Source organism: Enterococcus sp. DIV1090 (genome assembly GCF_050537975.1).
In the GTDB taxonomy this organism is placed as follows: Bacteria; Bacillota; Bacilli; order Lactobacillales; family Enterococcaceae; genus Enterococcus; species Enterococcus faecalis.
In genome coordinates, this window is sequence record NZ_CP172917.1 from 1,030,515 (window position 1) to 1,088,185 (window position 57,671).

The following is a 57,671-nucleotide window of genomic DNA, read 5'->3' on the forward strand; positions in this document are numbered from 1 at the left end:
CTTTATTAAAGAGGGCAAACGGACACCGATTAATGACGTCGAACAAACTATTGCTAGTGGCAGTGGAAGTCAAATGTTGAATTTAGCAAATACACTTGAATTAACTTTAGTTCCAAGCGATGTCGCGGGTAGCTATCAAGGTCAATTAGTTTGGAACTTAGAAGATGCCCCTATTTAAAGCTAGATAAAATTTCCGTTAAACATGACTTAATAATTGAATCAATTGAAATCAAGCACAGGTGCTAAGGAACTTCTTTAGCACCTGTTTTTTTGGGGGCAAAAATTTACCTCTTGCAAAAAGAAAGTCGTATAATTAATATGACTAAGTTATTTATAAAAATTTAGAAATACAGGAGGTTGATAAAGTGCATACATTTTTAACGAAATCTTCTCAAAAGAAAATTCGTCTATTTAACTATCTCTTAGAAAAAAACAAGTGGCGAACCATTGCAGATTTAAAAGACTTACTGAATGTTTCTTCAAAATCTATTCTATTGTATGTAGAAGAATTATCAGACATTTTTAAACAATTTAATGGGAAAATTGTACTGAAAAATGAAAATAATCAACGATTTTATATGTATAAAGATGCTAATTTTCCTATCTATAATGTTTACTTGCATTACTATCGTCAATCTTATAATTTCAATTTGATTGATTATATGTACAAATACCCAGACAGAAATTTAGAAGACTATGCAGATGCGCAATTTACAAGTGTTTCGACTGTTTTTCGGTATGCCAAATTATTAGTAAAATATTTTAAAAGATATCAAATGACCTTTCATACGTTCTCTTTAGAACTAGAGAATCAAGAAAGCATGAGTCGTTCTTTTTATTATTATTTTTATTGGCAATCTTCACGTACAGGTGACTGGCCATTTACGATTTCTGAAAAGTTGATTGAACAATATATTGAACAATTTGAAGAGGTATACGATATTGAATTGTTACGTTTGCCGAAACGAATTTTTTCTTATTGGCTAGCAATTGTATTAGAACGTGCACCACAAAAAAGAGTGGAACTTTTAGATGAAATTAAACAGGTAGCTGATTCTGATAAAGCTTTTCCTTTAGTAAAAATGTGGCTGAAGAAGTGTAACTTATCGCTGCCTGAAGAAGAGATCTATTTTATATATCGAATTATCTACTCGTTTGGAGTGATTGATGGTAATCCTCGCTATGAAGTTAGTCATGCATTAGCACATAAATTGCATCATACTACGTCTTACCAAGCTGTATTGCTATTAAATAACCTCACGCAAAAAGACTATCAATTTCAATTGGATTTGTCAGATTCTGAATTAATTTTTAACTTTGTGGCATTCCACGAGCGAAGTCAATTCTTTTTCGGTAATACTGATTTATTTTTCAATCAGTCTTATATTAATGAAATTAAAAGACAAAATACGGAAATAGCCCAACTGATGGAGAACTTTCATCGAGATTTGCAAGAGCAGGCAACAAAAGAGGTCAAAGAAATTTTAAAAAATTGGGAACAACTTTTCTTAAACTATTACTATGTTTTAGATTATTATGATTTGTTGTTAAAGAAATTGACGCCCATTAAGATTTTAATTGCAGACGATTTACATCATACTCATCGATTATGGTTGATGAATAAAATAAAAAATTATTTTGGTAAAGCTTATCCCTTGGCTTTTTATGATTATGAAGTAGATGCATCTGAAGTCGATTTAGTGATTTCTAACTATTATTTTGATACAAAAGGAACGACTTTACTACTGATGAAAAATATACCAACAGAACGCAACTGGCGGAATTTAGAGAAAATTCTTTATAAAATAACCCATTGCAATGATAAATAAAGCTACTTTTTTGCGAGCTTTACATTTTAAATTAATAACATATCGACTACTATTAATTTTGTTTACTTACAAAAGCAACATTGGCTAACAGACAATTTTAGTCAGTTTAGAAACAGCGCTGAAGGATAATTGCCGGCGCTGTTTCTTTTATTTTTTTTCCAAATAGCGGATTTTTTTACACTAAAAAATGATTATTTTTCTTGCTATGCTAGTAATTGAAAGTATAGAAAGGAGCGAGTAGTAATGGTTGCATTTGGTATGGTAGTAATTAGTGTTAAATTAATAGGGATTGGCTTGTTTTGCTATTACGAACTAAAGGCTGAAAAAAATTGTAGTTAAGGAGTGTTGCTAATGCAATTAGAAAATATTTCAAAAACCATTGATAAAAAAGAAATTCTAACAAATATTTCAATTACTGTAGAACCAGGTGAAATTGTAGGTTTAATTGGTCCAAATGGTGCAGGTAAAACGACTACAATGAAAATCATGAGTGGGTTAATTGTTAATTTTCAAGGTAAAGTCGTTGGACAAGAACGGATTGGTGTTTTAATTGATGGACCTAAATATTTTCCAAATAGAACAGCAAGAGAAAATCTTAATTATTTTCGTGCTCTTTCAAAAGAGAGTTATTCAGTTGATTACGTAGAATCACTATTTGATATGAAAAATTACGGGAAAAAGAAAGTCAAAGATTTTTCTTTAGGTATGAAGCAGCGCTTAGGAATGGCGTTAGCTTTAATTAACAAAAATGAGCTGCTTATTTTAGATGAACCAATGAACGGTTTAGATCCAGATGGCGTACAAGCGACCATTCAGACACTAAAGCACTTAGCAAAAGAGTTACATATAGGGATTGTCATTTCCAGTCATATTTTAGGGGATCTAGATAAGTTGTGCGATCGAGCGTATTTTATTAAAAGTGGAGCAATTATTCAAACAGTCACTTTAGGAAAAGAAGTATCAGTCTATCAATTTACCTTTGATGAAGAAAACGAAGACAAAGTGAGTGAAATTAGTGCTCTTTTTGATGGCGTAGAACAAAGACATCCTCTTTGGTTAATTTCGGAAGCAGATTATCCGTTGTTCTTGAAAGAGTTGGTTTTAAACGACATCATTCCATTAGAAATGAAAAAACATGCACTAAATTTAGAAGATGTTTATTTTTCATTAGTAGAAGGGGAGTAAGAGATGAAAGTAAAAGCTGTGTTAAAACAAGATATTCAGCGCAGAATTTTTTGGTTTTCTGGAAGCTATCTCATTATGTTTGCCATTTTAGGGTTAGTTCCACCATTTTTAAATTATTTTTTTGGCGATATGTTTGATGTAAATGATTATATCAGTGCGATGAATTTTATTAACAGCTTGCTATTACCGATTTTAGTAGTGTCCTTTGTTGTTGACGATCAAGGCTCACGAATTAGTGATTATTATTTTAAAACGAGGCAAGGTCGCCATCTTTATTTGTTCTCGCTGTTGATTTGTGGACTATGTTTGGGCTTGTTAGCAGGATTTTTATTAATCGGTGTTTGTGCTCTTTTAAGCATGGTTCTTTCAGTAGCTGTTTCATGGAAAGTGTTGACTGTCCTATTAGCTTCTTATATACTGTTGCCGTTATTCTACTTAGTTTTAGGTATAACAATGTATTTATTCTTTCATATACAGGGAGTGACTTTAACGATCTTTAATTTAGTTTTTGTGATGATTGTTCCTATTTTAATAAATATTGGAGCATCAACTATCGGATGGGTCGTTCTTTTGCAGTCTCCTTTTTACATTTTAACATTTTTAGGGATGGGTTCAGGAACGATGGATGAATTATTTTATTGTTTAGTAAGCATACTAGTGTTATACGGAATAAATCATTGGAAAATACTACGAATTGATTTTTGAGTAAGGATAGTTCGATTTAAGATTTTAAAAGCATGTATCAGACGTATTTTATTGTCTGGTACATGCTTTTACTTAGTTATTCAATTGATTTTTCAACTCTTGTTGGACACGAGTTAATTCTTGTTCATCCACACGTTGATAGGAAACACCATCTTGCATAAAACCAGTACCTTGAAGTTGGTCTTGTTTCACTTTACCAAAGGCACTGCGATAATCTAAGGCAATTTTTTTCATGTCATCAAAACTTAAATCTGTCTTCATATTATCAGAAACAGCTGTTAAAATTTCTTGATAGTTGCTTACGCTATTAAGACTTAAGACTTTTTGGACGATGCCTTCAATCACTTTTCTTTGACGTTCTTGGCGGCCGTAGTCACCATTAGGATCTTCGTAACGCATTCTTGAATAGGAGAGTGCTTGTTCACCATCCAATGAAATTTTACCAATCGTAAAATCATATCCGTCTTGAGAAAAAGTCAGATTATTGTTCACTTCGATTCCGCCAACCGCGTTGACTAATTCTTTTAAACCAGCCATATTAATTGAAACATAATGATTAATAGGTATGTTTAAATAGTTTTCAACTGTGTCCATTGCTAAAGATGCCCCACCAAAAGCATAGGCGTGATTCAATTTATCTTGTTTTCCTTGACCTGGAATATCAACATAGGTATCGCGAGCAAGACTGACTAAGGTTGTTTGCTTGTCACGAGGATTAACTGTTGCAACAATTGTTGTATCCGAACGACCTTGCTCGACACGCCCATCATCGCCTGTATCAATCCCTAATAATAAAACAGAAAAAGGTTCCTTATTGTTTAAATTGACCTGACTTTTTTTAGATCGTTCTACTGTTTCATAGGTTTTATCCATTGATTTAGAAACATCCCAATAAAGTTTTGCCCCCATTCCAACAACTGCAAGAAATAGAACCAAGATAATTCCAAAGATAATGGCAAAAATTTTCTTCCCTTTTGACATATTTTTCCTCCAATAATTTATCACAGGTTGTGATTTTTTTCTTATAGGTTAATCTTACTAATTTTTAGTGAAGAAGTATATAATAATTGTTGAAAGACTATAAAACTTTAAGGTATTTTGCATTATTTTTGCTTAATCTTTTGAAATATCTCAATTCTATTAAAATATGCGAATTAGTATATTACACGTTTTCAAGGTGTTTCATTGTTGATTAATTAGAATTTTAGTGGTATTTTTGTATTTGTAATTAGTACAGATTTTAATCGGAGGTATAACAGTGAGTAAAAAAGGATCAGATATCATAGTAGAAAGTTTAATCAATCACGAAGTGCCCTATATTTTTGGGATTCCCGGTGCAAAAATTGATGGGGTTTTTGATGCATTAGTTGACAAAGGTCCAGAATTAATTTTAGCTCGACATGAACAAAATGCAGCCTTTATGGCACAAGGGATTGGTCGTTTGACGGGAGAGCCTGGCTTAGTTATTGCAACTAGTGGACCTGGTGCCAGCAATTTAGCAACTGGGTTAGTAACTGCGACTGCAGAAGGGGACCCTGTTTTAGCATTGGCTGGACAGGTGAAACGGTCCGATTTGTCAAAATTAACTCACCAAAGCATGAATAATGCTGCATTATTTAGTCCAATAACAAAATTCAGTACAGAAATTCAAGATCCAGAAACATTATCTGAAAATATTGCCAATGCTTACCGTATCGCCAAAACAGCGAAAAAAGGCGCAACATTCTTATCGATCCCACAAGATGTCACAGATAGTCCGGTGACAGGCGAAGCAATTAAGCCTTTGTCGGCTCCGAAACTGGGCCATGCATCAGCAGAAACAATCGCAGCTTTAGCTGAACGAATCAAGCAAGCGAAATTACCTGTTTTACTTTTAGGAATGCGGGCCTCTGCACGAAAAGTTACCGCAGCCATTCGTGAATTGGTTGCTATAACTGGTTTGCCAGTCGTGGAAACGTTCCAAGGAGCAGGAATTATTTCAAAAGAATTAGAAGAACATTTCTTTGGGCGTGTTGGTTTATTTCGAAACCAACCTGGGGATCGTTTGTTAAAAAGAAGTGATTTAGTGATTGCGATTGGTTATGACCCAATTGAATATGAGGCACGTAATTGGAATGCAGAAAAAGATGCGCGCGTTATTGTTATTGATGAAGTTCAAATGGAAATTGACCAATATATGCAACCGGAAGAAGAGCTAATTGGTGATATGTCTAAAAATATTTTGAAATTATCAGAAGCATTTAGTGAACCAATATTAACAGAAGATGCGCAAGATTATTTAGAAACGCTTCAAGAAAAATTAACGATTAAAGAAGTAAAAACAAGTACAATTGAAAATCGATTACATCCATTAGAAATTGTTCAAACGCTTCAAGAAAAAACCACGAATGAAATGACAGTTACTGTTGATGTAGGGAGCCATTACATTTGGATGGCTCGCCACTTTAGAAGTTATGAACCGCGTCATTTATTATTTAGTAACGGTATGCAAACATTAGGTGTCGCTTTGCCTTGGGCAATCTCGGCTGCGCTGGTTCGTCCGAATACACAAATTATCTCTGTTTCTGGGGACGGCGGTTTCCTATTTTCGGCGCAAGAATTAGAAACAGCGGTTCGTTTAAAGCAAAATATCGTGCATATTATTTGGAATGATGGTAGTTATGATATGGTTAAATTCCAAGAAGAAATGAAATATAATCGATCCTCTGGCGTAGATTTTGGTCCAGTTGATTTTGTGAAATATGCTGAAGCTTTTGGAGCCAAAGGGGTTCGAGTACATTCACAAGCAGAATTTGCCGCAGCTTTAGAAGAAGGAATGCAAACAGAAGGCCCAGTGATTATTGATGTTCCTGTGGATTATTCAGATAATCAAGAATTAGGTAAAACATTGTTACCAGATCAACTTTATTAGGAGATGGAAAAATGAGCGAACAATATGTTTATCAACATGGTACGCTAGGCGGTTTAATGGAAAGTTTGATGGCAGGAACGGCAGAAATTGGTACGTTACTCACGCAAGGTGATTTTGGAATTGGGACATTAGAAGGCTCAAATGGCGAAATTATTTTATTGGACGGTACATTGTATCATGCAAATCAAACTGGCGAAATTACTATTCTAGAAGGCGAAGAATTAACGCCATATGCCGCAGTTACTCGTTTTCAAGAAGATGGCGCATTCCCTGTATCAACGGAAACCGATGAAAATATTAAAGCACAAATTTTAGAAAAAATTAGTCCTAATTTTTTTGCGGCAATTAAAATTAGCGGTCTTTTTGCGAAGATGCATGTCCGTGTGGCACCTAAACAAGAAAAACCATATCCACCATTTGTAGAAGCAGCACGCAATCAACCTGAATTTACAGCGGAGAATATTCAGGGAACAGTTGTAGGGTTCTTTACACCTAAATTATTTCATGGTGCTTCTGCTGCAGGGTTTCATTTGCACTTTATCAGTGAGGATCACCAATTTGGTGGGCACATTCTTGATTTTGGCATTAAACAAGGGACTGTTTCGTGGATGGAAACAGCAGAATTGCGACAGCATTTTCCAGTTCATGATGCTGATTATCGGAATAAAGAAATTGATATTGCAAAAGCTTTGTCCGCAATTGAAGAAGCGGAATAACTGAATAACAAGGCACATTTCTCCACGCCCATTCAAGTTGACCTAGTTAGTCAACTTGAATGGGCTTATTGCTGTTCGTCGCTTTTTGTTGTTATTTTTCAAAAAAAAATAGTATCCTTTTTATAATAAGCAAATAACAATTGGAAAGGATGGCGTAATGGACACACTTTATAGAAGTTGGCAATTGTCTGGTTGGCTTTATCATGATATTTTTGTCATCATTGTAGCAATTATTTTTATAGTAATTAGTGGTATTTTGGTTATTTCCTTAATAAGAAGGCGGAGTACAAGGAGACTGGTTCCCTATGCGTTAATTTTGTTGGTTTATCTTGCAGTGGTACATTTTGCTGGTTTAATCTTTTTCGGAATGTTTCGTTCAGTAACGATTGAAGGGAAAAGTGCGACGTTTTATTCTGAAAAAACGAAAGGCTTAACTTCAATCGAGCGAATGATTATTCCAAATGGACGAACGAATGGCATTAGCACCAGTAACTCATTGTTCCAAGTGATTTCTGTTAATAGTCAGACGGGCGAACGAATGTGGAGTAAACGTTTAGGTTGGCGTGATTATTTAATTGGTCAAACAGATCAATATGTGGTTTTGAATAATGCTGATAACGAGGCCATTTACTTACTCGATACAAAAACAGGGAAAAAAGAGTTTTCCGAAGCGGATTTAGTGAAGAAATTCCCTGAATTAAAAGACTATTTAAGCTCTGATTTCGTTGATTATCGTTTTATGGATAATCGCTATCTCTATATTTATGGATTAAACAATCGATATTATCAATTAGATTTGAAAAATTGGCAGTTAAAACAAGACCCAACTTTCAAAGAAGTCTTTCAAACACAAGAAGCGCCTAAATGGACGGTAGATTCAAATGAGAGTCAAATTGGTCAAAAGCTGTCATCGGAAGAGCGTACAACAGTGCAAGGAAAACTAGAAGAGCAACTAATAGCACCAGTTTTATTAGGCAAGAAAGATGAAGCAAATTATTATGTTCTGTCATACAAGAAAAGACAAAGTAATCAAGCGATAGTTGGCTTATACAATTGGCAGAAAAAAACATACGAGTGGCAAACACCGTTGCTTTTAACTAAAGAAAATGTACCTATTGAAGCTTTTCAAGTAGAGGATGCGTTATTCATTAAAGTCCCGCGTTATTTATACAAAATTAACCTGAATAATGGTAATCAAGAGTATCAGTTTGATTACCGTTGGGGCCAAGTGATTCGTTAAACGAAAAGTGGTAAAGCATGCTTAGACAAATAGAAGGAGCAAATAGTCCTTATGATATAAAAAAACGCTTAGAAGAGTAGTGATTCCGCTAGTTTTCTAAGCGTTTTTTTATTTTATGCAGGTCCAGTGATTAAATTCCAGATAATCGAACCTGTATATGCGCCAGGAAATAATTGTGAAACAGGGGTTTGGATTGCAAGAGAAATATCGGTCATGCGGCCGCTCCACATTCCTTGTCCTTTTCTATCACCAGCGTTACTCATTAAAGTCGCACCGTTACCGATAATAATTGGGTTGGTCGGGAAGTCGGGTGCAGCAGGATCTTCTGAAAAATCCAGTCCATACATTGTATTTGTCATAAAGAAACGCCTTAACGTTTTGTCATAGCGAGCATAGCCGCCTGTTAATTGAAACGTAATGATGCCTAGTAAAGAATGAGCTTCGTTTCGCATGTGTGGGATTTCAGCAGTGACATGCCAACCAGTTAAGGCTCCGCGAACATCCCCCATCCCGAAGTGTCTCATTGTATGAGTATTGCCTTCAGAAGGTCGTATAGGAACTGACGTTAAATCACCAGAAATCGCTTGGGTTTCAAAAGTAAATTCTTTCGGAATAAAGAGCAAGTCAAAACTAGTGTTAGGATTTTCTAAATCAGGATCAATGGCATCGTCAACCGATTCATCGCCAGGCAGCCCTCCAAGTTCTAGTTCAACTGAAACAGGCGTTTTTCCAGAACGGGTGGCAAAAGAAACCGATGGGTCAAAACTAAAGAGACTGAATACTAGCAACAAGGCTGCAAGTGATTGATAAGTGAGTAGATTTTTTTGCTTCAAGAAAGTTCCTCCTTTAGGTGCTGATAATATAAGTATACGCAAAAGGAGCTGTTTTTATTTATCAGTAATTTACAGGAAATTCGAAAATATTGAGACAGATGGTTTTTAATATTAGTTGAGAAAGGTGAGTCGACAATTTTTACTTGTTGATTCTGTCTTTTTTGAGCACCATTCGTTATATCAAGCATGCTAAAATATAAAAGAAATCATCAGGTATCACTAATGAAAAGGGAGAGGAGGAGAAAACTTTGAGTAAGTGTTTGGGGTTGTTGGTGATTTTATTTGTATTAACTGGTTGTTCAGGAAGTAGGAATTCGCAACAGGAAGTCGTTATAGAAAAGTCTGCTAATAATGACAAAGTAAGACAATTTGTCGATCAAAAAAATCCGCATTTAGGAACGCAATTAGAAGCAGAATCTTATACTAAACAGGAAGCGATTGAATTTTTACAAAATGGTTTAGGGATACCAACGAATGACTCGGCGTTTCATTATACGTTTAAGCAGTCAAATAAAGGAAGTTATGTTGTTCAAATTATATCTGAAAAGAATAGTGTCTCAAAAGAGAATGAATTGTTCGGATATTATCAGGTGTATCAAGATGGTATTATAGTGAAAATGATGGAAAAGGATCAAACGTTCCAAGAAAATTAAATGATAAATAAAAAAGTTGACAAAAAACACAAACAGTCTTGTTTGTGTTTTTTTGTTTAATGTTCGTGTTTTATTTTTTAATAACCTTTTTCGAAAAAATATACGAACGTTCGGGTTTAAAAACGAACAAAAAGATGAAAATGTGTTGAAATATACGTTTTCCTTGCGTATACTGATGAAGTGAAAAAACGAACGAGGAGTGTACGAATGAACAAGAAGGTTCCTTATTTAATTGTGGCACCGGGGCTAGTACTATTATTATTTTTCTTAATGATTCCATTAATTACTAGCATTTTGCCAACCATTTTTACTGATCATGGCTTGACACTAAATCAGTATGTTACTTTTTTTAAAGATGACTATAATGTTTCAATTTTCTGGCGAACGATAAGAGTTTCGTTAATTGTGACGGGTATTTCAATTGTGTTGGGCATTCCAACGGCATACTTTATTGCTGGAGTTTCCAAAAAATGGCGTGGCTTTTTAATGGCTATGACCTTGTTTCCACTATTAACCAACTCAGTTATTCGAAGTTTTGCTTGGATTAACATTTTAGGAAAAAACGGTGTAGTGAATACGTTGTTATTAAAAACGGGCTTAATTGAGCAACCGCTGAATTTATTGTATACAGAATTTGCAATTATTATCGGTTCAGTGTATTTATTTTTACCGACAATGATTATGACCTTAGTTGGGGTTATGGAAAACATTGAAGGAGAAATGCTAGAAGCGGCTGAGACGCTAGGCGCCAATCCAATGACGGCTTTTCGGAAAATTGTTTTACCTTTATCAATTCCAGGCACCATCGTAGGAAGTATATTAGTGTTTACAGGAACTTTAACGGCTTATACAACGCCACAGCTGTTAGGTGGTAACCAAAAAATGATGATGTCGACCTTCTTATATCAAAAGGCTAATACTTTAGGTGATTGGCAATCGGCGAGTGTTCTTGCATTTATTATGATTTTAACAACATTAATTGTGATGAAAGGCCTAGACATGGTCGCTAAGAAAGTAGATCGGAGAGAAGCAAATCATGCGTAAGCAAAAAGGACTATCTGTTATTGCAATTCTAGTTTTTCTGTTTTTATTTTTACCATTATGTTTGATTGTGGTGACTTCTTTTGGAACAGCCGCAGCGATTCAATTTCCGATTAAAGGCTTTACTTTAGATTGGTACGCCAAAGCCTTACAATCGGAAACGTTTATGGACAGTTTTAAGTTAAGCTTGTTGATTGGGGTATTAGCGACTGTTTTAGCATTAATAGTAGGGATTCCGGCTTCCTATGCGCTGGCTCGTTATTCCGTTCGCGGGCGCAACTTTATTAAAAGCTTTTTCTTATCCCCAACTGTGATTCCAGGAATTGTGGTCGGGTATACGTTATTTCAATATATTGTTATTAAATTAGGTTTGCCTGTCTTTCAAGGATTATTAATGGGGCATTTTTTAATTAGTTTGCCTTATATTATTCGAGTGGTTGGGTCAAGTATGGAACAACTAGATTATTCAATGGAAGAAGTAGCTTGGACATTAGGTTGTACAAGATTGCGAGCTTTTATTCAAATTGTTTTACCCAATGTGTCTTCAGGAATTTTTGCAGCCTTTATGTTAGCATTTGTCAATTCGTTTAACAATGTTCCTGTATCGATGTTTTTATCAGGTCCCGGTGTGACGATGCTGCCTACTTCTTTATTAAGTTATATGGAATACAATTATGATCCAACTGTTTCAGCAATTTCTGTATTGTTGATGCTACTAACAATGGGCTTAATGTTTTTAATTGAAAAAACGTTGGGACTAGCTTCCATTGCCTAAAACATGGAAGAAGCACGAGATAGAAAGAGGAGAAAATTTTGACTTTTGTGGATTTAAAAGATATTCGCGTCAGCTATGACGGAAAACAAGATATTTTAAAAGATTTAAATATTTCAATGGAAAAAGGAGAGTTAGTTTCTTTATTAGGACCGAGTGGTTGTGGTAAAACGACTACGCTAAGAGTGATTGCTGGATTAATTAAGCCAAACGACGGACAGTTTTTCGTTGACCAAGAAGAACTAACAAAGGTTCCTGTCCATAAAAGAAACTTTGGGATGGTTTTTCAAAGCTATGCGTTATTTCCCCATTTAACGATTGCAGAAAATGTCGCTTTTGGGCTGAAATTACGCAAAGAAAACAAACAAACCATGGACCAAAAAGTCACGGAAATGCTAAAAGTATGTGGTTTAGAAAGCTTGGGCGACCGTTATCCAAAACAATTATCTGGTGGTCAAAGACAGCGGGTTGCGCTAGCACGTGCTTTGATTATCGAACCTAAACTATTACTACTAGATGAACCGTTGAGTAATTTAGATGCAAAATTGCGAGTAGCAATGCGGATTGAAATCAAACGGATTCAACAACAATTAGGCATTACGACTGTTTTCGTCACACATGACCAAGAAGAGTGCTTTTCTATTTCAGATAAAGTGGCCATTATGAATAATGGCGTGATTGAACAATATGATTCACCAGAAACGATTTATCGTTTGCCTCGTACTAAGTTTGTCGCTGAATTTATCGGTTTTGAAAACTTTTTCTCTGTCGAAAAAATGGAAGCCGGTCATTATCGGACACAAACAAATCAAATAGTGAAAACGACTAATCCTGAACCAAATGTTACAACGACGGTGGCAACGATTCGTCCAGAGGACATTGAGATTGTTTCAGAAGCTGCTACTAATACTGTCGCAGGTACTGTCGCTGTCCGAACATTTTTAGGGAAAAGCTATCAATATGAAGTGGAAACAGCGTTAGGTACATTGCTGGTTAATGGAACAAGTGAACAGTTATATGAAACAAACGAAACCATTCACTTGGCCTTTCCAGCTGAGAAATTAGTTATTTTAGAAAAATAAAAACCATTTTGGAGGAAGATTTAAAAATGAAAAAACGCGTAATTTTAGGGACATTAGTCGCTGCAACGTTATTAATGACTGCTTGTGGAAACAGCGAAGCAACTACGAAAAGCGAGAGCAAAGGTGGAAGTAATGCTTTAGTCGTTTCAACTTTCGGATTAAGTGAAGATATTGTCAAAAAAGACATTATCGCTCCGTTTGAAAAAGAAAATGAAGCGAAAGTTACCTTAGAAGTAGGCAATAGCGCAGACCGCTTTACGAAATTAAAAAATAATCCCAATGCGGGAATTGATGTCATTGAATTAGCACAAGCAAATGCAGCACAAGGTGGAAAAGAAGGGTTATTTGAAAAAATTACAGAAAAAGAAGTACCTAATTTAAGTCAGTTAACGCCGGGAGCAAAAGAGGTTTTTGAAAGTGGTGCTGGCGTACCAATCGCTGTAAACAGTATCGGGATTGTTTACAACAAAGAAAAATTAGGCAAAGAAATTAAAAACTGGGATGACTTATGGTCAGCTGATTTGAAAGGTAAAATTTCTGTTCCAGACGTTGCCACGACGGCAGGTCCTTTAATGTTGTACGTTGCTAGTGAACATGCTGGTCAAGATATTACAAAAGATAACGGGAAGGCCGCTTTTGAAGCGATGAAAGAATTAAAACCAAACGTTGTTAAAACGTATTCAAAATCGTCAGACTTAGCTAATATGTTCCAATCTGGTGAAATTGAAGCAGCTGTGGTTGCTGATTTTGCGGTTGATATTATTCAAGGCGCAGCAGAAAACGTGACGTATGTTGTTCCAGAAAGCGGCACGTATGCCAACTATAATACAGTCAATATTCCTAAAAAAGCACAAAACAAAGAAACCGCCTTTAAATTTGTTAACGCACGGATTAGTGAAGAATCACAAAAGGCCAAAGCGATTTCATTAAATGAAGGACCTACAAATCAACAAGTAACGCTAAGCGAAAAAGAAGCGAAAAATAAAACATATGGTGCCATTGCCGAACGTGCCAAAACAGTCGATTTTAATTTTATTAATAGTCAACTAGCGGATTGGATTGATCAATGGAATCGGACGATGAATCAATAGTTTTAGAAAAGAGGGACAAAATGAACGTCGATGTATTACTAAAAAATGTGTGGCTGTATCAAACAGTCACTCAAACATTCGTTCAACGAAATGTTGCGATTAAAAATGATAAATTTTATTACATTTATGAAGAAGAGAACGTCAATTTGCAGCCCAAAAAAACAATTAATGCCGAGAATCAATGGATGATTCCCGGCTTAATTGATGCACACATGCATATTGAAAGTTCCATGACGACACCTACTATTTTTTCCAAAGCAGTAGTGCGTTACGGTGTGACAACGGTGATTGCCGATGCCCATGAAATGGCTAACGTATTTGGCTTAGAAGGCTTAAAAGCTTTTATGGCCGCTGAAACAGAACTAGATATCTTTCACGCAATTCCTTCCTCGGTTCCTTCGACCACTCCCGAATTAGAAACAACTGGTGGGATTATCGGCTTAGCAGAAGTAGCAGAATTACTCAAAGAGCCAAAAGTGATTTGTTTAGGGGAAGCCATGAATTTTAAAGGGATTTCCTATGAGCCAGATTCTTTAATTCGTCAAATTATCGATTTGTGTCAAAAACAACGACCAACCATGCCTTTAGAAGGCCACTGTCCTAAAATCGAAGATCAAGAGTTAGCAGATTTTCTATATAGCGGTATCACTTCAGATCATACCCATCAATTTCCTAAAACGTTAAAAGAAAAAATTGAAGCGGGCGTCTTTATTCAATTTCAAAATAAATCAATCACTCCTGAAAACATTCAGGTGATAGTAGACAATGACTTCTACAATTATGCAAGTATTATCACGGATGACGTGATGGCTGATGATTTGCTAAAAGGTCATCTAAATGAAAATGTCAAAAAAGCCGTTCATGCAGGATTGCCTATCGAAAAAGCCATTTATATGGCAACTTATACGCCGGCCAAACGAATGGGTCTCCATGATCGTGGCGAAATTGCACCTGGTAAAAAAGCTGACTTTTTGTTATTAAATGACTTAGAAAGTTTTGATATTAATACGGTTTATAAATCTGGAAAGGTCGTTTTTGAAAAAGGTGAGCCCTTCCATTATCCAGAAAAAATTGAAGAGTTTCCAGGCGCTTACCAACAAACCATCCAATGTAAAAAGTTAACAGAAGAAGATTTACTTTTAAAGGTGGCTACAACAAAAGAAACAGTTCGTTGTAATGTGATTCAAAAACAAGAAATTGGTACATTTACAGAGCGAATTACAAAAGAAATTCCTGTTGAAAATGGGTTGTTACAATGGCAAAAAGCCAACTGTGCCTTATTAATTGTGATGGAACGTTACGGAAAAAATGGCAATATTTCTTTTTCTTTAATGGATCAACCCCTTTCCGAGAAAGGAGCCATTGCGACAACCTGGGCCCATGATCATCATAATTTAATGGTGATGGGTAATACGATTGAGGATATTCTGTTAGCGCAGAATGAATTATTAGCGATGCAAGGCGGCTATTTGGTTGCTTCGGATCAGCAAGTGATGGCAACTTGTCCTTTACCAATTGGTGGGATTTTATCGCAAGCACCGATTGAACAATTAGGCGCTTCTTTACAAAAAGTTCGACAAGCTATGCAAGCGTTAGGCTATCAAAATATGAATGAAATCATGTCCTTTTCCACACTATCATTGCCTGTCTCGCCAGCCATTAAAGTGACAGATTTTGGGATGATGGATACGAAGTCACAACGTTTCTATCCATTAGTTTTTCCAGAGGATGGAGTTCTTTTGCATGAAAACACTCATTAAAAATGTGCATATACTAACAATGGATGAGCAATTTTCAGAAATCAAAGCCGGCTATTTAGTGATTGAAGAAGACACAATTGTGGAATTAGCATCAATGACCACACTTGATGAAAAGCGAGTGGCTGCAAATCAAGTAATCGATGGCCAAAATGGAATTTTAATACCTGGGATGATTAACACCCATACCCATGTAGGCATGATTCCGTTTCGTTCGTTAGGAGACGATGTGCCAGATCGACTCCGGCGTTTTCTTTTTCCATTAGAACAATTCATGACAAAAGAATTAGTAGGATGCAGTAGTGATTATGCAATTGCTGAAATGTTACTGAGTGGTATTACGAGCTTTTGTGATATGTATTATTTTGAAGATGAAATTGCTAAAAGTTGTGAAAAAATGAGTGTTCGTGCTTTGCTCGGAGAGACGATCATTGATATGCCCACTTGTGATAGTCCGGAGCCTTCAGGCGGTCTTTTTTACGCGGAAACCTTTATTCGCAAGTGGCAAGGCCATCCGTTGATTACGCCTATACTTGCGCCACATGCACCGAATACCAATTCACCAGAAGTGTTGGCAAAAATTATTGAACTTAGTCGACAATACCAAGTTCCTGTGACCATGCACGTTGCTGAAATGACTTATGAAATGGCTGAGTTTGAAAAAGCCTATCAAAAAACACCAATTGCTTTCTTAGAAGAACTGGGTTACTTGAGCGAGCCGTTTATTTTAGCGCATTGTATTTTGGCAACAGATGAAGATCTTGCGAGTTTAGCTGCTACTAATGGAAAAGCGCGTGTCGCTCATTGTATCGGTGCGAATACTAAATCAGCCAAAGGCGTAGCGCCGATTAAGCAAATGCTTGATCAAGGGATTATTGTCGGTTTAGGCACGGATGGACCTAGTAGTGGGAATACATTAGATTTATTCACCCAAATGCGCATGGTTGCGAATTTTCATAAGACAGCACACCAAGATCGCTCCTTGTTTCCTGCGAAAGAAATTGTTTATCTGGCAACGATGGGGGGCGCTAAAACATTAGGTTTGGCGGAGCAAGTCGGCTCATTGGAAGTGGGCAAAAAAGCGGATATAACATTAATTGAAACGCAATCAGTTAATATGTTTCCGATTTTTGATGCCTATTCAGCGTTGGTTTATTCAGCAAATGCTAGCAATGTTGAAGCCGTTTGGGTGAACGGTCAACAGTTAGTTGCCAATAAAGAATTACAACAAGCTAATCTCAAAGAAATCAAGGAAAAATTATATCAGGCCATGAATACGTTTGTGAAAGAAGCTAAAAAAAGAGCAGCTCTCTAAACAGAACAAGTAGTACGTATCGGATTGATTAAATAACGCTGGATTGACGTTTAGTGATTCAGGTTCTAATAGAGCGCAGACAAACTTTTAATGAAAGAGTTGTCTGTGTTCTTTTTTGTTATAAACATTTTTCTTTTTCTATATATATTTTTAAGGTAAGTTGTATTATAGTAAGTTTGAGAAGATGAGAATGAGAGGAAAAGCAATGAATATACAACGGTTTATAGAAAAACGCAAAGCACGTGGTTTGTCGCAAAGTGAATTAGCTAAAGGGATTTGTACGCAAGTTACGGTTAGTCGCTTTGAAAAGAATGGTCAAGTCCCAACTTTAAAAATATTGATCCAACTATGTAATCGTTTAGAGCTGCCTTTGGGGGAACTCTTCCCGCGCGTAGGGATTAAACAACCTGAAATTCTTGAAAAAATGGAAGAAGCAGAATTCTTCTTGATTACCAGCGAACATGACCAATTGCAAACAATTTTAAAAAATATTCCTTTTGATGAAATCAAAGATTCTCAACTGTTATTAGAATATTATTATTTACAAGGCTTTGTCATGATTTTTCAAAATGCTTCGTTGATGGATTGCTTATTTACCTTTGAAAAACTTCTGTTTGAAGAGCAAAAATACACGAGCGATATTTACCGTTTGTTAGCTTTTACTGGAATTGGCATGGCCTATGCCAAAGAAGGCGAAATTGAGAAAGCCGAATTTTATTTCAATAAGGTCTTCAAGGAAATTTATCTCTATACTATTCAATCAATGGAAGATACTTGGCGAGTATTAAATGTTGTCTTTCACTGTGGTGTTTTTTATGCAGAAAAAGGCGATTTAGAAACAAGTGATGCTTTGTTAGAGTATGCGATTTCCATCTGTTCTGATAATCACGTCACGTATTACTTGGCAAGAGCAGCTTTCCAACTTGCGAAAAATGCCTTAGCTGAAGAAAAGCCGCAAGAACAAATTTTAGAACTACTACAAGATGCCCGCGCGTATGCAAAAATCAATAAAAACCGCATCTTGTTGGAAGCAATTCAAACATTGAAAGAAACAATTTTATCTAAGAATAATTAGTTTATATAGAAAATTATATATTTATTTTCAAAATATAATAAAAAAAGCGTTTTTTAAAAGAGTTCAAGACATGTTACGACCTTAAATGAAAATTTTAAGGTCGTTATTTTATATAAAAAAATATATAAACGACTTGACTGGCATCAAATAAAGGCGTATGATTCATTTGTGAATAAATGTGAAATAAAACACAATCTTTCGTGGAGAGGAAGTCTTGAGGTGCAACAAAGTCAAACTATTTATTTGATGGGCACAGTAATAGATGTATTTGTAGACCATGAAGAACCTGAAAAAATTCTAGAAGAAGTGCATCAACGATTGATCACTTATGAACAACGTTTTAGTGCAAATGATTCAACTTCGGAACTGATGGCTGTCAATCAACAAGCTGGGCAAAAACCAGTCAGCGTTCATCCAGAGTTGTATCAATTAATTGCATTAGGGAAAAAACATAGTTGTGATCCAGCTAGTCATTTGAATGTTACCATTGGCCCGTTAGTTCAAACGTGGCGAATCGGTTTTAAAGATGCCCGTGTCCCGTCAGACGAGGAAATTAAAGCCTGTTTGAAAAAAATTAATCCAGAAAAGATTCACTTAAATCCCTTAAAACAAACGGTTTTTTTGGAAGAAGAAGGAATGAAATTAGATCTGGGGGCTTTAGCAAAAGGCTATATCGCTGATTTACTAATTGCCTATTTGAAAGAAGTCCATGTTACGTCTGCTTTGATTAATCTGGGCGGCAATATTGTGACATTGGGGCCCTCTACGCATCAAAACAAAAAATGGCGAATTGGTATTCGCAATCCGCAAAAATCCAGAGAAACAATCAGCTTACTTGTCGAAGTGGCTAATCAATCGGTTGTGACGTCGGGCATTTATGAAAGAAGTTTAACCGAAGCTGGGCGAGTCTATCACCATTTGTTGGATCCGACAACCGGATACCCATTGGAAACTGAAATGGCCAGCATCACAATTATCTCGGATGCTTCAGTGGATGGTGAGATTTGGACAACGCGTTTATTTGGTTATCCAATTCCAGAAGCGCTTGAAATCCTCAATCAACTAGATGGGATTGAAGGAGTCATCATTACACAAGACCAGCAAATTTTATATAGCAGCGGGTTAGCAGATACTCTTCACATTATCCATTCATAGAACCGAAAAAGAAAGGACAGCTCATTATGAAAAAAATTATCGGCTTAGTAGGAACGAACTCAGAGCAATCAACCAATCGTCAACTTTTGCAATTTATGCAACACTATTTTGCGCAGGAGGCTGACATTGAACTAGTTGAAATTGTTGACTTTCCTATGTTTAACAAGCCAGAAGACAAAGTTTTGCCAGAAATAGTTAAAACGGTTGCTGAAAAAATTGAAGCAGCAGATGGCGTCATTATCAGTACACCTGAATATGACCATGCGGTGCCGGCTTCTTTGATGAATGCCCTAAGTTGGTTATCTTACGGGATTTTTCCGTTTGTTGATAAACCAGTTATGATTACTGGTGCATCCTATGGCACGTTAGGTTCCTCTAGAGCACAAGCGCATCTGCGTCAAATTTTAGATGCTCCTGAATTGAAAGCACGAATTATGCCAAGCTCTGAATTTCTATTAGCGCATTCCTTACAAGCTTTTGATGAAAACAATGCGTTAAAAGATTCAGAACAAATAGATAAACTAGCTGGTTTGTTTGCAGATTTTTGTGTATTTATTGAAATTACAGAACAGCTGAAACATGCGCATGCGCAAAATAAAAAAGAAGCAGAAAATTTCTCATGGGAAACGATTTAACGAAATGGAGTGAATAAAATGAAATTAATTGGGATCGTCGGATCAAACGCTGATTCTTCTTATAATCGGTTACTACTGCAATATATTGGCAAAGAGTTTTATAAAATGTTCGACTTGGAAATTTTAGAAATTAAAGATATTCCAATGTTTAATCAAAGTAAGGATCAAACGAACAGTGTCTTGATTCAGAATATGAATCGCAAAATTTTACAAGCAGACGGCGTAATTATTGCGACGCCCGAACATAACCATACCATTCCTGCCGGTTTGAAAAGTGTGTTAGAATGGTTATCTTTCAAAATTCATCCGCTGGAAAATAAACCAGTAATGATTGTTGGTTGCTCTTATTATGATCAAGGAACCTCACGTGCGCAATTACATCTCCGTCAAATTCTTGATGCACCTGGTGTCAATGCAATCGTGATGCCTGGAAACGAGTTTTTATTAGGAAAAGCTAAAGAAGCATTTGATGAAAACGGCAACTTAATTGCGGAGGGAACACGTCAATTTTTAGAAAGCACATTACAAAAATTCGTGGAATTCATTGATGTGATTTCAAAATTAGAAGGAGCTAAGCCAAAAGACTTACCTGAGGATTTACATGCAAAAGGAACCATTGAAACAACGATCGAAGGGGTTGATATGGCAGCAGATGATTGGGTAGAACAAGCAGCAGAAGCGGTTCAGGCTGTGGAAGGCGACACATACGTAAAATTAGATCGAGGCATTTTAACCGTTGATCAGCTAAATTATTTCTTAAAATCAATGCCAATGGAATTGACTTACGCAGACAGTAACAATCAATTTTTATATTACAATAAAAAAATGGCTGCTGAAGAAATGTTTGCTAAACGGCAACCAGGACAAGTTGGTAATCCATTAGCGAATTGCCATCCACCAAAAGCATTGAAAAATGTAGAATGGGTGATTCAACAATTACGGTCAGGAAAAACAGATGCTATTCGCGTTCATGTTCCAATGCACGGACCAGATACCTATGTAGTGCATAACTATCAAGCGATGTATGATGATAATGGAAATTACGCGGGAATTAATGAGTATATTTTAGACTTTAAACCAATTGTTGATTGGTATTTAAAACAAACTGGGCAAGAATTAGTCGGTGGAAAAAACGTCGATGCAGTCAGTGGTGCCTCCAAAAAAGAATCGCCAGAAACGGCAGATAGTGTCTCAAGTGCATCAGTCCATGAAGAAGAGTCAGCGACCGAAAAGCCAACAGTTGACAGCGTTTCTAGCGCTTCAATTAAAGAGTAAAATAACAGCAAAAAATAGCGGCAACAAGTAGTCATACTGTATTCAGATTAGCAATGCCAAATGAGGACTTTTATTGACAGAAGCTGATACTTAAAAGAGTAAGAACTTTATAGGAAGATAGTATAGAAGACGAACCAAAAGTTTCAATCATTTTTGACGAATAGGCTAGAAAAGAAACAGAAAATTAGTCAAACAAATCAGCTTTTCTTTAAATTTAAAGTAAAAAAATAACAAAAAAAGCCTCCTTGGTGACGCAAGGGGGCTTTTTTTGGTTAAAATAATACTTTTCTATGAAGATTCCTAAATATTGAAAGAATCATTTTTAAATTTGTGGAAAAAATAAGCAAGATTGACACTCACGTCTTGTCAAAAAAATAGATACTTAAGGCGTGATAGTTTGGAGTTGAAAATGTGACTACTTTGTTAGATGAATTATTAGACCAAGAATTCCGAGATAAATTACTTATTTATCAAACTTTTATGAATAGTGAAGGTCCATTATTAAAAGAAGAATTTTATGGATATTTTGATTTATCCACTCAAAAGTTAGAATCGTTGTGCCGTCAAATAAATTATGAATGTACACAGATTTCTTCAAGGAGTCAAATTCTTTTTCCAGCTAAAGGACTGATTAGTGCGCAAAAATTATCGCAAATTGATTATCAAGCCTTAAGAAAATATTATTTTGATCAATCACTAATGGCCAAGTTGCTTCTTGATGTGGGCCTCTATCAAAAGCACACGATTCAAGAATTTTCTCAAATTCATTTTATGAGCAAAAGCAAAATTTATGCCTTCTCGTATAAACTAAATCTGATTTTAGCTAATTGGCGTATTAAATTAAAGTCAACAGGCTTGGTTGGAGAAGAGAAAAATATCCGAAGTTTTTGTTTTCAATGCTTGTATTATTTTTATGGAAGTAATCAAGAAAGGCTGCCTAACATTTTGATGGAAAATAGTCCTGGCATTAAACGATTTATAAACGATTTACAACTGATGTATCAAAGAACGTTTAGTCTTAATCAAAGCGCACAACTATTTATTCTTTTAACGATCCAACGTTTTCGTGTATTTTCTGATCATGTAGTGGACTCTTTTACGGAAGTTCATGTGCCTAGCTGTTTACAGCATGCGTTTGAAAAAATCTATACAAGCGAAACCCCTCTTTTTAAAGAGGATTTTGGCAAAGAGACTTCATATATTTTTCTTTTTTTAAGTTTAAATGAATACATTGATAGTCCGATTGTTTTTCCAGATAAGTTAACCATGTTAGACGAATTTATTGATCATATGAATAGTGTTATTCCTTTCTTTGAAAAGCGAATTACGGTGGAAACAAAAGAAAAATTAAAGTTGATTTGTTATCGCTGGGACCGCCTATACTTTTCGGTGGCTGCATTTATTCCCGCCAAGCAGAGCAGTTTCTTTGAAGAGCGGTTTCCTCAAATTCATCGCGCCTTAGATGGTTTTATACAAAAGACAGAGTCGCTGTATCAAAAACGATTTTTAATGTATGAACGCGTGCATCTATACTATGATTTTATGTTTTGTTTGTTAAATGATCGTTCTTTTTGCGCAATTGAAAAAACGATTCATGTATTTGTTGATTTTTCTGGTGGGGAGGATTATAACCGCTTTATTGCAAAAATTATTGCTTCTTTCAATTATATGGATGTCATGATTGATCACAAATTAACCTTAGAAACCGATTTGTATTTGTCCGATTTTTATAGTTCGAAAGTACGGTGTCGTCAATTGACATGGCGTCATTTGCCGGAAACAAAAGATTGGCAAGTATTTGCTGAGGTGGTCAGAGAACTAAGAAAGGGAGAGACTCAGAAAAATGAGCACTATGGGAGAGACCCAATCGAGATGTGGCGAGAACAAGAATACGAAGGATAGTCAATTGAGACAAGCAGGTAACTATAAAGATTTAACTGGCCAAAAGTTTGGTGAGTTGACAGTAGTAGCACCAACGGCAAAAAGAAAAGAAGGGCTGATTGTTTGGGCCTGTCGCTGTTCTTGTGGGAGCTATGCAGAAGCTTCAAGAAGACAACTAATTCGTGGGTATCGAACGAAATGTGCTCACCATCGCTATCAAACAATGTTGAAAAAAAACTATCATGAATTAGTCGTGGTACGGATTGAAAGTATTCAACAGACAATGAAAGCGTATTGTCTGTGTTCGTGCGGACAATCTTGCTGGGTTCGCTGTGAAAATTTGTTGAATGGCCATACCAAAAGCTGCGGTCATCGTAAAAAGAAGGATTACCGACAAAGAGTTGCTGGCGTAATTCCAGGGAAGTTACAAAGTAAACGCCCCAAAAATAATAGCAGCGGACACAAAGGAGTGAGCCAGACCGCTTCTGGGAAATGGCTGGCTTATATCTCTTTGAAAGGCAAGCGCCATAACTTAGGTATCTTTACGAAAAAAAGTGAAGCAATTTTAGCAAGAAAATTAGCAGAACGTCGTCTATTTCAACCAATTTTACAACAAGAAATAGCGACTACAAATAAGGAAGTTTAGCAGCAGAGAGGATGCGAAAGATGTTAGCAGGCTTATTTTCAGTAACTGGAATGATTTTATTGGGGATTTTATTTTGCTTAATTGGTTATCAAACGTTTCGAAAACATCATCATTAAGAGAAGAATGTTCTAGCTAGATAATTTCATCGACAGATGAAATTATCTAGCTTTTTTTATAAAAAAGCTAAGAAAAGGATAAGAGATTGTGGAAATTCTTTAGATTGTTTAACAAAGCCTTAATTTCCTTTGTTTTAGATTGTGGTTAAGAAGATTTTTCTCTATACTAAGTCTTCGGAAATCAAAGAAAAGAAAGGAGCGAGTGATGTGGTTAAAAAAATTGGTTTAAGTATAATGCTCTTATTTTTTTTCTTAATTATCGCACTCCCAATCTATGCGTGGAAGATTGAGCCGAATTTAGTTCACGTTAATCAGGTGACTTTGGGAAAGAAAAATCAACGAGAACCATTGAATGTTGTGCAACTTTCGGATATACAAGTTTCAGAATTTTATGAGACGAAGCGGTTAGATAAAGTCATAAAAAAAGTCAATCGTGAAAAACCAGATATTATCGTTTTTACAGGTGATTTATTTGACAATTATGCCAAAAATCCGCAACAAAAAGAACCGATGATTGAAAAGTTAAAACAGTTACAAGCGACAATTGGAAAATATGCAGTTTGGGGAAATCATGATTATGGTGGCGGTGCTTCTGCGGTGTATGATGAAGTCATGGAGGCCAGTGGCTTTACCGTTATGAAAAACCAAGGAGAAACAGTAACCTTAGCAGATGGACGCCGTCTTTTTATTGGTGGTTTAGATGACTCGTTATTAGGAAATCCTTCCGTTTCAGAAACATTATCCTATCGAGAAACGTATGACTATGCGTTATTAATGACCCATGAACCAGATGTCGCGGATGCATTTATTGGTACGGGTACACAGTTAGTTTTAGCAGGACATAGCCATGGCGGACAAATTTGGATTCCTTTTTATCCAATCACAAATGTTTTAGCTGAAAAGTATACCAGAGGATTGTATCAGTTGGACCAAGAAACGCAACTATATGTTAATACAGGCTTAGGGACGACCGCCATTCATGCCCGTTTTGGGGTGATCCCTGAAATTACACATTTTACTATCTATATTTAAAAAGTCTGGTCAATCCGACCAGACTTTTTTCTGTTATTTAACAGAATTATTTTTAAGAAAAAGATGTTCATATTTTGGTGAAACGTTTCTATAAAATGCTTTAAAATATCTAGAAAAGAGTATTTTTATGGAAAAAGAAGCAGGGGAAATAATTTCTTTATAAATGGTCTATAGCGCTTTTTAATGCTGTTATTTTTAAATAAAACCATAATGTAAGGGTTTACAACCGTTTGAAGTGAATGTATAATCTGTTTGTAGAAACGTTTCACTAAAAAGAAAGGAACCCTGCTTATGAAAAAACTAAAAAAGTTTTATGATCAGCGGCAATTGCATTGGATGGTACTTCCGGGTGTAGCATTCATGATTGTCTTTAACTACATTCCAATTTATGGAATTATCATTGCTTTTAAAAATTATACGATTGTTGACACGGTTTCTTCTGCACCATGGGTTGGACTTGAAAATTTTCGAATCATTATGGAAGATAGTTTTTTTTGGGAAGCAGTTCGTAATACCTTAGCGATTAGTTTAATGAAACTTTTTTTAGGATTCGCTATTCCGATTATCTTAGCGGTAATGATTTTTGAAATGAGAGATGGCCATTTAAAAAAAGTGATTCAGACAATTTCTTATATTCCGCACTTTTTTTCTTGGATCGTTTTAGGCGGGATGTTGATTTCGTGGCTTTCAACAAATGGCTTTATCAACCAAGTCATGATGTCGTTAGGCTTAATGAATCAGGGCGTCAATCATTTGTTAGATCCTGATAAGTATTGGTGGATTGCTGTTCTTTCTGATTTGTGGAAAGAAGTAGGTTGGGGCACGATTCTCTATCTTGCTGGCATGTCTCGCATTGATCCAACGTTTTATGAAGCCGCGAGAATTGATGGTGCTTCAAAATTAACACAAATCCGAACGATTACTTTGCCCTTATTAGCGCCGATTATTTCGTTGAACTTAATTTTAAATGTTAGCGGTTTATTGGGATCGAACTTAGATCAAACGTTGGTTTTAATGAATGCTCAAAACCAAAACAAATCAGAAGTAATTAATTCATTTGTTTATCGTATGGGGCTAACGCAAGGGGACTTTTCTTATGCGACGGCAGTTGGTTTAGGGATTTCCGTTATTTCAATTGTTTTATTAGTCATTACAGATCGCATTACTAGAAAAATGAACAATGGTCGGTCGGTTATTTTATAAAGGAGGCAACAGCTGTGATTAAAAGAAAATCAAAAGAAAACAAATGGTTTTACTTTTTCAATACGTTAATTCTTGTGTTGTTTTCTTTATTAATTATCGTGCCAATTTGGAATATTTTAGTTTCCTCAGTTTCGTCAAGTTCGGGTTTAGCTGGTAAAGGCTTGGTTTTATGGCCGAAAGGATTTACGTTAGAAAATTATCGGAAAGTTTTTTCGGATAGTAGCATTCCGCGAGCGTTTTTGATTTCTGTTTTAAAAACAGTCATCGGTGCGTCGACGCATACGCTGTTCTGTGCAATTGTCGCTTATGGACTTAGTAAATCTAGACTAGTCGGGCGTAATATTTATACAACGATGGGTGTCATTACAATGTACTTTGGTGGGGGCATGATTCCCACGTATCTTTTGATTAAGTCATTAGGACTCTTAGATACCTTCTGGGTATATATCATTCCAGCTTTATTTAGCTATTATGATGTAGTTATCTTAATGAACTTTTTCCGAGAAATTCCACCATCTTTAGAAGAATCCGCCAAAATAGACGGCGCCAGTGAGTTTCAAATTTTTTATAAAATCTTTTTACCTTTAACAAAACCGGCATTAGCCACCATTATTTTATTTAATGGGGTAGGTCAATGGAATGACTTTATGACCACGAAATTATATATTACCAAAGAATATCTGTATCCATTGCAGATGAAAATTTATGAAATTATTGTTCAATCAAACTTGAGTACCATGACAGAGAGCGGCAGTACAGATATGGTGGTGCAGGCAACGACACGTGGTGTTCAGCTGGCAACAATTGTCATTACAACGATACCAATTTTAATCATTTATCCATTACTACAAAAACACTTTATCGGCGGTATGATGGCCGGTGCAGTAAAAGAATAAAGAAAGTAGGGAACAATATGAAAAAAGTTTTAGGCGGTTTATTGGTGGCAACGGCGCTCGTTAGTTTAGCGGCCTGTAGCGGAGGGGAAAAGAAAGCTAGCTCAGATGTCTCAATTAAGGATCGGTATGAATTAGATGAAAAGACGCCTGCTTGGAAGTTAGATAAGAAGAAAGAACCGACCAAGATTAAATGGTATATTAACTCAGATTGGACGGCGCTGCCTTTTGGAAAAGACGTGACCACTGCGCAGATTAAAAAAGACTTAAATGTGGATATTGAATTTATTTCCGGCGATGATTCAAAATTAAATGCCATGATTTCAAGTGGAGATATGCCTGATATTGTGACATTAACTGAAAAAACTGGACAAGCAGCATTGAAAGCAGATTCTTGGGCCTATTCTTTAAACGATTTAGCTAAAAAATATGACCCCTATTTAATGAAAGTTGTTAACCAAGATACGTTTAAATGGTATGCCTTAGAGGATGGAAAAACATATGGTTACCCTAATTACTCTAATACAAAAGCGGATTATGAAAGTGGAAATATCCCAGTAAATGATAATTTTGTTATTCGTGAAGATGTCTATAATGCGTTAGGCAAGCCAGACGTTTCAACACCAGAAAATTTTGAAAAAGTCATGCAACAGATTAAAGAAAAATATCCTGAGATGACCCCAATGGGCTTCACCACAGTGGGCGATGGTGCAGGACCATTTTTAGACAAATTACAAGACTTCTTAGGTGTTCCTTTAGAGGATAAAAATGGTAAATACTATGATCGAAATTTAGATAAAGAATACTTAGAATGGTTAAAAACATTTAATGATGTTTACCGAGCAGGCAATATTAGTGATGATAGCTTCACAGATGATGGAGCAACGTTTGATGAAAAAGTGAAACAAGGAAATTATGCAACCATGCTCGTTGCTGGAACTAGTGGTCAAGGTGGAAACTTTACAGAATTTATGAAAAAATCTGGCACACGTTATATAGCCATTGATGGACCAAGTAGTACTTCTGGCCGAAAACCAACATTAAATCAAACCGGCATTTCAGGTTGGTTAAGTAATTACATTACGAAAGATGCGAAAGATCCAGCGAAAGTCACTCAACTATTCACATATTTAATTGATGAACCGGGACAAATTTTAACAAAATATGGCGTTGAAGGAGTTACTTATGCGTACAATGATCAAGGGAAAATTGATTATTTACCAGAAGTGAAAAAATTAGAACAAACAGACAATGATGCCTACAACAAAAAATATGGCATTAGTCGTTTCCTATACTTTAACAATGACCGTGTTAATAAACTAAAAGTGCCAATGGAAAGTGCTTTAACGCAAATGCAAGAATGGGGCAAAGGGAAATTGGTCCCACATTTCGTAATTGAAAATATTAATCCAGATGCGGGAACGCCGGAAGCTCGGGCGAATGAAGCGATTGAAACCAAACTAAATACAACCGTTATTTCAATGATTCGTGCGAAAGATGATAAAGCCTTTGACAAATCTTTAGAAGACTACAAAGCATTCTTAAAATCAAATAAATGGGATGCAATTGAAAAAATAAAATCTGAGAAAATGGCAGAAAACAGAGACAAACTTAAGTAAGAGAGGAGGAGAGAAAAGCGGATAAAGCAACGAGAAATCCGCTTTTCTCTTTTAATATGAATAAGTTATTTGCATATGAAGGTTGGTATTATCGGATTTTTTCTTTTATTGCCAACTTGATCATTATTAATTTTCTCTTTTTAATTACCTGTATAACAGGCATCTTTAGCGGTGTCGGCTTAATTGCGTTGTATCGAACGATCTATCGTTTGTATCGTGAAAAAGATATTCCTGTTTTGCGAACGTTTTGGACAGCATTAAAAAATAACATCTTGCGAGGTTTTATTTTAACAGGTGTCTTGTTCGTTGCTTTTTTACTGGGCGGTATTGTCGTAACAAGTTTATTTAAAATAGCCACTAGTTTAGGTTTCTTAGCTATTTTTCTATTAAGTTTTGTTGCATTATTTTTGACGAGTTTTCTTTTTCTCTTTTCCGTTTTTAATTGGTCCGTTAAAAAGACACTAGGTGAGACGGTTTATGTGGTCTTAAGTAATAGTGCAAATGCGATTATTTTGTTTATTTTACCTCTTTTAACGTTTGTTTTTTTCTATAAGCTTAATTTGTTTTTATATATTGCGTTAGGATTCGGGACAACGGCTTTTCTTCAAGTTGCGTTTTTTCAGAAAGTGTTAGGTGTGGAACATGAATGAGTATTTTGAGTTTTGGCAAAAGACTAAGGAAGAACTTCAAAAAATACCGCTAGATATCCATCGGCGGGTCATTGACTATCCATTGGAAAATGTTCAAGTGGAACAGGTCGACTTTTTAAGTTTCCTAGGTGAGCGCATCTTTGGCTATTTGTTACTTCCTAAAACGGCGGGGAAACAGCCAATAGTGATTGATTGTTTAGGCTATATGAATCATATTCAAGAACCTTGGCAATTTGCTCATTGGACACAAATTGGTTGTGCTTGTTTTGTCATTGATAATCGAGGTCAAGGGGGATTAACCAAAGATCGCGTGCCATATCAAACAATTTGGCATGAAGCACCAATGGGACGAGGATTTCTAGACAAAGAAGATTGGTACCAACGCCGTTTGTTTGCCGACCATTTACGTAGCGTAGAAGTGGTGCGGACCTTTACTGAAATTAATCAGGACCAAATCATTCTTCGTGGTGGTTCCCAAGGGGGTGGCGTAGTGTTAATGGTGAACAGTTTAGTCGACTTCCCGATTTTAGCTACTTTTGCAGATGTTCCAAGTCATTCTTGTTTAGAAAATCGAGTAGCAGAAGGAACGGGTTCGTATCAAATTATTCATCAGTACTTACAAGAGCATCCTCAAGCGCATGAAAAAATTGCCGCGGTTCTTCCTTATTTTGATAGTCGCCACTTTGTTTCGCAAATTAAAAATCCAGTCTTTGCTTCTGTTGGGAGTCACGATCCGATATGTCCAATGAAAGATTTTTTCCCTTCTTATCATCAGATAAAGGCAAGAAAAGCAGTCAGAGTGTATTGGAAAAAAGGCCATGGTGGCGGTGAAACAACTCAGATCCGTCGTGAAATGCGTCAAATTCAACAACTATTGCAGGAGGTTAAAAATGAAAATAGCTACGTATAATGTCCGGGTAGATACAGAGTATGACCAAGATTGGCAATGGTCTTTTCGTAAAGAGGCTGTTTGTCAGTTAATCAATTTTCATGATTGGAGCCTTTGTTGTATTCAAGAAGTACGACCGAATCAAGTCAGGGATTTAAAGGCGTATACAACATTCACCTGTCTTTCTGCGGAAAGAGAAGGGGATGGTCAAGGAGAAGGACTAGCGATTCTCTATAACGAACAAAAAGTTCAGGCTATTGATACAGGGTATTTTTGGTTATCTGAAACACCTCAGCAGCCAAGTATCCATCCTGAAGCTGGCTGTCCAAGAATTGCTTTGTGGGGACTATTTAAGGAAACGACTCAAAATACGCCTTTTTTAGTCATCAATGTTCATTTGGATCATATTTCAGCTCATGCTCGTTTAGCAGGAATGACCGTTATCTTAGAGGAGTTACATGACAAAATTGCACAGTATCCAACTTTATTAATGGGCGATTTTAATGCAGAGTCGGAGGAAGCAGTTCATCAACTTGTTCAAAAAAAATTTCAAGATAGCAAAAATTTAGCTACTCATTATGGCCCAAGAGGAACATTTCAAAATTTTACTTACACAAAACCTTGGGCGGAATTAGAAGAAATTGATTATATTTATGTAAAAGGTTGGCAAGTACAGCAAACCGCAAGTTTAACAGATAGTATCGATGGACGTTTTCCCTCCGACCATTTTCCTTTAGAAGCAGAAGTATGTATTGAAGAAAGGTGAGAGTATGAAAGAAAATCAACTGATTCAATTAGTCGAAGAAATGACAATTGATGAGAAAATTAATCAATTATTACAATTAGCAGCAGCGTTTTATTCAGATAAAGCAGAAGAAAAGACCGGCCCTATGTCAGAGCTAGGACTAAGTCAAGAAACGATTGATACGGCGGGGACAACACTGGGTGTTTCCGGTGCAAATGAAGCGAAACGTGTTCAAAAAGAATATATGCAAAATCATCGCTTAAATATTCCAACACTTTTAATGGCGGATATTATTCATGGTTTCAGAACCATCTTTCCGATTCCTTTGGCTTTAGGAAGCACTTGGGATGAAGCAGCGGTTGAAAAAATGGCGGAGATTTCAGCAAAAGAAGCTGCTGTTTCAGGATTACATGTAACCTTTTCACCAATGGTTGATTTAGTGCGCGATCCACGTTGGGGACGTGTCATGGAGTCAACAGGTGAAGATCCATTACTCAACAGCCGCTTAGCTGCTGCAATGGTTAGAGGTTACCAAGGAGAAAATTTAAAAGAAGACAATTGGCGAGTAGCCGCGTGCGTGAAGCACTTTGCGGCATATGGTGGTGCCTTAGCTGGTCGGGATTATAATACGGTAGATATGTCTGAACGGCAGCTAAGAGAAATGTATTTACCTGGCTATAAAGCTGGATTAGATGCGGGTGCAAAACTTGTTATGACGTCCTTCAATACAGTGGATGGGATTCCTGCTACAGGCAACCAATGGCTGTTTAGAGACGTATTACGAAATGAATTTGGCTTTGAAGGAGTTGTGATTTCAGACTGGGGAGCGATTAAAGAATTAATTCCTCATGGCGTTGCCAAAGATGAAAAAGAGGCAGCAGAATTGGCTATCAAAGCTGGTGTAGATATTGAAATGATGACCACGTGTTATCCAGATTATTTAAAAGAATTACTTGAAGAAGGCCGGATTGCTGAAACACTTATTGATGAAGCAGTTATGCGAATTTTAAAACTAAAAAATGAGCTAGGCTTATTTGAAAATCCCTATCGTGGTGCGGATGAACAAGCGGAAGCAGAAGTGATTTTAAGCAAAGAACATCGAGAAATAGCTAAAAAGATTGCTCAAAAATCAATGGTTCTTTTAAAAAATGAAAATATTTTGCCTTTTACGCCGCAAGAAAAAATCGCGCTTGTCGGCCCAGGGGCCCAATCACAAGATATTTTAGGGGCTTGGTCATGGCAAGGAAAGAAAGAAGAAGCCATTTCCCTCGTGGCTGGGGCCCAAAAATTAACCACAAATCTTCTAGTTGCTCAAGAACACTTTGATTACTTTGAACCGACCGCGGCGGCCATTGAAGAGGCTTTAACGTTAGCTAGTCAAGCAGATAAAGTAGTAGTGGCACTAGGCGAAACAGATTGGATGAGTGGGGAAGCTGCCAGTCGCAGTGATATTCGTCTACCCGAAAAACAATTAGCAGTAGTGGCACAAATTATTGAGAAAAATCCCAATGTTGTTGTCACGGTCTACAGTGGCCGGCCCTTAGATTTACAAGGGATAGATGTTGCAAAAGGAATTGTGCAAGCTTGGCAACCTGGAACAGAAGGGGGCAATGCGCTAGCAGAAATTTTGTGGGGACAGTACAATCCAAGTGGTCGTTTAAGTATGTCGTTTCCAGAAACGGTTGGTCAAGTGCCAATTTTTTACAATGTCGACAATACTGGGCGTCCTTATGAGTCAGCACCAGAAGAAAAATATGTTTCTAAATATTTAGATGTCTCTAATTACGCTAAATATCCCTTTGGATTTGGCTTAAGTTATAGTCATTTCTCTTATCAACCAATTCAACTAAGTGCATTAACATTTACCAAAGAACAACCAGTCACGGTCTCTGTTTTAGTAAAAAATGACAGTCCAATCGCTGGAGAGGAAACCGTGCAATTTTATGTACGTGATTTGGTGGGACAAGTGGTTCGCCCAATTAAAGAGTTAAAAGATTTCCAAAAAGTTTGGCTGGAACCAAAGGAAGAAAAAGAAGTTCAGTTTCTTCTTTCAGAGGATATGGTGCGCTATGTTCATTCAGACAATCAGGTAACCAGTGATGCAGGTGAATTTATCGTAATGATTGGTGGAAATAGTCGCGATGTACAAACCGCAACAGTCACGTTAAATGAATAAGATGGGAAGGATAAGTTATGCAGATAAAGAAGCTTAAGCAAGCAGACACAGTTGCTACATTTCTAGAGACAGGTGATTTAAAAGAATTGAATAGCTGTGGCATGATGATTAATCAATTAGAAGGTAATCCTTTAGACGGCAGTATGAACCAACTCTATTTGCGGATAATTACAGGGGACACAATTAATTATCGACCAATGATTGGTTCCAACAGTCAAAGTGATTTTTATCTTTCAGATAACCAATTGACATGGCGGGGCGAATTTGAAGCGGTTCGTTACCAAGTTGACTTTCGTTTGGGGCCAAGCAATCAATGGTTCTGGCGGGTTAATGTCACTGGAACTGGCTTAGTAGATATTGTTTATGGTCAAGATATTGGCTTAGCGACCAAAGGAGCCGTTCAGTCAAATGAAGCGTATGTGTCGCAGTATCTTGATCATCACATTTGGCAAGAGGGCGAAGAGCTTGTTGTTTTATCAAGACAAAATCAACCGCAAAATGAGAAGTTTCCAGCCCTTATTCAAGGGAGTTTTCAAAAATTAGCAGGCTACTCAACGGACGGCTATCAATTTTTTGGACGTTCATTTAAACAAACAAACACACCAGAAGCATTGGGGAAAAGATATTTAGCAAATGAAGTCTATCAATATGAATTTGCTTACACCGCTTTACAAACGGAAGCCGTCCAATTAACGAATGAAAGTAAGGAATTTGTTTTTTATGGTGCGGTAACAGAAACACATCCGCAAGCATTAGCTGAACCTTTTTTATCGAAAGAAGCCTTACAAGCTATTTATGAAACTGTGACATTCGATTCATTAGAAGAAACACAGGACTCTCCTACGAAACTTTTAGGAGAACCTATCACAGGAAATCCATTAACAGAAGAAGAGTTGGCCGCACTTTATCCCATTCAGACACAAATTGAAAAAGTAGCAGGCCAGACGTATTCCTTTTTCACGGAAAATTACCATCACGTTGTTCTTCAAGAAAAAGAAATTGCCATGGAAAGAGCGCATGGCCACATTTTATTAAGTGGTAAAGGTTTAACGGTTGACGAACCTTTGCTTAGTACGACAGTGTATATGTATGGCATTTTCAATTCACAAGTAGTTTTAGGAAATACGACCATGAACAAATTAATGAGTAATAGCCGAAACGCTTTAAACGTTATGAAACGCTCTGGTCAACGAATCTACATTTTAGAGAATGGCTTATGGCGCTTACTAACAATGCCTTCTACTTTTGAAATGGGGTTGAACTCTGCTACGTGGTATTATAAGTTGCCAAAGGATACAATTCGGGTACGCACCTTCACTTCGCCTGATTCAAGAGTGATTCAATTGGAAGTGACCAGTCAAAAGGATGCGTATATGTGGGCTGTTTCTAACCATTTGTTATTAGGACCGGAAGAAGTACCAACCTATCAATTAGAACAAGCTGGCAAAACGCTTCGAGTGACGGGAAATCATTCTGCTACAGAAAATTATTACCCAGAACTAACCTATGCATTGACAGTTGATAAATCATTTCAAGTAACCGATAGCACATTATTGGGTGGAGCTGAAGCAGACTTATTAGTCTTGGCAATCGAAAAGACCCAAAAATTTTCACTACTTATTACGGGCAGTACAGAGGACCAAGCATTAGTCAATACACCATTAGATTTTGAAAAAGCAGAAAGTCAATATTTAGCATTCATTAATGGCTTGTTGCATCATTTTGAGTTAACACACACAGACTCAAGTGTGCAGCAAATGAATCAATTAACTCGTTGGTATACTCATAATATGCTCGTTCATTATTTGTCGCCACATGGCTTAGAACAGTATGGTGGAGCAGCTTGGGGCACACGAGATGTGTCGCAAGGACCGACAGAATTTTTCTTTGCGACGCAACAGCCTAAGATCGTGGCCTCCATTATTCAGCATCTATTTGAAAATCAATTTGAGGACGATGGCAACTGGCCGCAATGGTTTATGTTTGACCGATACGAAGAACAAAAAGCCAGTGAAAGCCATGGCGATATTATCGTCTGGCCATTGAAAGTAGTGACTGATTATTTGGAACAAACCGCAGATTATTCAATCTTAGCTACGGAAATCCCTTATACAAGTCGCAAAGATAATCACAAAACAAAAGAAACAGCATCTTTATTTGAACATTTGAAAAAAGAAATAAATTATATTGAACAACATTTTTTACCAGAAACTTTTCTATCCTGTTACGGTGACGGCGATTGGGATGACACGTTACAACCTTATGATAATCGTCTTAAAGAGCAAATGGCTAGTAGTTGGACCGTTGCCTTAACGTATCAAGTGTTGAAAAAATTTGCGGCTTTAATTACGGAAATCGATGCTACTTATAGTCAGCACTTAGCAATTTTAGTCGCAGGAATAAAGAACGATTTTCAAAAATATATGTTGGCGGATGAAACGATTCCAGGGTTTATTTATATGGAAACGCCAGAAACTTTTGAACAAATGATTCACCCAAATGACCAAAAAACAGGGATTCAATATCGATTATTGCCAATGACTCGTAGTATGTTAGCCGAATTATTAACACCGGAACAAGTAAGTCATCATTTAGAAATTATTGAAAAAGAATTAACGTTTCCTGATGGCGTGCGCTTAATGAACAAACCAGCGAACTATCGAGGCGGTGTGAGCACTAATTTTAAACGAGCAGAACAGGCGGCTAATTTTGGTCGCGAAATTGGTTTACAGTATGTTCATGCGCACATTCGCTATACAGAAGCGATGGCGAAAATTGGTCAGCGAGACAAAACCTGGCAAGCATTAATGCAAATCAATCCAGTTCAATTAAAAGAAGTGGTTCACAATGCAGAGTTACGTCAAGCCAATGCCTATTTTAGTAGTTCCGATGGCGATTTTAAAACAAGGTATGAATCACAAGAAAATTTTGGTAAACTAAAAGATGGAAGTATTGGGGTAAAAGGTGGTTGGCGAATTTATTCAAGCGGGCCGGGAATTTATTTAAATCAATTAATTACAGCTGTTTTAGGGATTCGGCAAAAGGCCCAAAGTGTGGTTTTCGATCCCGTGTTACCAGAAAAATTGTCTGGTTTAGCACTAACTTACCAATTGTTTGATAAACCTGTCACATATAAATTTTATCCAAATCAGTCAGCGAAAATAGTTATCGATGGTCAAGAAGTTCCGTTTAAGTTTGAAGAAAACCCTTATCGAGAAGGGGGAATGGAAGTTCAAAAAGACGAGGTGCTTTCATTATTAAATGAAGCAAGTGTTATTGAAATTTACCATTAGAAAGGAGAGTAGTCCATGATAGGAATTAAAGATATTGCAAAAAAAGCAGGCGTATCAATCTCGACCGTTTCTTACGCATTGAATGGTAGTTCAAAGGTAACTGAAGAAACACGAACGCGCATCCAAGCAATTGCTGAAGAGCTAAACTATGTTCCTAACATGGCCGCTCGCACATTAAAACGCCGTCAAACCAATATTATTGGTGTCTATTTGGCCGATTATGGCGGTAGTTTTTATGGTGAATTGTTGGAGGGGATTAAGAAAGGCTTAGCACTGTTTGATTATGAGATGATTGTCTGCAGCGGTAAAAAGTCACATCTTTTCATTCCTGAAAAAATGGTGGATGGGGCAATTATTTTAGATTGGACATTTCCAACAAAAGAAATTGAAAAGTTTGCTGAACGAGGCCATTCGATCGTTGTCCTTGATCGAACCACTGAACATAGGAATATTCGGCAAGTTCTCTTGGATAATCGTGGCGGTGCCACGCAGGCAATTGAGCAATTTGTCAATGTGGGTTCAAAAAAAGTTCTTCTGCTTTCTGGACCAGAAAAAGGTTATGATAGCCAAGAACGATTGGCTGTTAGTACACGAGAATTAACTCGTTTTGGGATACCTTATGAAATTATCCAAGGCGATTTTACCGAACCTTCTGGTTATGCGGCTGCTAAAAAAATTTTGAGTCAACCACAGACAGAACCAGTCGATGTTTTTGCTTTTAATGATGAAATGGCGATTGGTGTCTATAAATATGTTGCAGAAACAAATTACCAAATGGGGAAAGACATTCGGATTATTGGTTTTGATAATTCTGAACTAGGTGCGTTTGTGCAACCGCGATTAGCAACAATTGCCTATTCTAAACATCGATGGGGCATGGTGGCTGCAGAGAAAATTATTCATTTAATGCGGGGAGAAGCTGCTGAGAGCGAACACATTTACACACGTTTTATAGAAGGAGAATCTTTTCCGTCTGAATAATAAATAAAAAGTTTGGTCCAATGCTAGCTAAGCTAGCGAACCAAACTTTTTTCTGTAATGGTAATTTCTTCTGATGCAATGGGTTCATCCAGACTGAGAAGGCGATCTCTAAATTTAAAATGGACCGGCTTATTCTCATTAATAAATTCATACGGGTAAGCGCCTTGGATTGTTTCACCAGGATTGATTTCATCTGCTAAACGATCTAATTTGTCTTGGAAAGGTGAATCTGTTAAGACTGCATATTGTAAATTTTGGGCTTTTCCGTGGACAGTTTGACTAACTTCCATAAAACTTTGAATCATTAGCTGAATATTTTGTGTTTTTTCGGTTGTATTGGTTAATTCAAACAGGACATAAAACATTGGTTTGCCTTGATAATCTTTTCCTTTATGCAAGGCAGTTAAGGCTAAACGCCCATCTGGAACCAACAATGTTCGATTTTCATACGTCCCAATACTTGTCGCCAACACTTCATCAGGTGCGGGCGCACTTTGACTTGCTGGGCTGCCACTTACAGTTGAACAAGCACTTAATAAGGTACTTAGAACGAGTAAGCTCATTAAAATGTAGGGTTTCCTCATATAAAGTCCTCGCTTTGGTTGATTGACTATGTAAAAAATAAATTGCTTGTATCTGTATTAAAAAGAGTGCTACAAGCAATATTTTAATCGTACTTCTAGTAAATAGCAATACTTTTATCAAAATTCATGTTTGGAAATATAATTTGAAAAATATTTTTAACTAGCAGAAAAACATTTCTAACAAAAAGTATTGGCTCAAAGTAAAGAGATCGTTTTGTTAGAAATGAGAAATGGCAACATAAAAGTTTCCTATTTTTCTGCAATTAAGACAGTTTCAAAAGTGAATTCACTAGGAATATGATTCGCAATTGAGTATTCAAAAATATGCCCGTTGCCTAGGTAAGCAATTTGTTCTGCACGCATCAGGAAATCATTATCGGTTAAGTTTAAATATTTTTTTTCCAACGCAGAAGGACGGATCCCAGAAATGCTGACCCGCGCACTTTGAATTTTTTGATGCAATTGTTCCGAAATATATTGATAAATGGAGACTTTCAATTCTTTCATTGTCAAGTTCGGAATTAAAGCAACGGGCATCCAAGTGTATTCAATAATTGAGGGCACATCTTCGATAATCCGTAAACGAATAATTTTGTAGACTAACTCTTCTTCTGTAATACTTAATTTTTCAGTCACCCAAGGCTCAGGTACTTCTGTTGCAAAGCCTAAAACCACGGATTCAACTTTTCCATCGTAGGTTGAGTAAGTGCCGGTTAACGGAGAAAATTTAGTAATGGTTCGATTTTGAAAGTCTTGAACAAAGCTGCCCGAGCCACGTCGTCTGACAACATAACCTTCTTGCACAAGCAAATGTAAGGCTTTTGTAATGGTTAGTTCGCTGACTTGATATTTTTCTGCAAGAAGACGACCTTGGGGTAACTTTTGATTAATGGGATAAACACCTGCTTCAATATCCTGTTTTATAGCTGCATAAATTTCTTTATAACGTGTATTTGTGCGCATCAGAGTCCTCCTTTATCACCAGTATTTCTCTCATTATACCATGAATTTAACGTGTTAAAACTATATATTTATTTTTAACGTAACCACTTAATAATCAAGTACTTAAATAAAAGTAGTTGACTTATCCTTTTTAAAACTATATAGTTTTAAAAGTAAACAGAAGAACTTATTGATCTGATTGGTACTTTTTGTGAAAACCTTTTACAATAAAAGGGCAGCACAGAAAAGAGGGAGGTATGACAATGGAACATCATCAACTAAAAGCATTTCCGCAAGATTTTTTATGGGGCTCTGCTTCGGCAGCTTATCAAGTAGAAGGTGCTTGGAGTGAAGACGGCAAAGGCGCATCTGTTTGGGATGAATTTGTTCGGCTACCAGGAAAAACGTTCAAAGAGACAACTGGTGATTTAGCCGTCGATCATTATCATCGTTTCAAAGAAGATGTGGCTTTAATGAAACAACAAGGTTTAAAAGCATATCGTTTCTCGATAGCATGGACACGAATTTTACCTGAAGGACGTGGTCAAGTAAATCAAGCGGGACTGAAATTTTATTCAGATTTAATTGATGAGTTATTAGCGGCAGGAATTGAACCAATGGTAACTTTATATCATTGGGATTTGCCAGCTGTTTTGCAAAAAGAATATGGTGGCTGGGAATCAAGAAAAATTATTGCTGATTTTGTGGCCTATGCGAAAATTTTATTTGACGCTTTCCGTGGCAAAGTTCGCTATTGGATTAGTTTAAACGAACAAAATGTGTTTACTTCGTTAGGTTATCAATTAGCCGTGCATCCTCCCGGCGTAACAGACAATAAACGGATGTATGAGGCCAATCATATTGCTAATTTAGCCAATGCAGCAGTGATTAATGCGTTTCATGAATTAGAAATGCCTGGCAAAATTGGCCCTAGCTTTGCTTATACGCCTGTTTATGCCGTTGATGCGCATCCTGCCAATGTTTTAGCGGCTGAAAATGCAGAAGATTTGCTGTCGCATTTTTGGTTAGATGTCTATCTTTGGGGAGAATACCCAATTGCCGCATTAAATTACTTAAAGGAGCAAGGTGTGGCCCCAACGATAAAAGAGGGCGATTTAGCGTTACTACGTTCAGCCAAACCTGATTTTCTAGGTATTAATTATTATCGGACGGATACGGTTGCTGCTAATCCATTAGATGGCGTCGGAATAGGGAAGATGAATACAACGGGTGAAAAGGGTTCTGAAACGGAATCTGGGGTACCGGGTTTATTTAAAAAAGTAAATAATCCATATGTTGAACGAACGAACTGGGATTGGGCCATTGACCCGCAAGGTTTGAGAATTGCCTTACGACGATTAGCTAGTCGCTATCAAGTGCCTATTTTAATTACTGAAAATGGGTTAGGCGAATATGATACCTTAACAGAAGATAAACAAATTCATGATACGTATCGCATTGATTATTTGCGAAGCCATATCCAAGCGATTCAAGAGGCGATTACGGATGGCGTTTCAGTTATTGGTTATTGTACATGGAGTTACACCGATTTACTGTCGTGGCTTAACGGCTATCAAAAGCGTTATGGTTTTGTCTATGTGGATCAAGATGAAACACAAAAAGGTTCCTTAGAAAGAATCCCGAAAGACAGTTATTATTGGTATCAAAAAGTCATTGAAACAAATGGACTAATCTAATTATAAGAAAAGAGTGTGGAAAATATGACAGTAAAAATGGGGTTTATTGGATTTGGTAAAAGTGCCAATCGTTACCATTTACCTTACGTAATGATTCGAGAAACACTAGAAGTGAAAACAATTTTCGATTTACATGTTAATGAAAAAGCAGCAGCGCCCTTTAAAGAAAAAGGCGTAAATTTTACCACTGACCTTAATGAATTATTGACGGATCCAGAAATTGAATTGATCACAATCTGTACGCCTGCGCATACACATTATGATTTAGCCAAACAAGCCATTTTAGCTGGTAAATCAGTGATTGTGGAAAAACCATTTTGTGATACGTTAGAACACGCAGAGGAATTATTTGCTTTAGGGCAAGAAAAAGGGGTAGTAGTGATGCCTTATCAAAATCGACGTTTCGACGGCGATTACCTAGCGATGAAGCAAGTAGTAGAGCAAGGCTTTTTAGGAGAAATCAATGAAGTGGAAACACATATTGATTATTATCGACCAGGAAGTATCACGGAACAAGGACCTAAAGAAAATGGTTCGTTTTACGGACTAGGCATTCATTTAATGGATCGCATGATTGCTCTTTTCGGGCGTCCAGATCAAGTCACTTATGATATTCGTAATAATGAAGTGAGCGAGGCAGTCGATAATTATTTTGACGTTGATTTACATTATGGTTCAAAATTAAAAGTAAAAGTTAAAACGAATCATTCTGTCGCTAGTCCGTATCCACGTTTTATTGTTCATGGCAGCAATGGCTCGTTCATCAAATATGGCGAAGATCAACAAGAAAATGATTTAAAAGCCGGAATCATGCCAGATGCACCAGGCTTTGGAGAAGATTCACCAATGTATTATGGAGAAGTGACCTACCGTAATGGCAATGGCGACTGGATTAAAAAACAAATTAAAACGCCTGTAGGTGATTACGGTCGTTATTATGATGCCGTCTATGAAACGTTGAAAAATGGTGCACCGCAACTAGTAACTGAAGAGCAAGCATTAACTAACATCGAAATTTTAGAAGTGGGTTTCCTTAACCCAAGTCCAAGTGTTTATCGTTTGAAAGAAAACTAAAGCGTGCTTAAATGACTTGAAAAGCGCCTGCCCTACAGTCCAGACAACTGTGGGGCAGGCGCTTTTATTTATAAAGAATTGTGAATTTTAATATAAGAAACGTATATTGTTAGTAAAAATAAAAAAAGGAAAGACATATTAGTAGCACTACTTCCCCAAGAATTGCTACTAAAATGTCTTTTGTGATGCTCGCTCAATTGAAGAGCCTTAAATAGGATATCGAATATCCAGTATAAATGCAAGTAAACTACTTTATAGTTAATATTAGTATACTTCATAAAATAATTTTTCAAAGAGAAAAAGGCTTGTTATGAGAAAAAATTAATTTTTAACTCGTTTTTTCTAAGCAAGATTCGTGCGAAAAAGACAATAATTACTGAAGCTGAATGGTAATTAAAGAGGTTCTTTGCTAAAATAGGAAAGACAAGAAAGTTTGGTTAACGAAAGAACCAAATCAGAAAGGAGGACAACCAGTGGAAAGTTGGCTTTTTTTACTACTGATTGCCTTGATTGCGTTTGTTGCAAAAAATCAAAGTTTATTAATTGCGTCAGTTGTTGTGCTTGCTTTAAAAGCTTTACCAAATAGTGCGAAAATCATGTCGTGGTTGTCAGATAAAGGCATTAATTTAGGTGTCACAATTATTTCAATTACCATTTTAGTCCCGATTGCTACAGGACAAATTGGCTTAAGGGATTTAATCCAATCATTCAAAACACCGATGGGATGGCTGGGGATACTTTGTGGAATTCTGGTAGCTGTTTTATCCTCAAAAGGAGTAGGTTTAATTAATCAATCACCAGAGATTACGGTTGCCTTAGTTTTTGGAACGATTCTTGGCGTCGTTTTTTTAAAAGGAATTGCAGCTGGTCCGATTATTGCATCGGGGATGATGTACGTAATCATTACTACCTTTCAAGCCTTTCAACACTAAAAAAGCAAACAAAACGCGTAAACGTTTTGTTTGCTTTTTTAGTGTTGATAAATGTCCACATTACTATCTAATATGCCACTTTCATTTTTTAAAGTAATGGTTCCCGCATTCGGATGAATCACTAGCTGTAAATGCCCTGTTAAAAACATTTGGTCATACGTCGAAGTATAGACGTGAAAAGAATCATTAGCAATTGTTTCGGTATAAGGCGCTTCTGCTTGATCAACAGGAACGATAATGAAACGATCGCCAATCATACAACAACCTTCTGCGGAAGAATAAGGATTAGAGCCGTCATTTGCTACCAACAAGAAGGTGTTCGTTTCAGTTAAGAAAGGGGCTAAACGTTGTTTTACTTCTTCAGAAATAGTCAGAGACATTTGCCTCACTCCTTTAAATAGTATGTAAAAGGAAGAGGGTAGCTTGTCGCTATGCCGCTCTTCAAAGGTTTTGTTATTTGCTTGTTTCTTTACTGCTTTTTTTGAAAAGAGCAATAGAAAAGGCGACAACTAAGACAACTGTTGCAGCTAAAACAAATGGATTTTTTGTTGCTGATGTGAACCCTAGGACTGTTGAACCAATCGCACCTACGTAAGATAAAATAATCGCTGCTTTCTTTGGTGTTGAAAGTTCTGTAAAGCTATCGCGGAAGGCGACACCTAAACCTAAAGCGCCAATAAAGGCAAACATCCCAAAAATAATGTGTAAAAAGACCATGAATTTCACCTCCAACAGTCAGTATAGAGAGAAATAGCTAGTTTGTAAACTAATTGAGCTTACTTGTGTTATTTATCACTTGATAAATGTCTTTGCAAATGCAAAAAAACAACGTACGATCAATCGGCAGTACGTTGTTTTTTTGTTTAATATAATTAGGAAGCAGAAGCCTTATTTTGCTGGATTTTTTTGATCGATTCTTCTGTTGGCGTCACATATAACGTTCGTTGGTTTTCATAAATCACATAACCTGGTTTTGCTCCATTGGGTTTATGCACATGTTTTACTTGGACATAGTCAACAGGCACTTGTGAAGAAAGTCGATATTTTGAAAAATAAGCTGCTAGAAGTGCGGCTTCAGTAAGGGTTTCTTCGCTAGGATGTGCGTCACGAATAATTACATGAGATCCAGGAATATCTTTGGCATGGAGCCAATAATCAGTTTTTTTAGCGGTTCGTAAAGTTAATTGATCATTTTGCAAATTGTTTTTTCCAACGAGAATAGGTGTGCCATCTGTGGCATAAAAAAGATCGGGTTGGCTTTTTTTCGGCTGTTTTTGTTTTTTATTTTTTTTACGTTTTAAATAGCCTTGCTCAATCAGTTCTTCACGAATCACTTCAATGTCCATTGGTGTCGCAATTTCAAGTTGTGCCACAACTGACTCTAAATAAGAAATTTCTTGTTGCGTTTGCTGAATTTGTGTCTTAACAACTCGGACAGCATTTTTCAATTTTTGATATTTTTGAAAATATTTTTGTGCATTTTGATTAGGTGAAAGTGCAGGATTTAGCGAGATACGCAACGGTGCATTTTCTTCATAATAATTTGGTAATTCCACCTCGGTGGCTCCTTTTGGGACTTGTGCCATGAAGGTTGTTAATAGTTCTCCGTCGCGACGGTAATTTTCAGCGTTTTCTGTATCGGCTAAGGTTTGTTGTAATTTTTTAAGTTTCTTTTGATTTCTTTTTAGTTCATTTTCAATTTTGCGAATTAGTTCGCCGCCTTGTTGTTTGACACGGTCTTTCTCTGCTTTACCAGAATAAAAGACATCTAGTAATTCACTGAGTGTCGGATACGTTGTTTGTTCACCAACTAATGATTGATAAGGAATGGGCGTAAAATATTCTTTTTTTTCAGTGACGGTTAATGTCGGTACAACAGCTTCAGTGACTGAGGACCAAAATTCTGTCCAGATGGCCATTTTTTCATTTGGTTGTGCAAGTAAACGGGCACTTAATTCGTCTGCTGTATCTTTGCCTAGACCCTGGAAATGTTGTTGTAAATAGCGTCCGTTTAATTCAGGAGCTGTAGAAAGAAGCGCAAAGACTTCTTCTTTTGAGGCCGTGAGCGGATTAAGTCCCATTGGTTTTGGCGGTTCAATATAAGTTGCTCCAGGAAGCAACGAACGATAACTATTTTGGCTCATTCCAATGTGTTTTATCGCATCTAAGATTTTTCCAGAAGATTGGTTAACTAAAACGATTGTACTGTGACGTCCCATTAATTCAACAATCAAAACAATATTTTGTAAGTCACCTAGTTCATCTCTTTTTGAAAAGGTGAAGTGAATCACGCGATCATTTTCTATTTGTTGAATCGTTTCTAAAATGGCACCGTCCAGAAATTTTCGTAACATCATCACAAAATTAGGAGGTGTTTCCGGATTGCTATAGGTAATTGTAGATAGTTGTATGCGCGCATAACTAGGATGTGCTGATAATAATAATTTATGGTTTTTACCTTTCGCACGAATGACTAAAACGACTTCGTTTTCATAAGGCTGATGGATTTTTGAAATCCGGCCACTTACGAGTGTTTCTGTCAACTCATGAACCATGCTATGAGTAAATACGCCATCAAATGACATAATAAATCCCTCGTTTCTTTCCGACTAATAGCTTTATTATAGCGGAGTTTTTGAATTTAAGAAAGAAGCTTGTTAAAAAGGAGTTGGGTTTTCCTTAGAAAGCTGGGGAAGTTTGCTGGTTTTTTTAGTAATTAAAGCGCAAGGGTAGGCAAGAAAGAAAATGATTAGTATAATAGATAAGAACTAAAAGCGAGGAGCGATTAGAAGTTGAATAATTTTATGGAAGAACTAAAAGAGGCACTTTATGAATTAAGACAAAGAAAACTGTTAATGATTACCGCTATTGTAGCATTAGTATTAATAATTGGCTCAATCATTTTTATTCCAACGATGCAAAAAAATATTCGAGCTGCTCAAGTTGAATCGTTAGTCGCAGGACCCATCAAATCAGAGAAAGTCAGTGTCTTAGATTACAAAACAGCAGACAAGAAAATCCAAGAAACAGGAGCCATGTCAGTCATGTTTGCTAAACCATCTGGCAAGCAATACGATCAAATGGTGAAGCTGTTTAATTCAGATAAAATGAATGAATTTCATCGATCGCTGTATATCTATCCGTTAATTTATAATGCTGGCAAAGCACAAGAGCAATACAATGTTAGCGGCGATGAGATCACGCTTGTTTTCTTTGAAAACGGCAAAGAAAAGACACGGACGGTTGTCGAAAAATCTATGGACTTAAAAACACAATTAATACCAGAATTAAATCGATTACCAATGGCTGGCGTTTTGAAAGACCAGCAAAAGGCAGCCCAAGAAGCTGAAAAAGAAGCAGCAAAGACCGCTGAAACACAGACGACGACCAGCACGACTGGCGTTGCTCAATCTACTGAAACGACGACAGAAAGCACTGCTACAGTACCAGAAACTGGTGAATGATAGCTAGCTATGTTAAACTTAGATTGTAGAAAGTTTTAAGGCATTAGAAAGAGGGGATTTTCGATGGCATTAGTAATTTCAATGACGATTTTAGTAAGTTTATGGCTGATTCAATCGCAAAAACAAGCAGTTAAAGTTCCCGTGAAAATTGAAAGAAACCGAAACAATTAAGTGGTAAATATGCTGAAATAAAGAAAAACGAGCCTCTCATAAGAGTGGCTCGTTTTTTAGAAGTAAAAGAAATGCAAGAAAATAAAAACTTTTTCTTGACGAACAAAATCAATATAGTGTAGACTACCTTTAACAACATAACTAGGAGGGAAAATACATGACACAATTATCTAACGTAAAAGAAATGCACCAATCATGGCAAAACTGGCGTAGATAGTTGTATGTATGATTCTTTCATAGATACAACTTTAGAAGACTTATTCTAAAAAGTGTATCTATGCTGGTTATATTCAAGAAGAAAAAACGACCACATAGAGGACCCATCTATGTGGTTTTTGTTTTGCATAAAAACAACGACCACTCCTAAACACTTAGGATAAGTCGTTGTTTTTTTTGCTACGAATCACTACGATTGGCACGAAGTGACAGAGTAGATGATGAGTAGTACAAGGTGAGCGAAGAGAACGTTGTCACATTCGTACAATCACTACGATTGGCACGAAGTGACAGAGTAGATGATGAGTAGTACAAGGTGAGCGAAGAGAACGTTGTCACATTCGTACAATCACTACGATTGGCACGAAGTGACAGAGTAGATGCAGGCTGCGCATACTCGCCGCAGTTTGGCCTTTAAGAGTGATGAGTAGTACAAGGTGAGCGAAGAGAACGTTGTCCCATTCGTAGAAAAGTACTCCTGCGATTCTCACCAAAGTTGCGATCCTCGTCGCAGTTAAATCCTGACATTTGTAAAAAAGTGTTCCTAGGATTTTGACTAAGCAGAGGATTACGAATCTCAGTTTCACTTTCAACGGAAGAAATGCCCTATAAATAATGGTTTTATTATTAAAAAGAAAAAGTTGCCAAACAAAAGGGCAGTTAGGAGAATGCAAAATGAAAAATAAACGTTTAACGTTTGTCGTGTCTTTATTAGCTATTTATTTAATCGGTGCTTTTTTTGTGAATCAAAAAGTGACGAATTCAAAGAAAGAAACAGTTACTGTAGGGGTTTTGCAGTTTGTCAGTCACCCCGCATTGGATGAAATTTATAAAGGTGTTGTGGAAGGGTTAAAGGAAAATGGCTATGACAAAGGCAAAAACTTAGAAATTATTTTTCAAAATGGTCAAGCCGACCAGAGTAAGTTAGCAATCATGAGTCAACAATTAGTACAAAAAAAGGCAGACGTTTTAATTGGCATCGCCACGCCAGCTGCGCAAGCGTTAGCCAACACTACCCAAGAAATCCCAATCATTTTAGGCGCCATTACGGACCCTGTTAGCGCAGGATTGGTGAAAGACAATCAAAAGCCAGGTGGTAACATCACGGGTGTTAGTGATCAATCACCTTTGTCAGCCCAGATGGATTTACTAAAAGAATTGATACCAGCTGCCAAAAAAATAGGTATTCTCTATGCTTCCTCAGAAGAAAACTCTCGATACCAAGTAGCTGAAGCGCAGAAAGCAGCTGAAGCCAAAGGATTGACAGTGAAAACATATGCTGTGCCATCAAGTAATGAAATTGCACAAACGGTTCAAGTGATGACTAAGGAAACAGATGTGATTTATATACCAACTGATAATACGATTGCTAATGCTATGCAAACGGTAGTCGGAGAAGCAAATCGAACCAAGACGCCGATTATTCCTTCGGTGGATACGATGGTAGAACAAGGCGGTTTAGCAACTGTTGGGATTAATCAACATGCGTTGGGGGTACAAGCCGGCAAAATGGCAGCAGAGGTCCTGTCTGGGAAAAGTCAACCAGCAACTACACCCATTTATACCTTTAATACAGGCGACACAATTATCAATGAAAAACAAGCTCAAAAGTTAGGAATTACGATTCCCGCAGAGTTAGCAAAAAAATCGAAATTGATTAACTAATTATCAAAGAAAGTAGGAGAAGCGATGATTGTTTCAGCAATTGGACAAGGAATGTTATGGGCCTTGTTAGGACTAGGTATTTTTATGACTTATCGTATTTTAAATTTTCCAGATATGACCACAGAAGGTTCATTTCCGTTAGGGGGGGCGGTTTGTGTAACTGCCATTACAACAGGGGTTTCACCATTTGTAGCGACTCTTTTAGGGGTCGGAGCAGGAATGCTTGCCGGTTTAGTGACTGGTTTACTATTTACAAAAGGAAAAATTCCAATTATTTTAGCAGGAATTTTAGTGATGTCTGGTTTAAATTCCGTGATTTTATTTGTGATGAAATCGCCAAATAAGTCTTTACTAAACCAACCGAAGATTCAAGATGTTTTTCAAAAAATGGCCTTACCAGATTATTATGATACTATTTTTTTAGGGATTAGTGTTTTGGCTGTGGTAATGATTTTACTGTTATTTTTCTTTAATACTAGTTTGGGACAAGCCTATATTGCGACAGGCGACAATGAAGAAATGGCTCGTTCGATTGGCATTCAAACGGATCGCATGAAAATTTTAGGATTGGTTTTATCGAATGGCTTGATTGGCTTATCTGGCGCTTTGATTGCCCAAAATGATGGATATGCGGATGTAAGTAAAGGAACAGGTGTCATTGTGATTGGCTTGGCTTCACTTATTATTGGTGAAGTACTGTTTGGAGAATTAACATTTGGTGAACGGCTGATGGCGATTGTTGTAGGGAGTATTATTTATCAACTATTGATTTTATTAGTGATTAAATTAGGCTTTGATACGACGTATTTGAAAATCTTCTCAGCAGTGATTTTAGCAATCTGTTTAATGATCCCACAATTGAAAAAAGCATTACGACTACATGGCTTTTCTGATAAGGGGGAAACGAAATGAAACCAGTTGTTGAATTAAAAAATGCGACAAAAATCATTGATAATGGGATGAACGAAAAAAAAGTGATTTTGGATCATGTGAACTTAGCCATTTATCCCGGGGACTTCATTACTGTTTTAGGTGGAAATGGCGCAGGCAAGAGTACGCTGTTCAATAGTTTAGCAGGAACTTTGACACTAACAGAGGGACAATTTTTAATTGAAGGAGTCAATCGCACCAATCTTTCTGAAGTCAAACGGGCTAAATCTTTAGCGCGTGTTTTTCAAGATCCTAAAATGGGGACAGCACCAAGAATGACTGTGGCAGAAAATTTATTGCTTGCCATGAAACGCGGACAAAAACGTCCCTTAACATTACGGAAGATAAATGAGCAACGCGCCTTGTTTACAAAAATCTGTCAAGAAGTTGGCAATGGCTTGGAAAATCATCTGGATACACCGACAGGTAACCTTTCTGGCGGTCAACGCCAAGCCTTAAGTTTATTAATGGCCACTATCACAAAACCAGAATTATTACTTTTAGATGAACATACTGCTGCCTTAGATCCCAAAACGTCCAAGCAGTTGATGCACTTAACGGAACAACGGATTGAAGAAGGGAACTTAACTTGTTTGATGATTACCCATCGAATGGAAGATGCTTTACGATATGGCAATCGTTTAATTGTTTTACAAAAAGGTAAAATTGTTCAAGATTTAAACGCTGCTGAAAAAGCACAATTAACGCTACAAGATTTGTTGCTGTTCTTTGAAGAAGTAGAATAAAAAAACAAGCTCGTTTTCTGAGCTTGTTTTTTTATTTTTTGACCAATCGGAAGAGTCGCTTGGGGAAAAAACGTTTGACAATTCGTTCCAGTAGCGATGTCACCATAAAGCCCGCTGCGATAGCTGCAGCAGTAAAGACAACTTTTAAAATCAACTGCAAACCGTCATCAATATTTCCTAACAAAATGCTCCGAACCGCTTGATAGGCAGGGCCTCCTGGCACTAAAGGAACCAAACTCGGAATGTAAAAAATAATCATCGGCATTTTTTTGTAACGAGAAAAAAAGATACTAGCGATTCCTAACCCGACCGTTCCTAAAAAGTTTGCAAAGGTTTGACTAGCATCAAAAGTTTGCGTTAAGACATAATAAATCATCCAGCCTGTCATGCCAGTAATGCCACAAGCCACCAGTGCTTTACGAGGAATGTTCGTGATAATACCAAACGTCACAGTCGCTAAAAAACTAAAGAGAAGATGAAAAATTAGTTCCATTTGAACACTCCTTACATAAATAATTTAAAAATCAAGGCAATCCCTAGGCCAACAGACCCAGCAATAAAAATAGCTTCTGTTCCTCGCGCCGTCCCGCTGATGAGGTGGCCGGCTAAAATGTCGCGAAAAGAGTTCGTAATCGCCACACCTGGAACTAACGGCATCACCGCACCAATAATAATATTATCGATGTTGACCGCTAAGTGAAAATGCACAGCCAAATAGGCCAACAAACCAATGACAAAAGCGGCTGCGAATGAATCGAGGTAAGGAACTTGGAATAACTTTTGGGTAAAAAGATAACTAGCATACCCAATCACGCCAACAAAAAAAGTTGCAATAAAATCTTGCCAAGTGCCACCAAAAATGTACATTAACGTACAACTAACAATCCCGGCTGCTAACAAGCGTAACGAAATTGAAAAAGTGGGGGTATCCGTTTCTAATAGAGTTAAACGCTGATAAAGCTCTGGCAAAGTAATCTCTTTTTGCGCAAATTCTCTTGATAATTGATTGACAAGGCTAACTTTTTCCAAATTAATCGAGCGCTGGGGGATGTTTTCTAATTGCGTATAATTACTGGAACGAAAGCCCACGAAAATCCCTGTAGCCGTCGTGTAACAAACGCTCTCTGGCTCGCCAGCATTTGCAGCAATCCGAGTAATCGTATCTTCGGTTCTATATACTTCAGATCCGCTTTCCAGCATAATTTTTCCAGCTAAAATGCATGTATCAATAATTAATTGTTTTCTTTTTTCGCTATTAACCAAAGGAATGGCTCCTTTCATTTCGAGTTCACTTTTAGTGTATCATTTTTTTTAAGAACTGTACGCAATTTAAAACAGAGATAGAAAAAAAGTGTGATTTTTTACAAAAATGAAACGAATCTTAAGAATAAATGAAAACAAATAAGGAATTAGTAAAAATTATGGGTTAGTTGTAAGAATCTAGGATCTTTCCTTGCATTTTAGTAGGAAACATCCTATCCTAAACATAGAAAAACAAAGGGGTCAATAAAAATGGACAACCAATGGTTACTCTACGGAATTAGCAGTGTTGTATTAATTATTTTAATCAGAAGAACAATCCTATCAGGAAACATCGTATTAAGTTGTTTGTTGGGAGCGATTTTGCTGATTCAAGTAGTGGGAGTAGCTCTCTGTGCACAGCAGAAAAAGAAAAATGAACATACAAAAGAACTACCTTCTTCTAAAGTACATCAATAGAAGAAGGTAGTTTTCTCTTATAGTAAATCAAATTTTTTCAAGCCATTAACAATGCCATTCTCAGTATTTTTAGTTGAAATAAAGGTGGCTTTTTCTTTTAGTTCTTCTCGCGCATTACCCATGGCAATTCCATAATCACAGGCCTCAAACAGCGCCAAATCATTGATTCCATCACCAAAGGCATAAGTGGGAATGCCGTTTAATCCCAAGGTGTTAAAAAGATTTTTGACACCAGAGCCTTTAGAGACCCCTTTACGAACAATATCAATTGAAAAAGGACCATTGCGATAAAAGGTCAATTCAGGAAACCGCTCATAGTAATATTCATCATCATCGCCATGTTGACTTAAGACCAACATCATGTTGACGGCATCATTCTCATAACCTGTGGGATCAATTTCTGGAACAGCTGAATGAATATAATCATAGGCTTGTTTCACTGTGCCAGTATGCCCTGTACAAAAAATACGGCGCTCATTGTAAAAAGCCAATTCATGACCACGCTGTTTGACATGTTCATGCAGTGAAACACATTCCTCTGTTGTAAATTCATCTGAATAAATCGTTTTTCCTTCATAATGAATAAATTGCCCGTTCATTACAATCGCTGAGTCAATGCCACTGGCTTTCATAATTGGCTGAATCTCACACAAGGTCCGTCCTGTCGCAATTAAAGGTAAAATTTGATTGTCTTTCAAGGCCGCCACTGCTGCGGTAATCTCAGGAGTTATTTGCGATGTTCCATCTAACAAAGTTCCATCTAAATCAAAAAAAGTAATAGCTTTCATTTTATCCATACCCTAACATCCTCTCTACGCTTGTTATTTTAACAAACTTTTCTGAAAAGACAATGGGTTCCTTTCGTTTTCTTTAAAAGAGCAGGAAAAAAAGTGATTTTTGATGGTTCTGTAAAGGATTTTTGAAGAAATATAGAATCGGTTGGTACAAATTCAATTTTAGAGTATACTACAATAGAGCAGTTTTATGAAAAGTGAATAAGGAGTGAATGAAATGAATATATTAATGATTGAAGACAATGAATCCGTCTCAGAAATGATGCAAATGTTTTTCTTAAATGAAGGGTGGGAAGCTACCTTTAAAGATGATGGCAAAGAAGGATTGGCAACTTTTCTTGCTTCGCCAGAAAAATGGGACATGATTACGTTAGACTTAAACTTACCTAGTATGGATGGGATGGCTGTTTGTCGTGAAATTCGCAAAGTTTCAGCCAATGTTCCCATTATTATGTTGACCGCTCGTGATTCTGAAAGTGACCAAGTAATTGGCCTTGAAATGGGTGCGGATGATTATGTGACAAAACCATTTAGTCCATTAACTTTGATTGCACGGATGAAAGCTCTACATCGTCGTGCCGAGGTGGCAGAGGCTGCGCATGATACGTCTGAGAATACAGATGAAACATTTGACGTGATTACGGATCATTTTAAAATGAATACGAAAACACGAGAAACATATTTAGATAATCAATTAATTGAAGGCTTAACACCTAAAGAATTTGATTTGCTATACACTTTAGCAAAAAAACCACGCCAAGTCTTTTCACGCGAACAACTACTAGAATTGGTTTGGGACTATCAATACTTTGGCGATGAACGGACAGTTGATGCCCATATCAAAAAATTACGACAAAAAATTGAAAAAGTGGGTCCTCAAGTCATCCAAACGGTTTGGGGCGTAGGGTATAAATTCGACGATTCAGGTGTTGCTTAATGAAGTATTTGTATCAACAATTACTTGCTTTTATAGGTGTGATTGCTCTGATAATTCTCATTGTCGGAACGTCTTTCACACAATTGACCAAGCGCACAATGCAAGAAAATAACTATGAACAGCTGTATGGTTATGCAGAATCGGCTTTAGAAACACGTGACTTTTTTATTAATGTTGCAGGTGTTTCAGATCGAGATGTTTTATCCTATTCATTTCAGTTGACTGAGCGCGTACTCCAGAAGCAAGATGTGCAATTTGTGTTTATTAACAAGGACCGCGAAGTGCAGTACCCACCAGTTGATAGCACGAAAAAATTAGACTTTTCCTTAATCGATAAAAATTGGGATCAAATCATGAAAGGCAATCGTGTTTATGCAACAGAAAACATTGATATTTACGGGGCCCGAAATACTTCGTCCTATGTAATGTTACCGGTGTATGCATCAAATCAGTCTTCTGATAAAAAAGTGATTATTGGTTCACTAGTTATTACACAACCTGCCAAAAACGTTGACCGAAGTGTTCAGTCCGTGACACAAAACTTGATTAAAGGCTTTATTTTTTCTGGTGTGATTGCCTTATTACTAAGTTATCTATTTGCGACTTTCCAAGTGAAACGAATTAATCGGATGCGTAAAGCCACCAAAGAAATCACTAGTGGAAATTTTGATATTCAATTACCGGTTCATGACAAAGATGAATTTGATGACCTAGCAGAAGATTTTAATAAAATGGCCGCGTCTTTAAAAGAATCACAAGAAGAAATCAATCGGCAAGAAGAGCGCCGTCGTCAATTTATGGCGGATGCCTCTCATGAAATGCGGACGCCTTTAACAACTATTAATGGCTTGTTAGAGGGATTGCAGTATAATGCTATTCCTGAAAATCAAAAAGAGAATGCGATTAAACTGATGCAAAATGAGACCGCTCGCTTGATTCGCTTAGTCAATGAAAATCTTGATTATGAAAAAATTCGGACCAACCAGATTCAAATTGTTGTGAAGAAGTTCAACGGAACAGAAGCTTTAGAAAATATTGTGACTCAACTAACGGCCAAAGCTGAAGCCGCCGGTAATCAATTGTATTTAGACACCACCGAACCAATTGATGTGTATGCCGATTATGATCGTTTCGTTCAAGTAGTTGTCAATATTGTTCAAAATGCCATCCAATTTACTGAAAATGGCGAAATTCATATTGCTTTAGAAAAAGGCTATTTAGAAACCATTGTCCGTATTTCTGATACAGGAATCGGCATGACGGAAGAGCAAATTCTGAATATCTGGGATCGTTATTACAAAGTAGATCCATCCCGTAAAAATACGAAATATGGAGAATCAGGATTAGGCTTACCAATCGTTCAACAATTGGTCCGCTTGCATAAAGGAAAAATCAATGTTGAGAGTGAACTTGATAAAGGCACCACGTTTATTATTTCATTTCCTGATGTTGAAATTACTGAAAACTAAAGAAAACGTCTGGTCACAATCAGTGCCAGACGTTTTTTTAGTTTAATAACGCATGTAGAGACAGGGGGTGCACATAGGGACTATCAATAATTTGTGGATCCTTTGTCAGAAATAGCAAGCGCTTGTTTCTTTTTTGAACTGCTATTTTTAATTGAGGTAAAATTTCTTGACGTTGTCCAATCGTTAATGAAGAAAAGATGTCATCAATCACTAACGTACTTGTTTTTGAAAGCAAAAGTTGTATTATGCGCATTTTAATTTTTTCAAAAGTCGTAAAAGAAGTAAAGGAACGACCAAGTAAGGCAGGTTCTAATTGGAACACCTGGAAAGCTTCGGCTAGAACTACTTTTCGATCCCGTTCTTTGATCGTACTAGCGATAAATAAATTTTCTTCTAATGGCAAGTAGGGCAAAAAGGTTTCACTAGAAGAAAGCCTAGTAATGGTTAGTTGGTTTGTTTGGAAAAAATCGGCCAATGCGAGTTCTTGTTCTGGAGCAGAATAAATGATTCCATAAACTTCTCGCAAAGCTAACGCGTCGAATGAGGATTTTTTTTCGGTTGTTTTTTTGAATGATGGTGTGACATTCATAGAAAATCCCTCCCTTATTTCTGATGTGTGCGTAAATAAATCAATGTAAAAGGAGTCCCGCAAACAAGAGGAATACCAAGCAAGATTAAGCAGTTAACAAAGCAGTTACGGATTGTATAAAGTGACTGCATACTTTTAAAATCAAAAGAAAACGCTTGGATCGTTTGAATCCCTAAATGCTGGATATTTGTAATCGTGACATCCTGGTCGGTACTTTTAGCTAAAAATGCTGGAGTTTCCAAATGAGACCACTGTAAAATAGCATCACGAGCAGCCCAAAGAACAGTATTATACGTTTCTTGAAACATTAAAGTGAAAAGTAAAAAACTGAAAATTCCTAATAGAGCCGGTAAACATAACTCTAGTAAGAGCTGTTTGGTGACATACATATTTGAAAAGTGCATGTGATACCATGTATGTATTTCTTCCTTTTTTATGCGTAATGTCACATACATCAACAGAAGAAAAGTAACACCAAAGAAAATGACACTACCTAGATAGAGGTGCCAATAGTATTGGATCAGTTGGTAATGGTAACTAGTTTGTTTTTCAATATCGACAAAGTCTGGCATCGTTCGTAAAAACTCTTTTTCAAAATCAATTAAGTTAAACAGCCCAGTCAATAAGAAAGAGAACAGGAAGAAGAAGAGTGCAGTGATTAACGTGATTTTTTTATGATAAAAACTACTAGCTGTAGCGTAACGGACACTTCTCATCAACTTTCACCTCTCTAAACTATCTTTAGTATAGTGAAATAATATGAATTAATTATGAAAAAGTAGCAAAAAAGCTTGAGCAAATTGCTCAAGCTTTTTGAAGATTTATTTACCCGTTTTTTGATAGCCTTGATAACTGTCAGTGTGATATTCATCAACGGTTGATTTATTATTGTTTTTACTGTAAACACTCGTTGATTTTTCACCTTTTTCTTTTTCAATTGCTTCCAGTTGTTGCAATTGGTTCTTGTAATCATAGTCTTCTGGGTTAACTGGTTTTAAGCCGCTATTGGTATAGAAACGAAGCAAGTCACCGTTAGTAATTTGGTCAGACGTTTCTAATTGTTTCGTCGCTTTGGCTTTTAAATCAGCGACTTCTTTCTTAACTTCTTCGGTTGGCTCTGTAATTAAAGTGCCTGTTTTAGTATCGTAAATGCTAGAACCTAAAATAGTATATTTAGGTGTTACAACATTGCCGTTGCGGAAAGCAACGATTTGATTGTGTTGTTTAGAGAATAAATCTTGGCCTAGCTGAATGTAGTTTTTCGTATCGACACCAAGCAAGTGTAGAAGGGTTGGTAAGGCATCAACTTGGCCGCCATACGTATGGTTCACACCGCCATTTTCTTGACCAGGAACGTGGATCATATAAGGAACACGTTGCATATTGGCGTTGTCAAAATCGTTCCAATCTGCTTTGGTTTTACCTACTAATTCTGCTAAGTTTTGGTTTCTTGAATTAGAAACCCCATAGTGATCGCCATAAAGAACAATGACTGAGTTTTCATAGAGACCTGAAGATTTCAAGTAGTTAAAGAATTCTTCGACCGCTTTATCTAAATAATTCGCTGTTGCGAAATAACCATTAATTGTTTCGTCAGAGGTTTTTGCAATTGGGAATCCTGCTTCATCGTTTGTAAATTGAGAATAAGGATAATGATTGGATACAGCAATAAATTTAGAATAGAACGGTTGTTGTAAATGTTCTAAATATTGAACGGATTGATTAAAGAATGGTTTATCGTGTAACCCATATTGGAATGAGTTATCTGAATTAACATCATAATAACTAGCATCAAAGAAATAGTCATAGCCTAAACGTTTATAGGTTTCATTTCGATTCCAGAAGTTACCGGCATTTCCGTGGAAAGCAGCGCTAGTGTATCCTTGCGTTTGTTTTAAAATATCGGGTGCTGCTTCAAACGTATTTTTCCCACCAACTTGTGTAAAGAGTGAACCTTGGTCTAAACCAAATAGTGAATTTTCAAGTAACGTTTCGGCATCACTTGTTTTTCCTTGACCAACTTGGTGGAAGAAGTTATCAAAGCTAAAGGTACTTTTACTATTGTAAAGACTATTGATAAATGGTGTGACTTCGTGTTCTACGCCATTTTCATCTTTTAATTTGTAATTAACTAAAAATTGTTGGAAACTTTCTAAATGGATATAAATTACATTTTTGCCTTTTGCAATACCAAACTTACTATCATCGGGTGCCGCATATTGTTGTTTCACGTAATCTTCAACTTGTTTCATATCGTTAGCACTAGCTTCGGCACGGACTTGGTTTGTTTGGTAAGTTGTAATGCCATCGTATACGGTAAAGGCATTTAAGCCTAAGAATTTCACGAT

At 36.7% G+C, this 57,671-nt stretch carries 53 protein-coding genes (2 of these 53 cut by a window edge); 40 read left to right on the forward strand and 13 right to left on the reverse strand.

The window, feature by feature from the left end; translation table 11 throughout:
* The 4 genes from IGL48_RS05015 to IGL48_RS05030 form a co-directional block, all read left to right on the forward strand.
* Positions 1-178, forward strand: the 3' end of a protein-coding gene (locus tag IGL48_RS05015; RefSeq protein WP_010824550.1) for a MucBP domain-containing protein. The gene continues 1,934 nt to the left of window position 1, outside the view; only the last 178 of its 2,112 coding nucleotides appear in the window; its start codon lies beyond the left edge, outside the window; its stop codon occupies positions 176-178.
* Between the two features lie 187 nt (positions 179-365).
* The gene (locus IGL48_RS05020; protein WP_002369577.1) at positions 366-1,829 is read left to right on the forward strand and encodes a helix-turn-helix domain-containing protein; all 1,464 of its coding nucleotides are present in this window, start codon (positions 366-368) and stop codon (positions 1,827-1,829) included.
* Between the two features lie 351 nt (positions 1,830-2,180).
* Positions 2,181-3,014, forward strand: a complete 834-nt coding sequence (locus tag IGL48_RS05025) for an ABC transporter ATP-binding protein (RefSeq protein WP_010824551.1) — start codon at positions 2,181-2,183, stop codon at positions 3,012-3,014.
* 3 nt (positions 3,015-3,017) lie between these two features.
* Positions 3,018-3,719 (forward strand): hypothetical protein, encoded by a 702-nt coding sequence (locus tag IGL48_RS05030; RefSeq protein WP_002377775.1) that lies wholly within the window; start codon positions 3,018-3,020, stop codon positions 3,717-3,719.
* 72 nt (positions 3,720-3,791) lie between these two features.
* Here IGL48_RS05030 and IGL48_RS05035 read toward each other — a convergent pair whose 3' ends face one another.
* Positions 3,792-4,700 carry an LCP family protein gene (locus IGL48_RS05035; RefSeq protein WP_002396082.1) on the reverse strand — a complete coding sequence of 303 codons (909 nt, stop codon included), beginning with the start codon at positions 4,698-4,700 and terminating at the stop codon, positions 3,792-3,794.
* Between the two features lie 277 nt (positions 4,701-4,977).
* Here IGL48_RS05035 and alsS point away from each other — a divergent pair, with 277 nt between their 5' ends.
* The 3 genes from alsS to IGL48_RS05050 all read left to right on the forward strand — a co-directional run bounded on the left by alsS (position 4,978) and on the right by IGL48_RS05050 (position 8,586).
* The gene (gene alsS / locus IGL48_RS05040; protein WP_002357923.1) at positions 4,978-6,630 is read left to right on the forward strand and encodes an acetolactate synthase AlsS; all 1,653 of its coding nucleotides are present in this window, start codon (positions 4,978-4,980) and stop codon (positions 6,628-6,630) included.
* A gap of 11 nt (positions 6,631-6,641) precedes the next feature.
* Positions 6,642-7,346 (forward strand): acetolactate decarboxylase, encoded by a 705-nt coding sequence (gene budA / locus IGL48_RS05045; RefSeq protein WP_002357922.1) that lies wholly within the window; start codon positions 6,642-6,644, stop codon positions 7,344-7,346.
* A gap of 157 nt (positions 7,347-7,503) precedes the next feature.
* Positions 7,504-8,586: a PA2928 family protein gene (locus tag IGL48_RS05050; protein ID WP_010824553.1), complete on the forward strand. Its 1,083-nt coding sequence runs from the start codon at positions 7,504-7,506 to the stop codon at positions 8,584-8,586.
* A 113-nt stretch (positions 8,587-8,699) separates the two neighbouring features.
* Here the strand turns inward: IGL48_RS05050 and IGL48_RS05055 are convergent, their stop codons facing one another.
* Complete coding sequence (locus tag IGL48_RS05055) at positions 8,700-9,461, reverse strand: WxL domain-containing protein (RefSeq protein WP_025190706.1); 762 nt, start codon at positions 9,459-9,461, stop codon at positions 8,700-8,702.
* 206 nt (positions 9,462-9,667) lie between these two features.
* On the opposite strand from IGL48_RS05055, the gene IGL48_RS05060 reads away from it, so the two are divergent.
* The 23 genes from IGL48_RS05060 to IGL48_RS05170 all read left to right on the forward strand — a co-directional run bounded on the left by IGL48_RS05060 (position 9,668) and on the right by IGL48_RS05170 (position 37,394).
* Positions 9,668-10,072 carry a hypothetical protein gene (locus tag IGL48_RS05060; protein WP_010824555.1) on the forward strand — a complete coding sequence of 135 codons (405 nt, stop codon included), beginning with the start codon at positions 9,668-9,670 and terminating at the stop codon, positions 10,070-10,072.
* A 207-nt stretch (positions 10,073-10,279) separates the two neighbouring features.
* Positions 10,280-11,116, forward strand: a complete 837-nt coding sequence (locus IGL48_RS05065; RefSeq protein WP_002382189.1) for an ABC transporter permease — start codon at positions 10,280-10,282, stop codon at positions 11,114-11,116.
* On the forward strand, positions 11,109-11,888 hold the full coding sequence (locus IGL48_RS05070; protein ID WP_002357916.1) for an ABC transporter permease: 780 nt from the start codon (positions 11,109-11,111) through the stop codon (positions 11,886-11,888). Before IGL48_RS05065 ends, IGL48_RS05070 begins: the two co-directional genes overlap by 8 nt.
* Before the next feature lie 38 nt (positions 11,889-11,926).
* On the forward strand, positions 11,927-12,967 hold the full coding sequence (locus tag IGL48_RS05075; protein ID WP_002413403.1) for an ABC transporter ATP-binding protein: 1,041 nt from the start codon (positions 11,927-11,929) through the stop codon (positions 12,965-12,967).
* A gap of 26 nt (positions 12,968-12,993) precedes the next feature.
* Positions 12,994-14,058 carry an ABC transporter substrate-binding protein gene (locus IGL48_RS05080; protein WP_002357914.1) on the forward strand — a complete coding sequence of 355 codons (1,065 nt, stop codon included), beginning with the start codon at positions 12,994-12,996 and terminating at the stop codon, positions 14,056-14,058.
* Positions 14,034-15,818, forward strand: coding sequence for an adenine deaminase (locus tag IGL48_RS05085; protein WP_002401414.1), 1,785 nt, complete (start codon positions 14,034-14,036; stop codon positions 15,816-15,818). Before IGL48_RS05080 ends, IGL48_RS05085 begins: the two co-directional genes overlap by 25 nt.
* Positions 15,802-17,130, forward strand: a complete 1,329-nt coding sequence (locus tag IGL48_RS05090) for an amidohydrolase (RefSeq protein WP_002404489.1) — start codon at positions 15,802-15,804, stop codon at positions 17,128-17,130. The genes IGL48_RS05085 and IGL48_RS05090 overlap by 17 nt, the downstream gene beginning before the upstream one ends.
* A gap of 184 nt (positions 17,131-17,314) precedes the next feature.
* Positions 17,315-18,205, forward strand: coding sequence for a helix-turn-helix domain-containing protein (locus tag IGL48_RS05095; RefSeq protein WP_002382193.1), 891 nt, complete (start codon positions 17,315-17,317; stop codon positions 18,203-18,205).
* Positions 18,206-18,424: 219 nt separating this feature from the next.
* Positions 18,425-19,360, forward strand: a complete 936-nt coding sequence (locus IGL48_RS05100; RefSeq protein ID WP_010824556.1) for an FAD:protein FMN transferase — start codon at positions 18,425-18,427, stop codon at positions 19,358-19,360.
* A 26-nt stretch (positions 19,361-19,386) separates the two neighbouring features.
* Positions 19,387-19,995, forward strand: a complete 609-nt coding sequence (locus IGL48_RS05105; RefSeq protein WP_002357907.1) for an NADPH-dependent FMN reductase — start codon at positions 19,387-19,389, stop codon at positions 19,993-19,995.
* Between the two features lie 18 nt (positions 19,996-20,013).
* On the forward strand, positions 20,014-21,270 hold the full coding sequence (locus IGL48_RS05110) for an NADPH-dependent oxidoreductase (protein ID WP_048949599.1): 1,257 nt from the start codon (positions 20,014-20,016) through the stop codon (positions 21,268-21,270).
* A gap of 411 nt (positions 21,271-21,681) precedes the next feature.
* A complete protein-coding gene (locus IGL48_RS05115) occupies positions 21,682-23,172 on the forward strand; it encodes a helix-turn-helix domain-containing protein (RefSeq protein WP_048949600.1) in 1,491 nt (496 codons plus the stop codon).
* A complete protein-coding gene (locus IGL48_RS05120) occupies positions 23,123-23,797 on the forward strand; it encodes an AP2 domain-containing protein (protein ID WP_048949601.1) in 675 nt (224 codons plus the stop codon). Before IGL48_RS05115 ends, IGL48_RS05120 begins: the two co-directional genes overlap by 50 nt.
* A gap of 257 nt (positions 23,798-24,054) precedes the next feature.
* Positions 24,055-24,945, forward strand: a complete 891-nt coding sequence (locus tag IGL48_RS05125) for a metallophosphoesterase (protein ID WP_002402044.1) — start codon at positions 24,055-24,057, stop codon at positions 24,943-24,945.
* 291 nt (positions 24,946-25,236) lie between these two features.
* A complete protein-coding gene (locus tag IGL48_RS05130) occupies positions 25,237-26,148 on the forward strand; it encodes an ABC transporter permease (RefSeq protein ID WP_002382199.1) in 912 nt (303 codons plus the stop codon).
* A gap of 14 nt (positions 26,149-26,162) precedes the next feature.
* Positions 26,163-27,044: a carbohydrate ABC transporter permease gene (locus IGL48_RS05135; RefSeq protein ID WP_002357901.1), complete on the forward strand. Its 882-nt coding sequence runs from the start codon at positions 26,163-26,165 to the stop codon at positions 27,042-27,044.
* 17 nt (positions 27,045-27,061) lie between these two features.
* Positions 27,062-28,660, forward strand: coding sequence for an ABC transporter substrate-binding protein (locus IGL48_RS05140; protein WP_010818351.1), 1,599 nt, complete (start codon positions 27,062-27,064; stop codon positions 28,658-28,660).
* A 56-nt stretch (positions 28,661-28,716) separates the two neighbouring features.
* The gene (locus IGL48_RS05145; protein WP_048949602.1) at positions 28,717-29,310 is read left to right on the forward strand and encodes a DUF624 domain-containing protein; all 594 of its coding nucleotides are present in this window, start codon (positions 28,717-28,719) and stop codon (positions 29,308-29,310) included.
* Positions 29,303-30,220 carry an acetylxylan esterase gene (locus IGL48_RS05150; RefSeq protein WP_002382200.1) on the forward strand — a complete coding sequence of 306 codons (918 nt, stop codon included), beginning with the start codon at positions 29,303-29,305 and terminating at the stop codon, positions 30,218-30,220. The genes IGL48_RS05145 and IGL48_RS05150 overlap by 8 nt, the downstream gene beginning before the upstream one ends.
* Positions 30,201-30,965, forward strand: coding sequence for an endonuclease/exonuclease/phosphatase family protein (locus IGL48_RS05155; RefSeq protein WP_010822724.1), 765 nt, complete (start codon positions 30,201-30,203; stop codon positions 30,963-30,965). Before IGL48_RS05150 ends, IGL48_RS05155 begins: the two co-directional genes overlap by 20 nt.
* A 4-nt stretch (positions 30,966-30,969) precedes the next feature.
* The gene (locus IGL48_RS05160; protein WP_048949603.1) at positions 30,970-33,120 is read left to right on the forward strand and encodes a glycoside hydrolase family 3 N-terminal domain-containing protein; all 2,151 of its coding nucleotides are present in this window, start codon (positions 30,970-30,972) and stop codon (positions 33,118-33,120) included.
* Positions 33,121-33,137: 17 nt separating this feature from the next.
* Positions 33,138-36,413 carry a GH36-type glycosyl hydrolase domain-containing protein gene (locus tag IGL48_RS05165; protein WP_048949604.1) on the forward strand — a complete coding sequence of 1,092 codons (3,276 nt, stop codon included), beginning with the start codon at positions 33,138-33,140 and terminating at the stop codon, positions 36,411-36,413.
* Between the two features lie 15 nt (positions 36,414-36,428).
* A complete protein-coding gene (locus IGL48_RS05170) occupies positions 36,429-37,394 on the forward strand; it encodes a LacI family DNA-binding transcriptional regulator (protein WP_048949605.1) in 966 nt (321 codons plus the stop codon).
* A gap of 32 nt (positions 37,395-37,426) precedes the next feature.
* Here the strand turns inward: IGL48_RS05170 and IGL48_RS05175 are convergent, their stop codons facing one another.
* Together IGL48_RS05175 and IGL48_RS05180 are read right to left on the reverse strand one after the other, a co-directional pair.
* The gene (locus tag IGL48_RS05175; protein WP_002384665.1) at positions 37,427-37,957 is read right to left on the reverse strand and encodes a DUF5067 domain-containing protein; all 531 of its coding nucleotides are present in this window, start codon (positions 37,955-37,957) and stop codon (positions 37,427-37,429) included.
* A gap of 270 nt (positions 37,958-38,227) precedes the next feature.
* Complete coding sequence (locus IGL48_RS05180; RefSeq protein WP_002366529.1) at positions 38,228-38,941, reverse strand: GntR family transcriptional regulator; 714 nt, start codon at positions 38,939-38,941, stop codon at positions 38,228-38,230.
* Between the two features lie 242 nt (positions 38,942-39,183).
* Between IGL48_RS05180 and IGL48_RS05185 the strand changes: the two genes are divergently transcribed.
* From IGL48_RS05185 to IGL48_RS05195, 3 genes are all read left to right on the forward strand, one after another.
* Positions 39,184-40,617, forward strand: a complete 1,434-nt coding sequence (locus IGL48_RS05185) for a glycoside hydrolase family 1 protein (RefSeq protein WP_048949606.1) — start codon at positions 39,184-39,186, stop codon at positions 40,615-40,617.
* A 24-nt stretch (positions 40,618-40,641) separates the two neighbouring features.
* Positions 40,642-41,691, forward strand: a complete 1,050-nt coding sequence (locus tag IGL48_RS05190; protein ID WP_048949607.1) for an oxidoreductase — start codon at positions 40,642-40,644, stop codon at positions 41,689-41,691.
* A 473-nt stretch (positions 41,692-42,164) separates the two neighbouring features.
* Positions 42,165-42,623: a DUF441 domain-containing protein gene (locus IGL48_RS05195; RefSeq protein WP_010824564.1), complete on the forward strand. Its 459-nt coding sequence runs from the start codon at positions 42,165-42,167 to the stop codon at positions 42,621-42,623.
* Between the two features lie 38 nt (positions 42,624-42,661).
* On the opposite strand, the gene IGL48_RS05200 is transcribed toward IGL48_RS05195, so the two are convergent.
* From IGL48_RS05200 to efbA, 3 genes are all read right to left on the reverse strand, one after another.
* Positions 42,662-43,003: an iron-sulfur cluster biosynthesis family protein gene (locus IGL48_RS05200; RefSeq protein WP_002391631.1), complete on the reverse strand. Its 342-nt coding sequence runs from the start codon at positions 43,001-43,003 to the stop codon at positions 42,662-42,664.
* Between the two features lie 73 nt (positions 43,004-43,076).
* Positions 43,077-43,340 (reverse strand): hypothetical protein, encoded by a 264-nt coding sequence (locus IGL48_RS05205; RefSeq protein WP_002381957.1) that lies wholly within the window; start codon positions 43,338-43,340, stop codon positions 43,077-43,079.
* Between the two features lie 155 nt (positions 43,341-43,495).
* Positions 43,496-45,208: a fibronectin-binding protein EfbA gene (gene efbA, locus IGL48_RS05210; RefSeq protein WP_048949608.1), complete on the reverse strand. Its 1,713-nt coding sequence runs from the start codon at positions 45,206-45,208 to the stop codon at positions 43,496-43,498.
* Positions 45,209-45,427: 219 nt separating this feature from the next.
* Here efbA and IGL48_RS05215 point away from each other — a divergent pair, with 219 nt between their 5' ends.
* From IGL48_RS05215 to IGL48_RS05230, 4 genes are all read left to right on the forward strand, one after another.
* Positions 45,428-46,087: a hypothetical protein gene (locus IGL48_RS05215; RefSeq protein WP_025190369.1), complete on the forward strand. Its 660-nt coding sequence runs from the start codon at positions 45,428-45,430 to the stop codon at positions 46,085-46,087.
* A gap of 1,062 nt (positions 46,088-47,149) precedes the next feature.
* The gene (gene trpX, locus IGL48_RS05220) at positions 47,150-48,139 is read left to right on the forward strand and encodes a tryptophan ABC transporter substrate-binding protein (RefSeq protein WP_113825982.1); all 990 of its coding nucleotides are present in this window, start codon (positions 47,150-47,152) and stop codon (positions 48,137-48,139) included.
* 24 nt (positions 48,140-48,163) lie between these two features.
* Entirely contained in the window at positions 48,164-49,051 is an 888-nt protein-coding gene (locus IGL48_RS05225; RefSeq protein ID WP_002357879.1) for an ABC transporter permease, read from the forward strand.
* Positions 49,048-49,815, forward strand: coding sequence for an ABC transporter ATP-binding protein (locus tag IGL48_RS05230; protein ID WP_002357878.1), 768 nt, complete (start codon positions 49,048-49,050; stop codon positions 49,813-49,815). Before IGL48_RS05225 ends, IGL48_RS05230 begins: the two co-directional genes overlap by 4 nt.
* Positions 49,816-49,846: 31 nt before the next feature.
* On the opposite strand, the gene IGL48_RS05235 is transcribed toward IGL48_RS05230, so the two are convergent.
* Entirely contained in the window at positions 49,847-50,308 is a 462-nt protein-coding gene (locus IGL48_RS05235; RefSeq protein WP_002357877.1) for a threonine/serine exporter family protein, read from the reverse strand.
* An 11-nt stretch (positions 50,309-50,319) separates the two neighbouring features.
* A complete protein-coding gene (locus IGL48_RS05240) occupies positions 50,320-51,096 on the reverse strand; it encodes a threonine/serine exporter family protein (RefSeq protein WP_002378231.1) in 777 nt (258 codons plus the stop codon).
* Between the two features lie 231 nt (positions 51,097-51,327).
* On the opposite strand from IGL48_RS05240, the gene IGL48_RS05245 reads away from it, so the two are divergent.
* Positions 51,328-51,534 (forward strand): hypothetical protein, encoded by a 207-nt coding sequence (locus IGL48_RS05245; RefSeq protein WP_002357875.1) that lies wholly within the window; start codon positions 51,328-51,330, stop codon positions 51,532-51,534.
* Positions 51,535-51,551: 17 nt separating this feature from the next.
* On the opposite strand, the gene IGL48_RS05250 is transcribed toward IGL48_RS05245, so the two are convergent.
* Positions 51,552-52,331, reverse strand: a complete 780-nt coding sequence (locus IGL48_RS05250) for a Cof-type HAD-IIB family hydrolase (protein WP_002363786.1) — start codon at positions 52,329-52,331, stop codon at positions 51,552-51,554.
* A 214-nt stretch (positions 52,332-52,545) separates the two neighbouring features.
* On the opposite strand from IGL48_RS05250, the gene IGL48_RS05255 reads away from it, so the two are divergent.
* On the forward strand, positions 52,546-53,265 hold the full coding sequence (locus tag IGL48_RS05255; RefSeq protein ID WP_002381953.1) for a response regulator transcription factor: 720 nt from the start codon (positions 52,546-52,548) through the stop codon (positions 53,263-53,265).
* A complete protein-coding gene (locus IGL48_RS05260) occupies positions 53,265-54,734 on the forward strand; it encodes a sensor histidine kinase (RefSeq protein ID WP_010824566.1) in 1,470 nt (489 codons plus the stop codon). The genes IGL48_RS05255 and IGL48_RS05260 overlap by 1 nt, the downstream gene beginning before the upstream one ends.
* Positions 54,735-54,771: 37 nt before the next feature.
* Here the strand turns inward: IGL48_RS05260 and IGL48_RS05265 are convergent, their stop codons facing one another.
* From IGL48_RS05265 to IGL48_RS05275, 3 genes are all read right to left on the reverse strand, one after another.
* On the reverse strand, positions 54,772-55,323 hold the full coding sequence (locus IGL48_RS05265; RefSeq protein ID WP_002360506.1) for a hypothetical protein: 552 nt from the start codon (positions 55,321-55,323) through the stop codon (positions 54,772-54,774).
* 14 nt (positions 55,324-55,337) lie between these two features.
* Positions 55,338-56,039: a hypothetical protein gene (locus IGL48_RS05270; RefSeq protein ID WP_002357870.1), complete on the reverse strand. Its 702-nt coding sequence runs from the start codon at positions 56,037-56,039 to the stop codon at positions 55,338-55,340.
* A 105-nt stretch (positions 56,040-56,144) separates the two neighbouring features.
* On the reverse strand, positions 56,145-57,671 hold the 3' portion of the coding sequence (locus IGL48_RS05275; protein ID WP_002357869.1) for an LTA synthase family protein. Its footprint extends 582 nt past the window's final position; only the last 1,527 of its 2,109 coding nucleotides appear in the window; the start codon falls outside the window, past its right edge — the gene reads right to left on this strand; its stop codon occupies positions 56,145-56,147.

Bases quoted from the DNA above. Each gene is read 5' to 3' on its own strand.
- IGL48_RS05025 (WP_010824551.1), top strand. From the start codon at position 2,181: ATGCAATTAGAAAATATTTCAAAAACCATTGATAAAAAAGAAATTCTA.
- IGL48_RS05030 (WP_002377775.1), top strand. From the start codon at position 3,018: ATGAAAGTAAAAGCTGTGTTAAAACAAGATATTCAGCGCAGAATTTTT.
- IGL48_RS05035 (WP_002396082.1), bottom strand. From the start codon at position 4,700: ATGTCAAAAGGGAAGAAAATTTTTGCCATTATCTTTGGAATTATCTTG.
- budA (WP_002357922.1), top strand. From the start codon at position 6,642: ATGAGCGAACAATATGTTTATCAACATGGTACGCTAGGCGGTTTAATG.
- IGL48_RS05050 (WP_010824553.1), top strand. From the start codon at position 7,504: ATGGACACACTTTATAGAAGTTGGCAATTGTCTGGTTGGCTTTATCAT.
- IGL48_RS05065 (WP_002382189.1), top strand. From the start codon at position 10,280: ATGAACAAGAAGGTTCCTTATTTAATTGTGGCACCGGGGCTAGTACTA.
- IGL48_RS05070 (WP_002357916.1), top strand. From the start codon at position 11,109: ATGCGTAAGCAAAAAGGACTATCTGTTATTGCAATTCTAGTTTTTCTG.
- IGL48_RS05080 (WP_002357914.1), top strand. From the start codon at position 12,994: ATGAAAAAACGCGTAATTTTAGGGACATTAGTCGCTGCAACGTTATTA.
- IGL48_RS05085 (WP_002401414.1), top strand. From the start codon at position 14,034: ATGGAATCGGACGATGAATCAATAGTTTTAGAAAAGAGGGACAAAATG.
- IGL48_RS05090 (WP_002404489.1), top strand. From the start codon at position 15,802: ATGAAAACACTCATTAAAAATGTGCATATACTAACAATGGATGAGCAA.
- IGL48_RS05095 (WP_002382193.1), top strand. From the start codon at position 17,315: ATGAGAATGAGAGGAAAAGCAATGAATATACAACGGTTTATAGAAAAA.
- IGL48_RS05105 (WP_002357907.1), top strand. From the start codon at position 19,387: ATGAAAAAAATTATCGGCTTAGTAGGAACGAACTCAGAGCAATCAACC.
- IGL48_RS05110 (WP_048949599.1), top strand. From the start codon at position 20,014: ATGAAATTAATTGGGATCGTCGGATCAAACGCTGATTCTTCTTATAAT.
- IGL48_RS05120 (WP_048949601.1), top strand. From the start codon at position 23,123: ATGGGAGAGACCCAATCGAGATGTGGCGAGAACAAGAATACGAAGGAT.
- IGL48_RS05130 (WP_002382199.1), top strand. From the start codon at position 25,237: ATGAAAAAACTAAAAAAGTTTTATGATCAGCGGCAATTGCATTGGATG.
- IGL48_RS05140 (WP_010818351.1), top strand. From the start codon at position 27,062: ATGAAAAAAGTTTTAGGCGGTTTATTGGTGGCAACGGCGCTCGTTAGT.
- IGL48_RS05145 (WP_048949602.1), top strand. From the start codon at position 28,717: ATGAATAAGTTATTTGCATATGAAGGTTGGTATTATCGGATTTTTTCT.
- IGL48_RS05150 (WP_002382200.1), top strand. From the start codon at position 29,303: ATGAATGAGTATTTTGAGTTTTGGCAAAAGACTAAGGAAGAACTTCAA.
- IGL48_RS05155 (WP_010822724.1), top strand. From the start codon at position 30,201: ATGAAAATAGCTACGTATAATGTCCGGGTAGATACAGAGTATGACCAA.
- IGL48_RS05160 (WP_048949603.1), top strand. From the start codon at position 30,970: ATGAAAGAAAATCAACTGATTCAATTAGTCGAAGAAATGACAATTGAT.
- IGL48_RS05165 (WP_048949604.1), top strand. From the start codon at position 33,138: ATGCAGATAAAGAAGCTTAAGCAAGCAGACACAGTTGCTACATTTCTA.
- IGL48_RS05170 (WP_048949605.1), top strand. From the start codon at position 36,429: ATGATAGGAATTAAAGATATTGCAAAAAAAGCAGGCGTATCAATCTCG.
- IGL48_RS05175 (WP_002384665.1), bottom strand. From the start codon at position 37,957: ATGAGCTTACTCGTTCTAAGTACCTTATTAAGTGCTTGTTCAACTGTA.
- IGL48_RS05180 (WP_002366529.1), bottom strand. From the start codon at position 38,941: ATGCGCACAAATACACGTTATAAAGAAATTTATGCAGCTATAAAACAG.
- IGL48_RS05185 (WP_048949606.1), top strand. From the start codon at position 39,184: ATGGAACATCATCAACTAAAAGCATTTCCGCAAGATTTTTTATGGGGC.
- IGL48_RS05190 (WP_048949607.1), top strand. From the start codon at position 40,642: ATGACAGTAAAAATGGGGTTTATTGGATTTGGTAAAAGTGCCAATCGT.
- IGL48_RS05200 (WP_002391631.1), bottom strand. From the start codon at position 43,003: ATGTCTCTGACTATTTCTGAAGAAGTAAAACAACGTTTAGCCCCTTTC.
- IGL48_RS05205 (WP_002381957.1), bottom strand. From the start codon at position 43,340: ATGGTCTTTTTACACATTATTTTTGGGATGTTTGCCTTTATTGGCGCT.
- efbA (WP_048949608.1), bottom strand. From the start codon at position 45,208: ATGTCATTTGATGGCGTATTTACTCATAGCATGGTTCATGAGTTGACA.
- IGL48_RS05215 (WP_025190369.1), top strand. From the start codon at position 45,428: ATGGAAGAACTAAAAGAGGCACTTTATGAATTAAGACAAAGAAAACTG.
- trpX (WP_113825982.1), top strand. From the start codon at position 47,150: ATGAAAAATAAACGTTTAACGTTTGTCGTGTCTTTATTAGCTATTTAT.
- IGL48_RS05225 (WP_002357879.1), top strand. From the start codon at position 48,164: ATGATTGTTTCAGCAATTGGACAAGGAATGTTATGGGCCTTGTTAGGA.
- IGL48_RS05230 (WP_002357878.1), top strand. From the start codon at position 49,048: ATGAAACCAGTTGTTGAATTAAAAAATGCGACAAAAATCATTGATAAT.
- IGL48_RS05235 (WP_002357877.1), bottom strand. From the start codon at position 50,308: ATGGAACTAATTTTTCATCTTCTCTTTAGTTTTTTAGCGACTGTGACG.
- IGL48_RS05240 (WP_002378231.1), bottom strand. From the start codon at position 51,096: ATGAAAGGAGCCATTCCTTTGGTTAATAGCGAAAAAAGAAAACAATTA.
- IGL48_RS05245 (WP_002357875.1), top strand. From the start codon at position 51,328: ATGGACAACCAATGGTTACTCTACGGAATTAGCAGTGTTGTATTAATT.
- IGL48_RS05250 (WP_002363786.1), bottom strand. From the start codon at position 52,331: ATGGATAAAATGAAAGCTATTACTTTTTTTGATTTAGATGGAACTTTG.
- IGL48_RS05255 (WP_002381953.1), top strand. From the start codon at position 52,546: ATGAATATATTAATGATTGAAGACAATGAATCCGTCTCAGAAATGATG.
- IGL48_RS05260 (WP_010824566.1), top strand. From the start codon at position 53,265: ATGAAGTATTTGTATCAACAATTACTTGCTTTTATAGGTGTGATTGCT.
- IGL48_RS05265 (WP_002360506.1), bottom strand. From the start codon at position 55,323: ATGAATGTCACACCATCATTCAAAAAAACAACCGAAAAAAAATCCTCA.
- IGL48_RS05270 (WP_002357870.1), bottom strand. From the start codon at position 56,039: ATGAGAAGTGTCCGTTACGCTACAGCTAGTAGTTTTTATCATAAAAAA.